General features: G+C 43.2%; 51 protein-coding genes and 4 tRNA genes (1 of these 55 cut by a window edge). 29 read left to right on the top strand and 26 right to left on the bottom strand.

The annotated features are described in order from the left end of the window. Positions 1–148: 148 nt before the first annotated feature. A complete protein-coding gene (locus CXF60_RS04145; protein WP_228707037.1) occupies positions 149–1,399 on the bottom strand; it encodes a flavin reductase family protein in 1,251 nt (416 codons plus the stop codon). A 419-nt stretch (positions 1,400–1,818) separates the two neighbouring features. On the opposite strand from CXF60_RS04145, the gene ettA reads away from it, so the two are divergent. After that, on the top strand, positions 1,819–3,480 hold the full coding sequence (ettA, locus tag CXF60_RS04140; protein ID WP_102090906.1) for an energy-dependent translational throttle protein EttA: 1,662 nt from the start codon (positions 1,819–1,821) through the stop codon (positions 3,478–3,480). A 100-nt stretch (positions 3,481–3,580) separates the two neighbouring features. On the opposite strand, the gene plsB is transcribed toward ettA, so the two are convergent. Next, positions 3,581–6,373 carry a glycerol-3-phosphate 1-O-acyltransferase PlsB gene (plsB, locus tag CXF60_RS04135; RefSeq protein WP_102090905.1) on the bottom strand — a complete coding sequence of 931 codons (2,793 nt, stop codon included), beginning with the start codon at positions 6,371–6,373 and terminating at the stop codon, positions 3,581–3,583. A 247-nt stretch (positions 6,374–6,620) separates the two neighbouring features. On the opposite strand from plsB, the gene ybaK reads away from it, so the two are divergent. Together ybaK and CXF60_RS04125 are read left to right on the top strand one after the other, a co-directional pair. Beyond that, positions 6,621–7,109: a Cys-tRNA(Pro) deacylase gene (ybaK, locus tag CXF60_RS04130; protein WP_102090904.1), complete on the top strand. Its 489-nt coding sequence runs from the start codon at positions 6,621–6,623 to the stop codon at positions 7,107–7,109. A 204-nt stretch (positions 7,110–7,313) separates the two neighbouring features. Beyond that, positions 7,314–7,688 carry a 5-carboxymethyl-2-hydroxymuconate Delta-isomerase gene (locus CXF60_RS04125; RefSeq protein WP_102090903.1) on the top strand — a complete coding sequence of 125 codons (375 nt, stop codon included), beginning with the start codon at positions 7,314–7,316 and terminating at the stop codon, positions 7,686–7,688. A 97-nt stretch (positions 7,689–7,785) separates the two neighbouring features. On the opposite strand, the gene CXF60_RS04120 is transcribed toward CXF60_RS04125, so the two are convergent. After that, complete coding sequence (locus CXF60_RS04120; RefSeq protein ID WP_102078847.1) at positions 7,786–8,256, bottom strand: hypothetical protein; 471 nt, start codon at positions 8,254–8,256, stop codon at positions 7,786–7,788. 112 nt (positions 8,257–8,368) lie between these two features. Next, positions 8,369–10,189 (bottom strand): acyl-CoA dehydrogenase C-terminal domain-containing protein, encoded by a 1,821-nt coding sequence (locus CXF60_RS04115; protein WP_102090902.1) that lies wholly within the window; start codon positions 10,187–10,189, stop codon positions 8,369–8,371. Positions 10,190–10,574: 385 nt separating this feature from the next. Between CXF60_RS04115 and CXF60_RS04110 the strand changes: the two genes are divergently transcribed. Then, positions 10,575–11,696 (top strand): FUSC family protein, encoded by a 1,122-nt coding sequence (locus CXF60_RS04110; protein ID WP_102090901.1) that lies wholly within the window; start codon positions 10,575–10,577, stop codon positions 11,694–11,696. 32 nt (positions 11,697–11,728) lie between these two features. Here the strand turns inward: CXF60_RS04110 and aroE are convergent, their stop codons facing one another. Further along, positions 11,729–12,592, bottom strand: coding sequence for a shikimate dehydrogenase (aroE, locus tag CXF60_RS04105; RefSeq protein WP_102090900.1), 864 nt, complete (start codon positions 12,590–12,592; stop codon positions 11,729–11,731). Positions 12,593–13,082: 490 nt separating this feature from the next. On the opposite strand from aroE, the gene CXF60_RS04100 reads away from it, so the two are divergent. Together CXF60_RS04100 and CXF60_RS04095 are read left to right on the top strand one after the other, a co-directional pair. Further along, a complete protein-coding gene (locus CXF60_RS04100; protein ID WP_102090899.1) occupies positions 13,083–13,745 on the top strand; it encodes a hypothetical protein in 663 nt (220 codons plus the stop codon). Between the two features lie 3 nt (positions 13,746–13,748). Continuing rightward, positions 13,749–14,741 carry an aminotransferase class IV gene (locus tag CXF60_RS04095; RefSeq protein WP_228707036.1) on the top strand — a complete coding sequence of 331 codons (993 nt, stop codon included), beginning with the start codon at positions 13,749–13,751 and terminating at the stop codon, positions 14,739–14,741. Between the two features lie 3 nt (positions 14,742–14,744). On the opposite strand, the gene CXF60_RS04090 is transcribed toward CXF60_RS04095, so the two are convergent. Beyond that, positions 14,745–14,933 (bottom strand): DpnD/PcfM family protein, encoded by a 189-nt coding sequence (locus CXF60_RS04090; protein ID WP_102090898.1) that lies wholly within the window; start codon positions 14,931–14,933, stop codon positions 14,745–14,747. A gap of 152 nt (positions 14,934–15,085) precedes the next feature. Here CXF60_RS04090 and CXF60_RS04085 point away from each other — a divergent pair, with 152 nt between their 5' ends. Continuing rightward, on the top strand, positions 15,086–15,652 hold the full coding sequence (locus CXF60_RS04085) for a hypothetical protein (RefSeq protein WP_102090897.1): 567 nt from the start codon (positions 15,086–15,088) through the stop codon (positions 15,650–15,652). A gap of 510 nt (positions 15,653–16,162) precedes the next feature. Then, positions 16,163–16,474, top strand: a complete 312-nt coding sequence (locus CXF60_RS04080; protein ID WP_102090896.1) for a hypothetical protein — start codon at positions 16,163–16,165, stop codon at positions 16,472–16,474. On the opposite strand, the gene CXF60_RS04075 is transcribed toward CXF60_RS04080, so the two are convergent. Then, a complete protein-coding gene (locus tag CXF60_RS04075; RefSeq protein WP_102090895.1) occupies positions 16,471–17,235 on the bottom strand; it encodes a DpnI domain-containing protein in 765 nt (254 codons plus the stop codon). The genes CXF60_RS04080 and CXF60_RS04075 overlap by 4 nt on opposite strands. Positions 17,236–17,404: 169 nt before the next feature. Between CXF60_RS04075 and mltG the strand changes: the two genes are divergently transcribed. Beyond that, positions 17,405–18,694: an endolytic transglycosylase MltG gene (gene mltG / locus CXF60_RS04070; RefSeq protein WP_102090894.1), complete on the top strand. Its 1,290-nt coding sequence runs from the start codon at positions 17,405–17,407 to the stop codon at positions 18,692–18,694. Between the two features lie 100 nt (positions 18,695–18,794). Further along, positions 18,795–19,514 carry a dTMP kinase gene (gene tmk, locus CXF60_RS04065; protein WP_102090918.1) on the top strand — a complete coding sequence of 240 codons (720 nt, stop codon included), beginning with the start codon at positions 18,795–18,797 and terminating at the stop codon, positions 19,512–19,514. A 176-nt stretch (positions 19,515–19,690) separates the two neighbouring features. Here tmk and CXF60_RS04060 read toward each other — a convergent pair whose 3' ends face one another. Then, a complete protein-coding gene (locus CXF60_RS04060; RefSeq protein WP_102090893.1) occupies positions 19,691–21,955 on the bottom strand; it encodes a cation:proton antiporter in 2,265 nt (754 codons plus the stop codon). A gap of 948 nt (positions 21,956–22,903) precedes the next feature. Between CXF60_RS04060 and CXF60_RS04055 the strand changes: the two genes are divergently transcribed. The 7 genes from CXF60_RS04055 to CXF60_RS04025 all read left to right on the top strand — a co-directional run bounded on the left by CXF60_RS04055 (position 22,904) and on the right by CXF60_RS04025 (position 29,105). Next, the gene (locus tag CXF60_RS04055; protein WP_416376864.1) at positions 22,904–24,268 is read left to right on the top strand and encodes a Do family serine endopeptidase; all 1,365 of its coding nucleotides are present in this window, start codon (positions 22,904–22,906) and stop codon (positions 24,266–24,268) included. Between the two features lie 652 nt (positions 24,269–24,920). Next, positions 24,921–25,826 carry a 4-hydroxy-tetrahydrodipicolinate synthase gene (gene dapA, locus CXF60_RS04050; protein WP_102090892.1) on the top strand — a complete coding sequence of 302 codons (906 nt, stop codon included), beginning with the start codon at positions 24,921–24,923 and terminating at the stop codon, positions 25,824–25,826. Between the two features lie 141 nt (positions 25,827–25,967). Next, the gene (locus tag CXF60_RS04045; protein ID WP_371548286.1) at positions 25,968–26,294 is read left to right on the top strand and encodes a hypothetical protein; all 327 of its coding nucleotides are present in this window, start codon (positions 25,968–25,970) and stop codon (positions 26,292–26,294) included. A gap of 127 nt (positions 26,295–26,421) precedes the next feature. After that, a complete protein-coding gene (gene purC, locus CXF60_RS04040; protein WP_102090890.1) occupies positions 26,422–27,135 on the top strand; it encodes a phosphoribosylaminoimidazolesuccinocarboxamide synthase in 714 nt (237 codons plus the stop codon). Positions 27,136–27,546: 411 nt separating this feature from the next. Beyond that, entirely contained in the window at positions 27,547–27,840 is a 294-nt protein-coding gene (locus CXF60_RS04035; RefSeq protein ID WP_020443287.1) for a hypothetical protein, read from the top strand. Positions 27,841–28,123: 283 nt separating this feature from the next. Then, on the top strand, positions 28,124–28,756 hold the full coding sequence (locus CXF60_RS04030; protein ID WP_102090889.1) for a DNA-3-methyladenine glycosylase: 633 nt from the start codon (positions 28,124–28,126) through the stop codon (positions 28,754–28,756). A gap of 37 nt (positions 28,757–28,793) precedes the next feature. After that, positions 28,794–29,105, top strand: a complete 312-nt coding sequence (locus CXF60_RS04025) for a YqfO family protein (RefSeq protein ID WP_102090888.1) — start codon at positions 28,794–28,796, stop codon at positions 29,103–29,105. Between the two features lie 142 nt (positions 29,106–29,247). Here the strand turns inward: CXF60_RS04025 and CXF60_RS04020 are convergent, their stop codons facing one another. The 4 genes from CXF60_RS04020 to CXF60_RS04005 all read right to left on the bottom strand — a co-directional run bounded on the left by CXF60_RS04020 (position 29,248) and on the right by CXF60_RS04005 (position 32,988). Beyond that, the gene (locus CXF60_RS04020) at positions 29,248–29,622 is read right to left on the bottom strand and encodes a hypothetical protein (protein ID WP_102090887.1); all 375 of its coding nucleotides are present in this window, start codon (positions 29,620–29,622) and stop codon (positions 29,248–29,250) included. A gap of 84 nt (positions 29,623–29,706) precedes the next feature. After that, positions 29,707–30,294 (bottom strand): hypothetical protein, encoded by a 588-nt coding sequence (locus CXF60_RS04015; protein WP_227673355.1) that lies wholly within the window; start codon positions 30,292–30,294, stop codon positions 29,707–29,709. 812 nt (positions 30,295–31,106) lie between these two features. Further along, a complete protein-coding gene (locus CXF60_RS04010) occupies positions 31,107–31,310 on the bottom strand; it encodes a CsbD family protein (RefSeq protein ID WP_057758006.1) in 204 nt (67 codons plus the stop codon). Between the two features lie 436 nt (positions 31,311–31,746). Then, on the bottom strand, positions 31,747–32,988 hold the full coding sequence (locus CXF60_RS04005) for an NADH:flavin oxidoreductase/NADH oxidase family protein (protein WP_102090886.1): 1,242 nt from the start codon (positions 32,986–32,988) through the stop codon (positions 31,747–31,749). A 210-nt stretch (positions 32,989–33,198) separates the two neighbouring features. Here CXF60_RS04005 and CXF60_RS04000 point away from each other — a divergent pair, with 210 nt between their 5' ends. Further along, entirely contained in the window at positions 33,199–33,897 is a 699-nt protein-coding gene (locus CXF60_RS04000) for a TetR/AcrR family transcriptional regulator (RefSeq protein WP_180958084.1), read from the top strand. 63 nt (positions 33,898–33,960) lie between these two features. Next, positions 33,961–36,159: a molybdopterin oxidoreductase family protein gene (locus tag CXF60_RS03995; protein WP_102090884.1), complete on the top strand. Its 2,199-nt coding sequence runs from the start codon at positions 33,961–33,963 to the stop codon at positions 36,157–36,159. Between the two features lie 91 nt (positions 36,160–36,250). Here CXF60_RS03995 and CXF60_RS03990 read toward each other — a convergent pair whose 3' ends face one another. Together CXF60_RS03990 and CXF60_RS03985 are read right to left on the bottom strand one after the other, a co-directional pair. Next, entirely contained in the window at positions 36,251–37,576 is a 1,326-nt protein-coding gene (locus tag CXF60_RS03990; protein WP_102090916.1) for a D-amino acid dehydrogenase, read from the bottom strand. Between the two features lie 91 nt (positions 37,577–37,667). Then, a complete protein-coding gene (locus CXF60_RS03985) occupies positions 37,668–38,420 on the bottom strand; it encodes a CAF17-like 4Fe-4S cluster assembly/insertion protein YgfZ (RefSeq protein ID WP_102090883.1) in 753 nt (250 codons plus the stop codon). A 299-nt stretch (positions 38,421–38,719) separates the two neighbouring features. Between CXF60_RS03985 and CXF60_RS03980 the strand changes: the two genes are divergently transcribed. Together CXF60_RS03980 and hemL are read left to right on the top strand one after the other, a co-directional pair. Beyond that, a complete protein-coding gene (locus CXF60_RS03980; protein WP_057758016.1) occupies positions 38,720–39,073 on the top strand; it encodes a zinc ribbon domain-containing protein YjdM in 354 nt (117 codons plus the stop codon). Positions 39,074–39,176: 103 nt separating this feature from the next. Further along, positions 39,177–40,478: a glutamate-1-semialdehyde 2,1-aminomutase gene (hemL, locus tag CXF60_RS03975; RefSeq protein WP_102090882.1), complete on the top strand. Its 1,302-nt coding sequence runs from the start codon at positions 39,177–39,179 to the stop codon at positions 40,476–40,478. Between the two features lie 161 nt (positions 40,479–40,639). On the opposite strand, the gene CXF60_RS03970 is transcribed toward hemL, so the two are convergent. Beyond that, positions 40,640–40,975, bottom strand: coding sequence for an Mpo1-like protein (locus CXF60_RS03970; RefSeq protein WP_228707039.1), 336 nt, complete (start codon positions 40,973–40,975; stop codon positions 40,640–40,642). 460 nt (positions 40,976–41,435) lie between these two features. On the opposite strand from CXF60_RS03970, the gene ppx reads away from it, so the two are divergent. From ppx to CXF60_RS03945, 5 genes are all read left to right on the top strand, one after another. Further along, a complete protein-coding gene (ppx, locus tag CXF60_RS03965; RefSeq protein WP_102090880.1) occupies positions 41,436–43,001 on the top strand; it encodes an exopolyphosphatase in 1,566 nt (521 codons plus the stop codon). Between the two features lie 177 nt (positions 43,002–43,178). Next, a complete protein-coding gene (locus tag CXF60_RS03960) occupies positions 43,179–43,982 on the top strand; it encodes an acetyl-CoA carboxylase carboxyltransferase subunit alpha (protein ID WP_102078709.1) in 804 nt (267 codons plus the stop codon). A gap of 190 nt (positions 43,983–44,172) precedes the next feature. Then, complete coding sequence (gene tilS / locus CXF60_RS03955) at positions 44,173–45,744, top strand: tRNA lysidine(34) synthetase TilS (protein ID WP_102090879.1); 1,572 nt, start codon at positions 44,173–44,175, stop codon at positions 45,742–45,744. Between the two features lie 177 nt (positions 45,745–45,921). Then, positions 45,922–46,755 (top strand): pyrroline-5-carboxylate reductase, encoded by an 834-nt coding sequence (gene proC / locus CXF60_RS03950; RefSeq protein ID WP_102090878.1) that lies wholly within the window; start codon positions 45,922–45,924, stop codon positions 46,753–46,755. A gap of 119 nt (positions 46,756–46,874) precedes the next feature. Further along, positions 46,875–47,444, top strand: a complete 570-nt coding sequence (locus CXF60_RS03945) for a YggT family protein (RefSeq protein WP_102090877.1) — start codon at positions 46,875–46,877, stop codon at positions 47,442–47,444. Positions 47,445–47,547: 103 nt separating this feature from the next. Here CXF60_RS03945 and CXF60_RS03940 read toward each other — a convergent pair whose 3' ends face one another. Further along, complete coding sequence (locus CXF60_RS03940; RefSeq protein WP_102090876.1) at positions 47,548–48,342, bottom strand: hydroxymethylpyrimidine/phosphomethylpyrimidine kinase; 795 nt, start codon at positions 48,340–48,342, stop codon at positions 47,548–47,550. Between the two features lie 351 nt (positions 48,343–48,693). Between CXF60_RS03940 and CXF60_RS03935 the strand changes: the two genes are divergently transcribed. The 3 genes from CXF60_RS03935 to CXF60_RS03925 all read left to right on the top strand — a co-directional run bounded on the left by CXF60_RS03935 (position 48,694) and on the right by CXF60_RS03925 (position 50,027). Beyond that, positions 48,694–48,783 (top strand) — tRNA-Ser (locus CXF60_RS03935). A 181-nt stretch (positions 48,784–48,964) separates the two neighbouring features. Continuing rightward, positions 48,965–49,041: transfer RNA gene (locus tag CXF60_RS03930), tRNA-Arg, on the top strand. A 323-nt stretch (positions 49,042–49,364) separates the two neighbouring features. Then, positions 49,365–50,027: an RDD family protein gene (locus tag CXF60_RS03925; RefSeq protein WP_102090875.1), complete on the top strand. Its 663-nt coding sequence runs from the start codon at positions 49,365–49,367 to the stop codon at positions 50,025–50,027. A 97-nt stretch (positions 50,028–50,124) separates the two neighbouring features. Here the strand turns inward: CXF60_RS03925 and CXF60_RS03920 are convergent, their stop codons facing one another. From CXF60_RS03920 to CXF60_RS03875, 10 genes are all read right to left on the bottom strand, one after another. Next, the gene (locus CXF60_RS03920; RefSeq protein ID WP_102090874.1) at positions 50,125–51,150 is read right to left on the bottom strand and encodes a calcium/sodium antiporter; all 1,026 of its coding nucleotides are present in this window, start codon (positions 51,148–51,150) and stop codon (positions 50,125–50,127) included. A 188-nt stretch (positions 51,151–51,338) separates the two neighbouring features. Beyond that, entirely contained in the window at positions 51,339–51,719 is a 381-nt protein-coding gene (gene panD / locus CXF60_RS03915) for an aspartate 1-decarboxylase (protein WP_010196068.1), read from the bottom strand. Between the two features lie 100 nt (positions 51,720–51,819). Further along, positions 51,820–52,401 carry an aminoacyl-tRNA hydrolase gene (gene pth / locus CXF60_RS03910; RefSeq protein ID WP_102090873.1) on the bottom strand — a complete coding sequence of 194 codons (582 nt, stop codon included), beginning with the start codon at positions 52,399–52,401 and terminating at the stop codon, positions 51,820–51,822. A gap of 175 nt (positions 52,402–52,576) precedes the next feature. Next, positions 52,577–53,257, bottom strand: coding sequence for a 50S ribosomal protein L25/general stress protein Ctc (locus CXF60_RS03905; protein WP_057758040.1), 681 nt, complete (start codon positions 53,255–53,257; stop codon positions 52,577–52,579). Positions 53,258–53,678: 421 nt separating this feature from the next. Then, positions 53,679–54,626, bottom strand: coding sequence for a ribose-phosphate pyrophosphokinase (locus CXF60_RS03900; protein WP_057758042.1), 948 nt, complete (start codon positions 54,624–54,626; stop codon positions 53,679–53,681). A gap of 109 nt (positions 54,627–54,735) precedes the next feature. After that, a tRNA-Gln gene (locus CXF60_RS03895) sits at positions 54,736–54,811 on the bottom strand. A gap of 240 nt (positions 54,812–55,051) precedes the next feature. Continuing rightward, positions 55,052–55,127: transfer RNA gene (locus CXF60_RS03890), tRNA-Gln, on the bottom strand. Between the two features lie 167 nt (positions 55,128–55,294). Then, a complete protein-coding gene (ispE, locus tag CXF60_RS03885) occupies positions 55,295–56,260 on the bottom strand; it encodes a 4-(cytidine 5'-diphospho)-2-C-methyl-D-erythritol kinase (protein ID WP_102090872.1) in 966 nt (321 codons plus the stop codon). A 90-nt stretch (positions 56,261–56,350) separates the two neighbouring features. Continuing rightward, positions 56,351–56,983 (bottom strand): lipoprotein insertase outer membrane protein LolB, encoded by a 633-nt coding sequence (lolB, locus tag CXF60_RS03880; protein WP_102090871.1) that lies wholly within the window; start codon positions 56,981–56,983, stop codon positions 56,351–56,353. 190 nt (positions 56,984–57,173) lie between these two features. Then, positions 57,174–57,671, bottom strand: the end of a protein-coding gene (locus CXF60_RS03875) for a tetratricopeptide repeat protein (RefSeq protein WP_102090870.1). 1,473 nt of this gene lie beyond the right edge of the window; the window shows 498 of its 1,971 coding nt (coding positions 1,474–1,971); its start codon lies beyond the right edge, outside the window; it ends in the stop codon at positions 57,174–57,176.

Genomic DNA, 57,671 nt, shown 5'->3' with positions numbered 1-57,671 from the left:
TTAACCGAAACGGCATGAATAAGCAGCACTGCATCCGGTTTGATAAGTTATCTGAGTTTTAGCTTATAAAGTAACGTTTGTCTTTTATTTCTCATAGGTTGTTTGGCATATACTTTCTATTGAGCCAGTTGTTCTATTAAGCCAGTCATCAAATATCGAGTACCACATCAGTCATGGCAATATTGATGCAAGTTTGAATAGACTCGTAACCATCCCCGCTTACTTTCCCTGTCTGGACGTTTTTGACCACGCCGCTGACTTTATTACAGCGGCACAATTGGCAAATGCCTTGCCGACAACCATGTGCTAGTCGTATATCTGCATTTTCAGCAGCAGTCAGTATGGTCGTGTCACTGACAAATTGCCGCTGCCGTGACCGCAAATAGACAGTGTGTTCTTCTACAGGTATCGTCTTATCGAATGTTTGATTGCTGCCGTTATCAACATTAGCTAGGGAATTACCAAAGTTCTCTACTATGATGTTATCGCGCAGCTGTTTGTCTATAGGTAAAGTTATCTCTGCGGCGGCTTTATATAAGCCAGCTAATAACGCTTGTGAACCGCAGGCAAATATTTGCGTATCTGATAGAGGTAAGTTTAGCGACAGCAGACCCTCTACACTTAAATATCGTGTGCCAGCCAAATAGGTAGTCGGCTCTTCAGTATGGATTAGATGATAAGTGAAGTCTGGATGAGTATCGTTCAGCTGTTGCCACTGATGTTGCAGTTTGGATGAAACAGTCCGACTATAATGCAACAGCGTCACATGGTGACCATTACTCAAGGCTTGAGTGATAAGTCCGAGCATGGGCGTGATACCGCTACCGCCAGCGACAAATAATAAAGGGTTTAGTTTTTGGTTATCTGGTTCTCTATGGTCTAAATTTGCCTTTGCCTGTGCTAAAGTAAAATGACCCAGTGGCAAGCTTGTATCAACGACGCTAGCCAGTGGCATCTGTTTGGTTAAATAGTTAGATACCAACCCTTGCGGTTTAATCGCGATAGTTACCGTATGACGTTGGTCTGCCGTATGTCTCTCGGTAGCATCGTCGAGCCACCAGAGGGGTTGATGCGCCAAGCCCACTATCGAGTAGCTACGTTGATGATATACCCCCTCAATACAAACGCGCAAATCAAGATATTGACCGCCTTGCCAACCACCCATCACCTCAGAAACCTGCTGTTTAAAGGCTCTATTGGTCTCAAATCGAAGTGCTATCAAATCATCACTTAATGTATAGCGTGCGATCAGGCGTAACTTAGGAGTCGTCAATGACCAAAACGGATGTAAGCGCGATCCGATAAAATCGACAAACGCACGTTGAATAATTTCAGGGCGATAGCCGTTGGCCATATTATCAGTACCTTTATGATTGTGATTGAAATGAATGTTGCACATTCGATGTCAGCTTGTCAGTCATGCGGTAGCTTACTAGTCATGTTGTAGACAATAACGCCAAACTATTTCTCCAACGCTATTAAGCTATCCTAACATGCTAACGACGATTGATTAAATTTGCGAAAGTTTTGATGCTACTTTTTGTGGTTTTTATAAAACACTAATGAATCAGAATGTTAGGTTTGCGTATTGAGTCGAACTTTTAAGTGACTCTTTTAGAAAACTTATATCATCAAAGTAGATGGCTTAATACCAAAAGTAGCAAAACAAAGGGGAAAACAACCTGTTAGCTTGCAGGGTATGCGCCACAATGCGATAATAACCTATAATTTGTAACCCTGATTTTGAGGTACAGCACGCTTGGCATCATTGCTGAGTGGTATTTGCTGTTCTCTTCTATGCAGTCTATCGGAGTGTTAATGGCTCAATATATCTACACGATGAACAACGTGTCAAAACTTGTTCCCCCTAAGCGTGAAATTTTAAAGAACATCAACCTATCGTTTTTCCCTGGTGCCAAAATTGGTGTCTTAGGTATCAATGGTTCAGGTAAATCAACGTTGCTACGTATCATGGCTGGTGTCGACACTGAATTTAGCGGTGAAGCGCGCGCGCAAGCAGGTACCAAAGTTGGCTATTTGCCACAGGAACCACAGCTTGATGACAGCAAAGATGTACGCGGCAATGTCGAAGACGGTATGCGCGAAGCACTAGACGCGCTCGCTCGTCTAGATGCCATTTATGCTGAATACGCTGAGCCTGATGCTGATTTTGACAAACTTGCTGAAGAGCAAGGCAAAATGGAAGACATCATCCAGTCGTGGGATGCGCACAACCTAAACAATCAGCTAGAAAAAGCCGCTGATGCACTGCGTCTGCCACCATGGGATGCGGATGTTAGCAAATTGTCAGGTGGTGAGAAACGCCGTGTGGCACTATGCCGCCTACTATTGTCACGCCCTGATATGCTATTACTCGACGAACCAACCAACCATTTGGACGCCGAGTCTGTCGCATGGCTAGAGCAGTTCTTGCAGAATTATAGCGGTACTATCGTTGCCATTACCCATGATCGCTATTTCCTTGACAATGTGGCTCAGTGGATCTTAGAGCTTGACCGTGGCCATGGCTATCCGTACGAAGGCAACTATACTGAGTGGCTAGAGCAAAAGAACACGCGTCTAGAGCAGCAGAATAAGCAAGAGGAGTCATTTGCCAAAGCGCTGAAAAAAGAGCTTGAGTGGATTCGTAAAAACCAAAAAGGCCAACAAGCCAAATCTAAATCTCGTGTACAGCGTTTTGAAGAGTTGAACTCAACGGAGTTCCAAAAACGTAATGAGACCTCTGAGATTTATATTCCACCAGGTCCACGTTTGGGTAACAAGGTTATTGAGATCAATGACATCTCTAAATCATTTGGCGATCGTCTACTGTATGAAAACCTAAGCTTCAACGTACCAGCGGGTGCGATTGTTGGTATCGTCGGTCCAAATGGTGCGGGTAAGACCACACTATTTAACATGATTACTGAACGTGATACCCCAGATACTGGCTCGGTTGATTTGGGTGAAAGTGTTAAGGTCGCTTATGTCGGTCAGGTGCGTGATCACTTAGATGATAACAAAACGGTTTGGGAAGAAGTGTCTGACGGTCTTGATATTATTACGGTTGGCGACTACACCACGCCAAGCCGTGCCTATATCGGTCGCTTTAACTTTAAAGGTTCAGATCAGCAAAAGCACGTTGGTCAACTATCAGGTGGTGAGCGAAACCGTCTGCAATTAGCGAAGACGCTAAAGCAAGGCGCAAACGTATTGCTACTCGATGAACCATCAAACGATTTGGATATCGAAACCTTACGTGCGCTAGAGGATGCGATTCAAGTATTCCCAGGTACTGTCATGGTGGTCTCGCATGATCGCTGGTTCCTTGACCGTATCGCGACTCATATCTTGGCATTCGAAGAAGAAGGTCCAGTGTGGTTCGATGGTAACTACACTGAGTTTGAAGCCTATCGTAAAAAGACAATGGGCGATGATGCGACTCCTAAGCGCGCTAAGTATAAGAAGATTACCAACTAATACCGCTATTTGGTATAGTTAAGTTCAATAAAAAAAGACCGCTAATCATTAGCGGTCTTTTTTTATAGCTATTTAGTCAGTATGAGTTATTAAACCAATACTAACGTTTACGCCCGAATTTACGCTGCTTTTTATTACCAATCTCAATAATCGCATGGGTAATCTCTTCTTCGTCTAGACTCGCCACTTGCTGTAAGATTTGCATCATATCAGGCGTTAGAACGTACTTAGCGTGACTGGCGATGTCATTGATACGATGATCAAAGGTCAGTATGCCTGTCTCGTCATCCTTTTGTAGATAGTCTAAGCGAGTCAATGCACTGATAAAGCTGGTGAATAAGGCGCGATCAAAGAAGTCTGGAATATCATCGGCGTATAGTACAGATAGGCGCTGTCCAAGCAGATGACATAGGTCAACGACTTCGTTCTCAGTCAAATTACCAGAACCCTGCTGAGCGAGTAGGGCAAGCGTCATGAAATAACGCTCAAGGCTTTGTCCAACAGGTGTCGCCAGTACTTGCAGCTGCTGATAATGCTTGCTATTAGACTCAGGAACGCTAAGCGTGTCATCACCCAGCTCAACAATCAGCCCATGAGAGAGTAAGCTGTCGACTTTTTTGTTGAGGGTCTCAGCCAAGCCATGTGCGGGGTAGTATAAAAATAGCTCACCCTGCAAGAATGGGTATAGCTGCTCAGCAATACTGTCTAGGCGACTGCGTTTGATACGACCGTTGCGAGCGACTAGCGCGGACAAGAACGACAATAGAATAAACACATGCAAAATATTGTTGCGGAAGTAACTGAGCAGGGCAGCTTGCTTGCCTGCAACCTGAATAATATCACCTAAGATATGCGGCGTACGCTCAATGAGCTTTAACTTAATACCATAATCAATGATTTGCTGCGGCGTCATATCAGTGATAACTGTATCCTCTGAGTAGACCAGCTGCTGAGCCAGACCTTGGTACAAAGCGATTTGCTCACGGCAAATGTTTTCATCCAATGCAGCTTTTGGTGCTGATAGCAGAACCAATGATAGCAGCGAGACAGGGGTTACGACCGCAGCTTTATTGATATGCTGCATGACTTTCACACCGATGTTATCAACCATGGCGCTGGTTTTTTCATCGAGCGGCGAGTCAGTACGATCGGATGGCAAACTATTGGCTGGCACATCGAATTTTGTCATAAAATCGCTAAGGTGTAATGGCGTACCGAAGCTTAAGTGCACATTACCAAAGATACGCTCGATTTTACGGCCAACTTTGAGTAGTCCAATCAAAGACTCTGACTCTTTTGGCTTACCTTTTAGCTCACCGACATAAGTGCCGCCTTCCATAATGCGCTCATAACCAATATAAGTTGGAATAAATACCACAGGCTTATTGGTTTGGCGTAATTGGCTATGGACGGTCATCGCTAGCATACCCATTTTTGGCGGTAGCAAGCGACCTGAACGTGAGCGACCACCTTCGATAAAGTATTCAATCGGAGTGTTGCGCGTGATAAGAGTATGCATATATTCGCGCAGTACAGCGGTATACAGCGCGTTACCACGGAAGCTACGACGAATATAAAAAGCAACGGCACCGCGTAATAGTGGGCCTAATACAGGAACATCTAAGTTGTCACCTGCTGCCACATAAGGGATACTCAGACCGCGCTTGTAGATGACATAAGACAGTAATAGATAGTCGACATGGCTGCGATGACAAGGCACATAAATCAGCTCATAATCGGTTGCAAGGTCACGTACTCGCTCGAAGTGATGGACTTCTACGCCGTCATATAACTGCGTCCATAACCATGTCAAAAATTTATAAAAGCCTCTAATAATGGAATGAGAGTAGTCATTGACCATCTCATTAGCATAGCCTCTAGCCTGACTACGAGCTTCTCGAACGCTGGTCCCTTTTTCGGCTGCTTCCATCTCGATCGCATGTTTGATCGCTGGCGAGTACACCAGTTTGTCTACCAAGTTACGTCTATCTGATAAATCAGGGCCAAGCATGCTGGCGCGCTGCTTATCTAAATAAATCGACAACTGCTGCTGCAACATACGAACCAGTTCACGATTACTATCGGCTGATGCGACTAGCGCATAGCTTGGTGCTTGCTCAGCGTCAGCTGCGGCATCAGTAGTAGTAGCGGCAGTTGAATCTGTATCGACTGAATCCGTCGCTGTTAAATCTGCTTTAAGGGCATCTGTAGCAACTGAGTCAAAGGTAGCAGGTCCTTCCACATCGCCTTTAAGATTATCATTGATAATAGTACGTAAGTCTTGCGGTGGGTGAAACTGTACAAAAGTATCACGGCCCATCACCCCGATATTGAATAGTTGCTTGGTAATACTAGGATCTTGCCAGTTGTCGGCAGTTAGCAGCTTAAATAGCGAATCTTCTTTTTCAGGTGCACGCCCCCACAGAATCGATACGGGTACTAGACGTACCTTTAACTCGGGATATTGCAATACAGCAGACACCAAGCGAGAAAGTCGAGGTGACAATTGGCTGTCTTTGGCACTTGGGTGATTCAAAAATATGATGGCCGCATTTTCTTTAATATTATGGGCGGCATCATTTACGCCAACCAGTGCAGGCGGTAAGTTGTGCTCTTGCGTCTGCAAGTCAATCAGAATACTGTTGGAACGAGAGTAGTCCTGCAGTACATAAAACCGTAGCGTCTGATCATCATTGTCGAACTCAGGTAGCTCGCCTAATAACTTAGGTTTTACGGCGATATCGAGCATCTGACCTGACAGCTTACGATACAGCTGATTGATCGGTGCATTAGAATAAGGCTTCGTAGCGATTGCATTGCCATCAGTTTCAGACGCACGCTCAGTCGCGACCGGTGCTTTAAAAATCCGTTTTTTTAGGAACTTCGGTATCATAATCAGTATCAAAAATAGTCAAATATGTTGCGCTTATGATGCCATAAAAGCCACCAAAGCGATATATAGTGTCTGTATATACTACCAATATTAATACGGTTTGGTTACGCTGTAGTGAGTGACCAATTATACAAAATACTCAAACATTTGAAAGTTCATATATTTAGGGTAATAATATATTTTTATCACCGATGATTGATAATCATAGCGTCTACTTTTCAATTTCATTTTATTAAGCCTAAAACTTATGACTCCAGCTATCGATCTTGCCAAAAAACGTAACCTTGATTACCAAGTACACGAATATACTCACGACAGCAATGCCGTATCGTTTGGTTTAGAAGCCGCAGAAAAACTTGGCGTAGCGGTGACACAGGTGTTTAAAACTCTAGTGGTGACCACTGATACGGGTGTACTTGCTGTGGCGATATTGCCAGTTGACAAGACACTTAACTTTAAAAAAATGGCTAAGGCGCTATCTTCTAACAAATTGCTATCTTGCAAAAAAGTACAGATGGCTGACCCCAAACAAGTAGAGCGTAGCACAGGCTATGTGTTGGGTGGCGTCAGTCCACTGGGTCAAAAAAAGCGACTAAAAACCGTGATAGATAGTACAGCTCAAGATCAGGCCACTGTCTATGTAAGTGGTGGCCGCCGCGGTCTGGAGATTGAATTGCCGCCTGCACAGTTGGCCGCGACGCTTGATGCTTGCTTTAGTGGTATTACTGATGAGTAAAATGTTATACGGTGGCTATCATCTGCCTATTACAAAATGGCCATGTCGACAATTTCGCTAAGCATATTTATGAGTAATCTATACTGGGTTCGCTTGTATTGAAAATACTTTGGCGCAAGATTGTTGTAGATTGACCATAGCGATGAGGCGTAGACTTATACGCCGGTTTATCTATTATTTTTATCTACATTTAAGGACATGCTCATGCCACATTTAACCATTCAAGTAACACCCAACGTCAGTATCGCTCACGAAGAATCACTACTCAAATCGCTAAACAAAGCATTGTGGGATAGTGGTCAGTTTAAGCTGCCTACTGATATAAAAGCACGCATTGTACCTATTAACTCATTTCTAGTAGGTGTTGAAGACGATGAACAGGCCAATGGATTTATTTACGCCCACCTAAAGCTGATGAGTGGACGCGATATGGCCACTCGTGATCAGTTGGCTGAGCTGTTGGTTGCTACTATCGAGGAAAAAATAGGCGCAGAGCAGTCAGGGCGTGCGGCATTGCAGATATGTGTAGAAGTTGAAGAGATAAGTGCGGTGTATCATAAGAAAATGCTTGGTAGCTAACAGTACCTGCCTTTTCAAAAACTGTTTGGTTGAAAAAGCGACTGCTTAAAAAGGTGACTGCTCGTAGGCTAAAGTTACCAACGTTAAATGATTACAATCATTTGCATAAAGGCTGACTGGCATACGTTGGTAGTACCATTACTTCCACTTTATAACCCGCGATTTTGCCTTCGGTAGCCATAAGATTGCGGGCGATACGCAACCGATATGTGCCCGTCGCAGGTAAACAGCTTTGATAGACTATACCGCCTTTGCTCCCATCTTGCGTACCATTTGGCATATGTAATACGCCGACATTGGCAGTCTCAGATGTTCCCGCAAATGGGGTAATATTTATCACGGCATACTGTCCATTTGTAGCGTCAAAACGATACCAGCGTTCATTGTCATTGGGATTTAATTTACCAGTGATGACGCTACTAATAGCACCTTTTGAAAAACGAATAGGGGTATCGCTATTTTTAGCAATCGCACTATTTGCAGACATACTTGCTAGTACCATGCTAATTACCAATGTTTGCATACAGCGTGTGGCTAACGCGGTAGCTTTGTAATAGGGTATTGGCATAGCTTGCTCCTAAAACTGTTCATTGCTGTGTATTCTGTATAAGTAGATTTTCAGTTAAGCATAAAAAAGCGCCTAAATGATAGGCGCTTTTTTATTGATCATCGATGCAGTATTAGTCTAAGAAAGCAAAGTGATCGATTTCCATTGATGTCATGCTTTCGCTTGGGGCAACCATCGCTTCTGCGTGACCAGACGTGCGTGGTAGCAACTTATCAAAGTAGAATTCAGCAGTCTGAATTTTTGCTTTGTAGAATTCTGGTGCTTCTGTGCCGCCATTTTCTAGCTTTTCATAAGCGACCGCTGCCATACGAGCCCAATGATAACCCATCATCACATAGCCCGAGTACATTAAGAAGTCATCTGACGCTGCTGAGATAATTTCACGATCTTTACGTGCCATCAGCATCAAGCGTACCGTCAAGGTGTTCCACTCAGCACACAGTTTAGTTAGTGCCCAAACGAATTTACGCATTTCTTTATCGAGTGCGTACTCGCCACACCATTTCATGATGCTTGACGTGTAGTCACGGATAATCTTACCTTTAGACTGTAAGATAACCTTACGACCTAGTAGATCAAGTGCTTGTACGCCAGTAGTCCCTTCGTACATCGTTGCAATACGAGCATCACGAGCGATTTGCTCCATGCCCCATTCTTTGATGTAGCCGTGACCACCATAGACTTGCTGACCATGCTTAGCAGCTTCGATACCTAGCTCAGTTAAGAAGCCTTTTAGAATTGGCGTATAGAAGCCCAATTTGTCATCCCATTTTTCGAACTCTTCGTCATCGCCATTAACGATACCTTGTGCCATTTTGTCGGCATAACGTGCTGAATGATAAATCATTGAGCGACCGCCTTCAGCAAAGGCTTTTTGCGTCAGTAGCATACGGCGTACGTCGGCATGATGGATAATAGCATCAGCTACTTTTTCAGGATCTTTAGTACCAGATAGCGTACGCATAGAACGGCGTTCTTTGGCATATGGCAGTGCATTTTGGAAAGACAACTCAGTATGCGCCAGACCTTGGATACCAGTACCGATACGAGCCGTGTTCATGAATGTGAACATGGCTTTTAGGCCTTTGTGCGGTTCGCCGATTAGATAGCCGACTGCGCCATCAAAGTTCAATACACATGTCGAAGATGCGCTGATGCCCATTTTGTGCTCGATTGAACCACAAACGACGGCATTGCGCTCGCCAGCTTCACCTTCAGCATTCGGGGTGAATTTTGGTACGATGAATAGTGAAATACCGCGCGTGCCTTCTGGTGCATTTGGTAGGCGTGCTAGGACGATATGGACGATGTTATCTGTTAAGTCATGCTCACCGCTTGAGATAAAGATTTTGGTACCGCTGATTTTGTAGGTACCGTCATCTTGTGGAATGGCTTTTGATTTAACTTGACCCAAATCCGTACCACACTGTGGCTCAGTCAGACACATGGTACCTGCCCATGAGCCTTCGACCAACTTAGGTAAATACAGGGCTTTTTGCTCGTCAGTACCGTACTGAAGCAATGTGTTGATACAACCTGTTGATAGACCAGGATACATCGACCATGACCAGTTAGCAGTACCGATCATCTCAGATTTAATAAGGTTGATTGACGTTGGCAGATTCATACCACCGAATTCTTCAGGGTATGAAATACCTTGCCAGCCGCCTTCTACAAACTGGTCATAAGCCTCTTTGAAGCCTTTTGGCGTGGTCACGACGCCATCTTTAAAATGACAGCCTTCTTCACCACCTGATTGATAGAGCGGGGCAATGACGTTTTCAGCAAAATCAGCCATGCCTTGTAGAATCATGTCTACAGTTTCAGGATCAGCGTTTTCGCCGTTGTCTAAGCTTTTATAATGCGTCTGATAGTCAAATACATCATTAATCAAAAATTTGATATCACGTAAGGGGGCTTTGTAAGTTAACATAATCGCTCTCTTTGGTTGGTTCGCTATCATAGGCTTATGGCGCAGTATTTGAGCCAGTGTTTATGTAAGCGATCTTTACTTTTTTTAAATCGAGGTAGACACTATTGTCGGTCGTCAGGTGGACTCATGAAGAACAGCTCATTCGTTATGAGGGTCGTCACGTCATCCTTGATAAAATTTGGCTGTTATGGCGTTTGTATGAGTATAAATCTTATATGCGCACAAATATATAACTAATAACTAATATTCATAATTTATATGTTAATTAATTACTTTTAGTTTGTATAGGTAAATTGTATCTTCGCTTGAAATTACTCTATAAAGGGCTATGTAGACTCATCTAAATTCAAAGAAAAATGGACTTATCAAATAGGAAAAGCCATTTATGAGCACCTCAAAAAAGCAACAGCGAGCCTCTTGGTTGAGCGTACTATTAACTCGTATTAAGGGGTTAATCGATGGTGAGCTAAGTCATTTACTGACAGTCAATCGCAGCCATCGACCATGGCATATGCCAATCATCGCGGCGATTGCGATTAGCTTTCCGGTGTTTGTAGGGGCTTATTTTGGTGACTTATCTTCAGGTATCAAAGCATCGCTAGGCTCGATGATTATTCTAAACCTACCATTTACAGGCGGGCTACCACATCGGCTAGTGACGGTCATGGCTTGGGGGTTTGCGATGATACTCAGCTTTGCACTGGGGCTGATCGCGCAGCTGATGCCAGTGTTGCGGCTGCCTGTGTTTATGCTGATTGGGATTAGCGTGGTGATGTTAGGTCGTTATTATCGGCAACCACCACCAGCGGGATTGTTTGTATTGATGGCGGGTGCGATTGCGCTATTTATCCCCGTGCCGATTGATCAAGTGCTCTCAGCGATAGGGCTTGTGATATTGGGTAGTGGCTCCTCGATGTTGCTAGCGCTACTCTATAGTTTGTTCTTATTGGCGACGCGTCCAGTTGCTTCTGTACCTGTCTATGACTATCAGCCTGATATGATTAGCGATAGTCTGATCGTGGTAAGTTTCGTTAGTTTGGCGTTGGTCGTTGCTGTTCTGTTAGAGCTGCCTTATCCCTACTGGGCAGCGATGAGCTGCTTTATTATCACCCAAGGTATGCAGCTACGAACCATGTGGATCAAACAGTTGCATCGATTATTGGGTACATTGGCTGGCATGGGCGTAGCGGGCTGGATGCTGTCTTGGGGACTATCAGGATGGAGCATCGCTATAGCAATACTATGTATGATGTTTTTGATTGAATCGTTTGTCGATCGGCATTATGGACTGGCGGTAATATTTATCACGCCGCTGACGATATTTATCGCCGAGTATGGTAGTACGATGTCAGTGCCACCAGTCGCTGGAGACGTTATCCAAGCGCGTATGATTGATACGGCGCTCGGCTGCGTGATTGGATTGAGCGGTGGTCTGGCGATACACTCTACGCGATTGCGTGTACCGCTGCGCCGTTTTGAAAATTGGCTATTACTACGTTTTAGTTAATAGGGTAGAGCTTTGCAAAGACTTTTCTTTGATTAACTGTTTTTATTTAGCGCTGTTGTCGCTTGTGCTACATCGATAGTATGCCCAGTCCAACGCTCAAAACTTAAAGCAGCTTGACCGATAAGCATACCGTAGCCTTCAGAGGTCTGTGCGCCGCGAGCGGCAAAATGTTGTAAAAACGGTAGCGGACGACCATACATCATGTCGTAAGCGTACTGACAGTTTAGAGTATCATCTAGCGGCAACGTATCACCTGATAAACCAATAGAGGTGGCATTAATGATGATATCAAAAGAGCCACTGAGTTCATTGGTCGCGCAAACCTCGATATTTTGGTCATCAATCACTGAGCTAGCCGCACTTAGCTCATTTACCAAATCGGCTGCCTTAGACACGGTGCGATTGGCAATCGTGAGAGAGCCAATACCTGCTTCAAGTAATGGCAATATTACGCCACGAGCGGCACCGCCTGCACCTATTAGCGCCACACGAGCATCGGTCAGCGGCCAGTCCATACTCATAATGTGATTGATAAGACCTTGTCCATCCGTGTTATCACCATAGAGTGCTTCAGTGATTGGCACGCCGCTTTTTAATAGTGTTTTGTTCAACAGTAACGTATTGACCGCGCCTGCCGTTTTGGCATGTTCTGATAAACCACCACGCTTCGCACAGCAATCATAAGCCACTTGCTTAAAAGGAACCGTTACATTGGCACCCACACCGCCACCGCAAAAAAACGCCTCAACGACAGCCGTAAAACTGGCGGCATCATCAGGGCAGTACTGACGCTGATAGCTAATATCAATCCCTGCTTGTATAGCAAACTGCTTATGAATCTCAGGAGATTTACTATGGGCGATTGGATTGCCAATAACGATAAAGTGTTGGGTCATAAATAGTCCGCTGGCTAGAAAATAAAAATACTATAAAAGAAGCAATAAGTGGCGCTCAATCATCATAAGGGATAACGCTATGATTGACAAACCAAGACACTATCACCAATCAATGATTAGAAAGTGACAGCGTTAATCAGAGGCTGCCTTATCGCTTTTGAAAATAAATTGTGACATTGAGGCAAACATACTCAAAACACGCGCAAGCAATTTTCTACTTTCTACTAAAGAGAAGGTCGTTTTAGTACGTTATATATTTAACAAATCTGTACTCTCGGGGAGTGCTCCGCGTAACGTAAAAGGTAGTCAAGTGCTGAGCAGTTGGGTAAACTATAAAATATGGAAACCTATATCAATATGCTGTAATGACTGCTAGATTATAATGTTTGTGAAATATGCCCTTTATTGAAAACTATTCGTTATCAGCGGCGTTCCTGCCAGCTCGTTAATACTATTTCGAGATCAATCTAAAAGTGTGAGTAAATTATCCATGTGGAATCCTAACCTACAGACCCTTCTAGTCGGTACGATAATGGCCGTTGGTGTGACGCTCAGTGGCTGTGACAGCACCAAAGAAGATGCTCCAAATCCAGATGCTGAGACCACTGAGCAGGCAACGACGAATGAGCCAGTACAGGACAGCGCAAACAATCCTGACCTAGATGGTGCCACTGCTCAGCAAGGCACGCCAGTGAGATATGATGTCGCAGCATGGGGTACGGATAAGGTTGAGTCGCTCGCTGTGGATGAGTTAGATAGTATAAAATCGGTGTTTGGCGAAGTGATGAGCACTGACGAAAACAGCCTAGACTATGCCAGTAATCCAGCGGCAAAATATCGCTTTATGAAAACGGACGCGCCTTATCTAGATATCATCGACTCTGAAAAATATCTAGAGCTTGGCTGGTACTATGCCAATCCTACTGATACAGACAAAGAAAAAGAGCTGAGCCAAAACCACGCCAAAAGAGCCTATCAGCTATCACGTCAATTGATGGGCGATGATGGCGGAAAAATGGTTGCTGATATGCTCAATAGCCAAATCATCAAAAATAGAATCGTCGGTGGACAAAAAATAGAGCTGGCAAAATGTGAGTTTTATAGTTGCATGCTGGTGATAAATAAAGCCGCTACTCAAACAGACAATAGCTAAATCATGACCGATACGATGTCAGTGCCAAACGGCTGGGTGTGTCTGTACCCACAAGTCAGCAGTTTGATCGAAGATAATAGGTCGACTAGCCAAACGGTAACGATGTCTTTAGATAATCGCGGGCTGGCATATGCTGATGGGTTTTTTACCACCATGGGTGTCATCGATGGGTTGATACTATGGTCAGATTATCATTATCAGCGGCTTGTCTCTCATGCTGAAGCCTTGCAGCTAAACATAAATAGCGAAGAGCTATTAGCAGTACTGCAGCTGTATGCCCAGCAGTTAGAGCAGGGCATGCTAAAGCTAATAGTTACTCGCGCTGCGCAGAATGTACGCGGTTATGGTTATACACCTAATGCAAATGGTAGCGACTGTGAGATATGGCTAAAGGCTACCGCAATGCGAGTTTCTACTGCGCTGCAATTGTCTTTGCCTAATGGAAACTTGGTACCTATCCAACCTAATGCTTCGGCAATATGTTTGGCTTCTCAGATTGCTTGCTTACCGCCACCGCTAGCAGGTCTCAAGAGCCTTAATCGTTTAGATAATGTCCTCGCTAGTGGTGAGCTACAACGTATAAAAGCTGAGCCATTGGCATCAAATCTTGCTTCAACACTTGGTGAAGGTTTGCTGCGCGATATGAGTGGGCAGTGGGTTGAGGGTACGATGAGTAATGTATTCTATCAATTGGCAGAAGCACCACTATCAGAATCCAAAACTGCCTCTAGCGTTCATAAAGACAATGAAAACTACCTAACCACCGGTCAGTGGTACACCCCTTCTATGGCTCAATCGGGTGTCGCTGGCGTCATGCGTCAGGTAATTATAGATGCACTATCCACGACGCAATATCCAGTCATAATCAGGTCGCTACGAGATGAAGATTTGCCTAAATTAACGCAGCTTTTCTTTTGCAATGCACTGCGCGGTATCATGCCAATGAGCAGTCTGACGTTATTGTCAGGTGATGTTGTGGATTTTGAATCTGCCTAGCTGTTATTGAAAGATATTGAATTGGGTATCAATAAAATCATCTGGATATAAAACCACTTGCTCATTTCTATACATTTCTTGCGCTTTCAAAAGCGCATTTTGCTCATCTTCAGCATTTACTTCCACGATATTACTCAGCGTTTCCAAAATCTCTATTTGAAATTTTTGTGTTGCCTTCTTATTTTTTTTCATTGTATTCACTTTCATTTCTCACAAATAACTTCAGTCATCAATACCAAGTAGATTAGCAAAAGCCCTCAAAAGAAGTGATCGTCTTTTGTTGCGTGGTCTTGTGTCTTAAAGCAAATCGATCAATGCTGCTTATCTAATAAGGAGATAAGCCAATGTACGAAGTTTATGAAGATGAAAGTATCCCGCTACAAATCCGTCGTTTGATGGTTTTTGATGAAATCTGTAAATTAGCGAAGAAAGAACCTGATGAAATTATTCATTTATCAAAATTTACTCAGTTATCACTAGGAGTTATGTATCTAAAGGATTTCAAGAAATTTATAGCCTTTGGTGGTGTGTTTGAGTATGCACAAACACCCGAAGAAGTTATTGAGCAACGTATTCGCGTTTTTCCTAATGACGAGCCAGTAAAGTGTGCGCTGACTGTTAATCTAAAGCAGTTTACTCGCCCAGCTAGTACACCTATACAATTAGTGTGGTATTGGAATAAATATGTAAAGAATAGAATGCATGCTTATGTTGACTATCGTGAAGAAGTTTTTTTTCGGATAAATGATGAAATTGATTCGGATTACCCACCGCATAAGTTTCATGACCGTCTAGTTGCGACAGCTCGTCTGCCACTATGGGATGATAGAGATGAGTTAATTGCAGATGTATACCGTGACAATCAAGGCGAACCTAGACCTGAACGTTATAATGAAAGGCGTCTGTTATAATTCGAAATAATTACTATGTTATACGAAACTCATAATTAAGTTACTACTTATAGTTATAGCTGCTAATAAATTTTAGCGGCTGTAATATTATGATCTTGATACTGTGTTTATATGACGTATCAGCCTTCTTACATAAATCATCACTAGCCTTTGTGGCTCCGTTAATTGAAGTTAATGCACTGGTACTTTCGCAAGAAGTCTATTGAGTGATGTATATCTCCAATAACATTCTTCATAATTGATCGTCTTTTGTTAATGAGTATTGCCTACTGATGTTAATCGATCAATGATTGCATTCTATCCAATATTATCTAACAGGGGATAATAAATGCGTACTACCTATGAAGATCAACGAATTCCACTACAAGTTCGTAGATTGATGATATTTAATAAAGTTTGCTGTGCAGCGAAAAGAAACCCTGATGAAATAATTCACTTCCCTTGTTATTCACAGATAGCATTTAGTATTGTTTATTCTAAGAAAGATAAAAATACACAGCATTTGGGAGTGTGTTTAAGTATGCGCATACCCGTCAAGAAGTCATTGAACAAGGTTTAGATAAACAGTTTCATGAAGATACTGTGATGTGTGCAATCACAACCGAAAGACAAGCTTTTACTAAAGCTTCTCGCACTCCGTTAGGGCTGCTAATGAGCTGGAATAAACAGGTGAAAAATCGAGCTTATACCTGTCTCGATGGCAATGTGAAACACTTTTTCAAAGTAAATGATGAGCTAGAGCTAGATTACCCTCCTCATAAATTTTACGGTCGTTTGGTTGCTGCCAAAGGTTTACCATTATGGGATGATAAGTGTTTTTAGTATAATTTTCGATAATGACCACGGCTTACAAATTCAATGATGCCTTTATCTCGTAATACTTGTAACTGTTGGCGAATTTTATCTTTTACGTGGTTGTTTTCAGGATGTTTGAGCTGCAGTTCACTAGCAAAAGCATAAACTTGATTGAGAGAAAAACTGACATCGAGACGGTCGATACATTGCCAGACATCGAGTGTCCAACCGCGTGAAGCCATAGATTGCTTGCGTAAAAATAAAGTCTTTTGGAACTGTTGGGTAACGCTTTCACGCGGTATAACTTGTTGGTCTTTGACCAAAAACACTTTGCCTGATTCGGGTACGTGGCGTAAGTCAATATTGCAACCAACCCAACCTGCTCGTTTTGCCGTCACTGATAAGGGTTTACGCTTAACAATAATATCGGGCGTAAAGAAATGCTTGGGAATAATCAAAAAATTATTCACGGTAAGCTCTTTTGAGTATGTCAGGAAGAAAAAATTAGGATTGTCTGCACTATTTATACGTTCAATCATGGTCTTATAAGCACCATCATTAATGATGTTACTTAATTTGGATTTCTTACTTTTTAGCTCATATTGCTCACTACACTGTGCGCAATAAAAATCAGCCACAGGCTTGCCGTTTGTAAATTCTGATAATGGTTGGGTGTTACAGTTAGGGCAGTAGCTATTGGTTGCGACCCAGTCTTCACTCAATACTCGAATTATCTGGCTAGGTGATTTATAGTTTTTGGCAAGACTTTGATTGAAATGTAGACTCATAAGATGTTTTCATTATTGATAGATAGGCTAAGAATATCGAAAAAGTGTCTGAGTATTAAGCCATATAAATAAGATTCAGCGCTAAGATAATTCATAAGCTAAGCAAATACCATTGAAAATCGCACGGTTCAGTGCTAAATTCTAGCAAACATCTGCCTCGCGAGTTGCCATGAGCACACCTACACCCAATACGCCACCTGAACGTCCCAATGAGTCGCCATCAAACACCCAAGATGGCACAGTTGAGGAGCGTGTCGACACCACATTGCCAGACACGCAGCCAGTGGTAAATGAGGTGGAAGAAACATCAGCAACGCCAGCAACCAACGTCTCACTCATCAGTGGTGAAAACAAGCCTCGTCGTTATAGAGTGAACAACCCTTCGTTTTTTATGCAGCGCGGCTATCAAGTGTTACTCGTGTTGGGGCTCATTGCTGCGTTTTTATTAGCGATGGTCTATCAGACATTGTTTGGGCGTATTGAACAACCCAAGCAAATGGTCACTATCGAAAAAGGGCAGACCTACTATGGACTACTGCCGCAGTGGCAGCAGCAAATCCCGCTGTTTTCAGCAACCGTGGCCAAGCTGTATATCAAAGCGCAAATGGCGGGGTCTTTGCATGCAGGGACGTATCAATTACCAGAAAATCCTACCATCACAGAAGCGCTACAGATACTAGGGCAAGGTGCCAAAGCTGCCGTCATAAAGGTACAGATTATCGAAGGTAAAACCTCTAAAGATTTGTATCAAGTGCTGCGCGATAATGACAAAATTAAAAAAGAAGTACTGACCGCAGATAGTGACAATGCGAGTATTGCTAGCGCATTGGAATTGGCTGGTATATTGCCAGATAGCGTGACGAACAGTGGCGACTCTATTGTTCATTATAACCTCGAGGGCTGGTTTGCTCCTGATACTTACTACTATAGTGAAGGTACGACGGACAAAAAAGTGCTCACTGACTTGTACAAGCGCCAGCAGCAAGCACTGACCGATGCATGGGAAAATCGTGCGCCGAATCTGCCTTATAAGAGTCCTTATGAAGCGTTAGTGATGGCGTCTATTATTGAAAAAGAGACCAGCGTTGCGGATGAACGTCCTTTAGTTTCTGCTGTATTTAGAAATCGTTTGAATAAAAACATGCGTATGCAGACAGACCCGACTATTATCTACGGTATGGGCAGTCGTTATGATGGTAATATTCGCCGTAAAGACATCAATGAGAAAACGTCGTACAATACCTACCAAATTGATGGTTTACCGCCAACGCCAATTGCGCTACCATCAGCGGCCTCTATCGAAGCGACCTTACATCCTGCCGATAGTGAAGCGTTGTATTTTGTGGCAACAGGCAATGGCGGGCACAAATTTACCAATAGCTTGGCTGAGCATAATCAAGCGGTAAAAGATTATCTCAGTGTCATGCGCGAGAAAAAGTCTCAAACGCCGCCGCAGTAATATTCCTTCTTAATCTTCTTAAAAAACTTATCGTTTATTGAGCGCTACAAAGTAGAGGTAGCGCTCATCAATGACATAAGGTCATATCATGTCAGTATCTATGCACACCAGCGCAACACCGTCACATACCAATACATCATCATCGAATCTACCTGAATCAAGTGCTTCAAATACGGAGACGGCACCTACTTTAGGCCGCTTTATTAGTTTTGAAGGGACCGAAGGCGTGGGCAAAACCACCGCGATTGAACAGCTGTGTTTGCGGTTAGAAGCTAATGGCATTTCGTATCTGCGTACTCGTGAACCGGGTGGTAGCCCATTTGCCGAGCAATTGCGTGATATATTATTAGATCCAGCGACTGATATCGAAGACGATACCGAGCTGCTGCTATTGTTTGCGGCGCGCTGTGATCACATGCAGCAAGTCATTCTACCAGCGCTCCAAAATGGTACTTGGGTAATATGTGATAGGTTTACCGATTCTACTATCGCGTATCAGGGCTTTGGGCGTGCGTATGGCGACGAGTTGGTACGCGGCAAAATCGATTTGCTTATCAAACAATTTGTGACGCAGCTTCCTGAGCTGACATTGTGGTTGGATTTGCCAGTAGCAGAGGGCATGAAACGTGCCAATAAGCGCAGTGCAGCAGATCGTTTTGAGCAGCAAGCTACCGAGTTTTTTACTTGGGTGCATACTGGTTTTAGTCAGCTTGCAAGTGATTATCCTGAGCGCATACAGCGTATTGATGCATCGGGCAGTACGGATAATGTGAGTGCGCGTATATGGCAGACTGTTATGGACAGATTCGATATCAAATAATTAGGTTTTGCTAAGTAGGTTTGTAGATTTATAAGGCAGCTAGAGGTATCGATAGCCAGTTAGCCAGTCAGTTAGCCAGTCAGTTAGCACTAATAAAAAGCCCCAGCATATTGCTGGGGCTTTTTGTTAAGGTAAATATTTTATCTTTAAGTCAATAAGGCAGATAACAATGCACGTTATTTGTTATCTATTTTTACACCATCAGTAGTAGCGATAGAAGCGTCGCTATCCTGAGCAGAGTCAGGTAGACGATTTGGGTCAAGCGCCCCTTTTTTGTTTTTAGGCGCACTACCATTGCCATTACTATTCGTAGAGGTTTTGGTCTTCGAAGTCGCTGTCGAATTTGCAGACATGACGCCTTTATTATCCATATTAGTAGCAGACGTTTTTGGCTCTTCTACTGGCTCACTTTTCTCTACAGTAGTGCTAGAAGGTGACTTAGTCTCGGTGCTACTGCTTTGGGTAGCTGATGACTGATTAGCAGTGTTTTGCTCATCATTTTTGTCACTATCTACCAAAGACTCTGGCGCTGCTGTTTGACTGTCATCAGGGCTAGGCTCCTGCTCTTTGCGCTTTTCAGGGGCTTTTGAGTTAGACTCAAAGTTAGCATCAGCTGCCATGCGAGCCTGCTCTTGCTTAGGCGTTACATCGACTGGCTTCGGCTGTACTTCATCGTCTACCACTAGCGATATAAGCTTACGGTCACGAGGAACAGTACCATCAAAATTATCGGTGATGACGTGCAGTTTGCCTTCTTTATCTACCGTATATAGCGGTACGAATTGCTTATTATCGGCTTTATATTGCTCAAAGCTGTAGCTATCTGTGATGTTGGTAATCTTAATTCGAGCTTTTTTGGACAGCATACTGGCAAGCTTGGTATAGGTCACATCTTTGCCAAACAACCACTGTGAATGGAAGTTCGATTGCTTATCATCACGCTCGCTTTTGACTTTTTCGTCACTGAATTTGAGACGGTATAGCTTACGCTCACCAAATTCATGACGATAATGAATCTCAGACAACGTGTTCATTTCTTTGTCCATACTCATCGCAAACAAGCGACCAATACCGATTAGATCCAGATGATGATCTGCGTGATCAGAGATGGGATTACCAAAGTAAGTACGCAGACCGCTCATGCGTGCACGTGCAATATTGGTGTAGTTATTGTGTGCAACGATGACGTCGAAGCCTTGGTCTTTGAGAGAGGTAGCAATCAATAACGTAATTGGGTTTGAGCCAACGATAAGAATACCATTGGTCTCAGGCTCACGTACGCCAAGTAAGTTACCGACTACTTTTGCACCTAGACCCTGAATCATGACCGTACCAATGATGACCATAAATACGAGCGGTACAAGTAGCTCTACGCCCTGAATATCATACTCTTGCAAACGAATCGCAAACAGGGATGAGATAGCAGCGGCAACGATACCACGTGGGCCAATCCAGCTAATCATCAGCTTTTCATTGGTCTTAAGGTTCGAGCCGATAGCCGATGCCCAGACCGATAGTGGACGTGCCACAAACATCACGATAGCGAGCAGCACTAGCCCTGCAAAACCAACGCTGAGCAAGCTTGCCAACTCTACACGCGCCGCCAGAATAATGAACAGCACTGAAATCAGCAGAATGGTCAACGACTCATTGAACTCTAAAATCGTCTCACGGGGGAATTTTGGCCAGTTCGCCAATGCCACGCCCAGTACTGTGACGGTCAATAGACCTGACTCATGCTCTAGGTGATTCGATATTGAAAATAAGACCAGTACAAATGCTAGAGTAAACACATTACGCAAAAACTCAGGAATCATATGACGACGCATAAGGAACGCAAGTAACCAAGCGCCCGCCATACCCATTGCAGTCGCCAATACGACAATCTTAGCAAACAGTAGAATACTACTGGCTTCGCCGCCTGAGATAATGTACTCATAGACCAATACCACAGCGATAGCGCCGATTGGGTCAATGATAATACCTTCCCACTTCAAGATGTTGGAAATGGTTTTGTTAGGGCGTACACTACGCAGCAGTGGCATAATGACCGTTGGACCAGTCACACAGACTAGCGCACCGAAGAGTAGAGCAATCAATGGATCGACATCAAATAGTAAATAAGTCGATAGTGCCACGATAGCAATGGTAATCAGTACACCGACCGATACCAGCATCTGTACCACGGTACCATGTTGCTTAATCTCATCGAACTCTAGCGTTAGCGATCCTTCAAATAGGATAATTGCTACGCCCAAAGAGATGAAAGGAAACATCAGCTCGCCCAACACCAAATCTGGGTCAAATACACCCAGCACTGGGCCGACGATAATACCAATCAGTAATAAAAATAAAATGGATGGTTGCTTTAAATACCAAGCCAACCATTGGGCGGCAATGCCAATCCCAACCACGCCGGATAGCAAAAGGGCGGTATCCATAAATTAATCCTTTTATAATCTTGTCATATTTTATATCTATCGATAGCTGTTATAAGATAGTCGCTACCGTTTATTTAACAATAAGTTGTTATCCGTTTTTGTTGTAGCTAGGCCATCGCACTGATAGCCATCATGAATCACAACATAAGCTAGATATGATATAACTACTATAAAGTAGCAAAGACAAAAGCGCTTCTAGATAAATCACAATACGCTAGAAATGCAAAAGATGGAAAACAAGAGTGATGATAGCCAGTTTATAAACCTGCAATAAACAGTCTTATATACAAGCTAACTTTTGTTTGTTTAGTAAAATATTTGGTTTGACATCATACCATGATTTTATTTCAAGCTGATGTAAGCCGTACCTGCTAAAAAGCTATGTCACGGCCATAAAAGTATACGAAGCCCATATGAAATAACGCTGCCTTGGGTTATCCTGCACTATGCAAAAAGCTTCAGCATAATACTTCAAGTTTTTATTTATCATACAGTAGCTGCGTTGGGCATGCACGTCGCGCACAGGATAATAGTGTTAGCGCCATGAAATGTCATATACTGATTGCTGACATGGTTTATTTTTATAAGACACTATTAACCATCTTCTAAAGACAGGCACTCTATAAATATTCAAGTAATGAGTAGTGATAAAAATAAGCGTAAAGTAACGGCTAAAGAGCTATGACAATAGGTTCAAATAAAAGTGCTGCGCCGCATAAATAGACAAGATAAATAGATAAAAGAATATAATTTCACCAAATAGTAACGAATAGGGACATGCCGCTTGGTGTAGTCGCTATCGCTGACAATCATAACGTGGCTGTTAATAACAGCGCTTACTCATATGGAGGACACAAAATGCCTATCAATATGTTCAAAGGACGGACCACTGCCAATATGCAGCAATGGTTACAACGTAGTGCGCTGGCACTCGCTGTTAGTACCGTTATGTTCGCTAGTATCAATGTCACGACGATAAACAGTGCTCAGGCTGCAGTCACTACGGCTGATTTCTCTGGTTTGGTGCAACAAGTCACGCCAGCAGTGGCACGCGTCAATGTCACCAAAACGATTAGTGAAGCCGAGCTCGCTAAGGCTCAGACTGCTGAAGTATTGCGTCAGTTCTTTGGTGATCGTCTACGTATTCCTGATCGAGTCGCGACGCCAGCGATTGAACATGCTTATGGTACGGCCTTTTTTATTACCTCCAATGGATATATGCTGACCAACCATCATGTCATCGCAGGTGCGGACAAAATCACTGTGACGCTTAATGATAGAACCGAGCTTGATGCAACTTTGGTTGGTAGTGACGAGCGCTCAGATGTGGCCGTGCTAAAAGTTGAAGGCAGTCAGTTTCCAGCTCTGCCTATTGGGGACTCCAGTGGTCTAAAAGTAGGAGAGCCTGTATTAGCAATCGGTTCGCCATTTGGTTTTGACTACTCAGCTTCTGCCGGTATTGTCAGTGCTAAATCACGTAGCTTTTCGCGCGAGACCAGTGTGCCATTTATCCAAACCGATGTGGCATTAAACCCGGGTAACTCTGGCGGGCCACTATTTAACCAGCGCGGCGAAGTGATTGGAATCAATTCGCGTATTTTTAGTGGTACTGGCGGTTATATGGGACTGTCATTCTCTATTCCTATTGACGCTGCCATGGACATTTATGAGCAGCTAAAAAATGATGGTGAAGTGGCGCGTGCATATCTAGGAATTTATCCACAAGATATCGATCGCAATCTGGCCGAGGCTTATAATTTAGAGCGCCCTCAAGGTGCCTTACTGACTCGTGTATCACCAGATTCACCAGCACAAAAATCAGGCCTAAAACCTGGTGACATCATTTTGCAATACAATGACGTACAAATCATGGAAGCATCAGATTTGCTGAACTTGCTCAATCGAGCGCGTCCAAGCGACTCCTTCCGTGCACGGATTCAGCGTAACGGTAAGCAGATGGTAATTAACGGCAAGCTCGCTTACGCGCCTAATGATGTAAGAGCACAGAGCGGTGATGAGCAAAATGATGATGTACAATTGGGCTTGCGTTTACGCGATTTGACGGCAGATGAACAAGCAGAAATCGCTATCGATAATAAAACAGGCATATTGGTTACCACAGTGGATCCTACTGGATTGGCCGCGCGCTCAGGTATTCTGGCAGGCGATGTTATTACCAACTTTCATCAAAAGCCGATCGAATCAGTGGCAGACTTTTCAGGTGCTATTGCTTCTCTTCCTAAAAAAGGCGTGGTCACTATAGAAGTTATACGCCAAGGCATTCCTGCTATTATTGGTCTACGTATTGAGTAGGTGTCATGATTAACGCGTGACTGTTAATGTGGCTAATAATGTAACTCAGATTATGGTTCAGGGTATAAAGGCAGCGCGCACGTCAATAATTGTGCTTTCTATTTAGCTTATTAATAGAATATTGTATATTCATGAGCATCGGTACAAGAGGATTGCCTTTTCGATTCTATCGACCTACTATCGATGTGTTGACGATTCGTTAATATTACATAAGAGACTTATCAGCGCACGTTGATTACGCTAAACTGCTCCTTTAATGATGTAAGTATTCATCTACAAGGTTTTAGGCCAGGTTCTATAAATTTAAGCGAAAAATAATACCCATTTTTTGGTACTAAAATTATGTGCTGACTGCCAATTGATTGATAGCGGTCAAATCAAAATATGCTACACTAACGAGCACTCTTATTATTATATTTCTGTCGGCTAGTAAGCAGGCCTTTACTCTTGGTAAATTGCCATCACGATACTGATATCTTAGATATAATCATCTATGATACAAACGCTATTATAGTAAGTAGAGACGCAGCATTAACATCAAGTAAGTTACGCCATCAGCGTTTATCAACGCACACAAAGCAATGGCCACTTGCAAACGACCTATCATGTGACAGCTTTAATAAAAGCTAGGATAATACAGTAAGGCACGGTTATGAGCACAGCATACGACGAGATCAAGACCCGACTACAAGGCTCAATGGTAGCTTTGGTAACGCCCATGCACCCTGACGGTAAGGTCGATTATAAACGTCTCTCAGATCTCATAGATTGGCAGATCGAGCAGGGCACACACTGCCTTGTGGCTGTTGGTACTACTGGCGAATCAGCGACCCTATCTATGCAAGAGCATAGCGATGTCATTCGCTATTTTGTCCAGCATGTCAAAGGTCGTGTACCGGTCATCGCTGGCACAGGTGCCAACAACACGATGGAAGCCATCAAGCTGACTCAGGATGCTGCCGATGCAGGCGCAGACTGTGCGTTGCTCGTTGCTCCTTACTACAATAAGCCGCCACAAGAAGGCTTATTCCAGCATTATCAAGCCATTGCCAAAGCCGTAAATATACCGCAAATGCTGTATAACGTGCCTGGACGTACAGTGGTTGATATCGCTCAAGACACGGTCGAGCGTTTGTGTGACATCGATAATATCGTTGCTATCAAAGATGCGACAGGATCTGTCGGTCGCGGTGAGCAATTGATCAAAGCCGTTGGTGACAGAATGGTTGTGTTATCTGGTGATGACGGCACTGCGCTTGATCTAATGAAAGTAGGTGGCAAAGGTAATATCTCAGTCACTGCTAACGTGGCACCAAAAGCCATGAGTGAGACTTTTTCTGCGGGTTTACGTGGTGACTTTGAAGCGGCTGGTAAAATCCATGACGTGGTCAAACATTTGCACCGTGACCTATTTATCGAATCAAGCCCTATCCCAGCGAAGTACGCCTTGCATAAAATGGGCATTATCGATAAAGGTATCCGTCTGCCATTGGTTTGGCTCGCCGAGCAGCATCATGCGACTATCGATGAAGCATTGGTTCGAGCAAACATACGATAAATTGATATTTAGCCAATTGATATTCGGCGATTTTAGATTTGTTGCTAGTTCGATAATTGATATTCGAGCTAGTAGCAAGTCAACTTATCATGATAAGTCCATCGCCTACATGAGCAATAACTGCTAACTCAGAGAGACAACATGATGACAGTAACATCAAAAACAGCATCATCAACGACAAAATTATTTCCAGCAATGCTGACCTTGGTTTTGGGTAGCACTTTGGTATTAAGCGGCTGTCAAGCGACCAAAAACCTGCTTGGTAAACGTGATAACGGCAGCTTAGATTATCAACAAAGCAAAAAGCTTGCACCGATAGAGCTACCTGCCGCCCAAGAAACGGCACCTTTTGTCCCTTTATATTCAACACCTAATGCTGGGGCAAACACGCTCAAACTACAAAATGAGTCAGGCAATCAGTATCAGCTGCCAAAACCTCAGCGTGCTGTTAGTAACACTTCGAACTAAACTTATTCCCTTATCTATATCGCTGACTGTTGCGTCTTTATCATAGCTGCAAACCATGTATCTTACATCAGTCAGCGGTAGCTGCGCGTTTTTACCACATAAGCTTGAACGAACAGGAACCCCCATAATGCAAAAGCAACAACTGCTGTATAAAGGTAAAGCCAAATCTGTCTATGAAACAGAAGACAATGATCTTCTGATTTTGCACTTCCGTGATGATACCTCAGCGCTTGATGGTAAGCGTATCGAACAATTAGCACGTAAAGGTGTGGTTAATAACCGCTTTAATGCTTTTATCATGCAAAAATTGTCTGATGCTGGTATCGAAACACATTTCGAAAAGCAATTGTCTGACGACGAAGTGTTGGTTAAACGCTTGGACATGATTCCTGTAGAGTGCGTGGTTCGTAACTTTGCAGCTGGTAGTTTGGTACGTCGTTTAGGTTTAGAAGAAGGTCAGGCATTGACGCCTCCAACTTATGAGCTTTTTTATAAAGATGATGCGCTAGGTGATCCGATGGTTAACGAATCACTTTCTGTATCTCTTGGCTGGGCGACCAAAGAGCAATTGGCTAAGATGGAAGAGCTAACCTATCAAGTCAACGATGTATTAAAGGCATTGTTTGATGATGGTGACTTGATTCTAGTTGATTTTAAACTAGAGTTTGGCGTATTCCATGACCGTATCGTGTTAGGTGACGAGTTCTCACCAGATGGCTGCCGTATCTGGGACAAGAACACTAAGAAGAAACTTGATAAAGACCGTTTCCGTCAGTCACTAGGTGATGTGATTGAAGCTTATGAAGAAGTGGCTGACCGTATTGGTGTGCCATTAAAATAAGTATCTGATACTTAGCATAAAATAAAAAACTGAGCCATGTGCTCAGTTTTTTTATGGCATTATATTTATGATGGTCCCCTAGTGAGGACTTGAATATCAAGCTGTAGGCTAATAGTATCAACGTTTTAACTTGCTGAGATAGCCACAGTGTACTTCATGGTGTACTTATCATACATATTCTAATCATGATCGGTGCGCTATACAGGCATCGAACAGTAGGTTTCAGATATAATCTTAATACCTATGAGGTCATTGATTGAAAACTATTAAGTTAGCTTTTGCAATCTCTCCATCGTAGCTTATGTTGAGGGTGCTTTAAGCTATATTCTAGATATGTTTGGATATTTATTTTCTGGAACTTAAGTAGAGGTATAAGTGAATATCTGTAGCATTAGTACTCAAATTAGGAAAATGTCTGAAGCAAAAGTAGATGCAGATATGGGGGCATGGAGAGATGTTTTCAGTAAATTTGATAAAGCAGTAGAAGAATGCTTCGATGTCGATATGTTAGTTAATTGCTTATTAGAAGATGACTCATGGTATATACCTTTTGATTCTAGAATGAAGCTTATGGAAAAAGCAAAATCTTTAGGCGGATGCTCATTGGAGTTTTTGGCAGATTACTATTCATTTAAAACAGCATTTCTAGATCCAGGCAAAGAATATGATGATGCTGTCGCAAAACTAGATGAGCTATTTCAATAGGTTCGATTGGGTTATACCCCAAGGAAACCAGCTATTTCACTCTTCAAACGTATTAATAGACCACTTAAAACAGACTGCCATAATGGAACCACTTATAACAGACTGCAATTCCTATCCATTTATCAACCAGTATCACTCTTTAGGTACAGGCTTGTAGTCTAGCTCGTATAAAAAATCAAACATAGCGCCAACACTGTCCCCGATACCTTATCTTACTTTTATGCTAATTTGTTGGTACTTATTCATATCAATTAGACCATAAAAATAAGAAAAGGTTTCGCTAATGTCTACTGCCTCATCAACCGTTTTGGAGCCTGACTGGTTCACTCGTCCGACCTGTGTGGTCGCTGCTGACCTGATTGGTAAAGTCTTATGTCGACAGCTAACCGATAGTGATGGACAGCAAAAAACGCTACGTATGCGTATCTCTGAGACCGAAGCCTATATTGGTCAAGATGACCCCGCTTGCCATTCACATGCAGGCACTCGAACGGCGCGCACAGAGATTATGTATGAGCAAGGCGGAGTGTTCTATGTCTATTTGACCTATGGTGTGCATCATATGCTAAATTTGATTAGCGGCTCTATAGAGTCGCCTGAATCGGTATTGATTCGCGCTGGGTTTTTGACTGATGATAGTGATCGTCTGATCGAAGAGCAACAACTCAGTCCAGATAAGCAGTTTACACATCCTAAGCAGTTCGCAGGCCCTGGTAAATTGACCAAACGCTTGCAAATTGATCGCGATTTATATGGCAAACCTGTTTCGCCGACATCAGAAGTTTGGATAGAAGATGATGGCTGCCAGCCACCTGTATCACTACGCCCACGTATTGGTATTGATTATGCAGGTGACGCAAAAGAATGGCTGCTACGTTATATATGGACTGATCATCCTTCCTTATCTAAGAACTAGCAAATTGAGACTCAAAACCATTCTATGAGGTAAGCCTATGTATAAGTTGACCGTTTTTATTCCTGATGCAGCGTTAGACCAAGTGAAATCTGCTCTGTTTACTGTTGGCGCTGGGAAGATTGGAAACTATGAGCAATGCTGTTGGCAGGTACAAGGAGTCGGTCAGTTTATGCCATTATCAGGTAGTACGCCGCACATTGGTACACAGGATAGTTTAGAAATGGTCGATGAATGGCGAGTGGAAATGGTGGTAGATGAAGCATTTATCGATGCTACCATTGCCGCGTTAAAAGAGGCGCACCCGTATGAAACACCAGCCTATGATGTGATAAAAGTCTTGGGTTTTTAGTCTTATATAGAAAAATATCAGCTTATGGAGTGTAAGACTTCTCATAAAAAAAACAAATAAGCCACTTAATGACTTATTTGGTTATAAAGTTTTTGATGTTCCAACTGAGTATTAATAGTGAATATTAGTATTTAAAAACTGATTAATCTTTCTTAAGCTTAATCACGTTGTAGCTTGGGTAGCCTAGCTCGATTTTATAATCGTCGCGTCCGCGCTCAGCCTTTATCTTAATCTTACGATCACCATTTTTATATTTGACGTCTTTGACGCGATATCCCATGCTACGGACTTTACTAGCAGCTCGTTGCTCGACAACGGAGACATAGCTGTCTTTGTCGTTCTTTTTGTCTTTATGTTTTTTATGGCCTTTATTGTCCTTATGAGTATGCTCGTAAAGGTCGTCATAGCCATTGTAGCCATTCGGCGCAGTCACACAGCCTGTGGTCACTGCCAATAAAGCTGCGACTATGCTGCCAGTCGCTACCGTTTTTAATGTTGAAAATGATAGAGTTTTCATAATGATTTCCTAGTAATATATCGTTGCTCAATATGGGTAAAAGCTAAACGTACCGAGGTAATTAGCTAAAAATGCTAAAAGTAATCAATCTTTTCTGACTTTGATCACATCTAAATTTGGATAACTCAATAGTATCTCGTACTTCTGTGAACCGCGTTTGGCCTCAATCTCAAAGACGCCGCGCCTGTTTTTTTCTTCAAGCTCGATATCTTCGACACGGTAGCCCATCGCTCTTACTTTGTTGATAGCACGGCGTTTGATAGCTGGGTAACGTGATTCTCTTTTAATAGTGTCTTCGACATCGCCTTTTTTATAGCGCTGACCATTTTGATAATTATCTTTATGCTTGTTTTCTTTATAGCGGTCATTATTCTTTTGCGACTTATTATTGTCCCAGTTATCTGGCCATGCTTTTTTGCTTGAGCTGATGAGTCTTAGGGTAGGGTAAGTATATTTTAGCTCGTAGGCTTGGTTGTTCTTTTTAGCATAAGCCGTAAGAGCTCGATCACCACGGTAACTATCAGCTCTGATATCTATAACTTGATAGCCTTTGCGGCGCAAGTCTTGTCGAAGCTGCTGACTTACGCGATTAAAATTATTGTTTTGGCTATTATTATCACCACGATAGACAGGCTGATTGTCATATCCTGGACCTACAACCGCACAACCCACTGTCGTACCCAATAATGCAACGACAGACCAGTAGATACAGTGGCCTTAATAGAGAAGGGTTTTATCGTTTTCATGAGGCAATATCCTATGATGGTATTAAGTAGGCGATATATGTTGGAAATATCTATATCTTCTATAACTATAAGATTTTAAAGGTATTCTGGCAAATTAAATTAGATCGTAATCAATAAGTATCTCTAGTGATTTATTTTTCGAAATATTTCCTTACATTATCTATAATAGAGTACAAAACTTTGCGCTAGGTGTCATTTGCGTTAATAAGTTGTAATAATTGTGGTAAGTAAAATATATTGTTGTAAGCATATGCTTACACGCAATGACGTTTACGCGACTTAACATACGAGTGAGAGTTAGGCATTATAGTCACACGGCATTAGGGAATGTGACTCAAGGATTGAGTTGACCGCATTAAGGATAATGATTCGATAACTAGCGTCAGGATGACAATAGCGATTGAAGTAAGGACACAGTCCCTTTGCTGATAGCAGCAAGTAATACTGAAGCTGTAGTGTAGTAAAAAGGGCAGGATGCCCAGTATCACAATATACTGAATATTTGTGCAAGGATGCATGAAAAGCAGTCGTGATAGGTAACATGGATAGTTAACAATAAAACCGCATAACAATTGATTGCTATGCGGTTTTATCGTGTCTGGAGAATGGTAATTTGTTTCTCCAATAGCTTATCTGTACAGTATAAATCTGCCATAAAAAAACCGCATATATTTCTATGCGGTTTTTCAGTTTATTCAGTACAGTAGTTATGCAGCGGATAAGTATGCAACGAATATATTAATACTTGTTTTCTACACGCCAATCGTCTACTTCACGCTCTGCATCTTCTTTGGCATGGCCATAACGCTCTTGTACGCGGCCTACTAGCTTGTCACGGCTACCTTCGATATGGGTAAGGTCATCATCTGTTAGCTCGGCCCATTTTTGTTTAACTGAACCTTTCATTTGGTTCCATTCGCCTTTTAGAGTATGTTCGTTCATTGTATTATTCCTTTTATTGAACTTGTTGTGTTTGATTTATTTCTTAATCACTATTTTGATTCTTATTTCATAATATCGATTACTGATAATACTATTTAATTTTTATTCTAATTGTATTGCACAAGGATAAATGAGTGGTTCCAAATATCCTGTGAGATTAAATATAGGACTTTTCAATTCAGCTGTCTGTATATGCTATGTTTATAGTGTTACTTAATTATAGTGGGCGTTTACTAAGTGTTATCTACAGGGCTACTGCAGTAGTGACACGTAAATTGCGTCTACTATGCGTGATAATACTTCCTTCTATAAACTTATTTTTTATATGAATATTAAAAAAATATATTATTTATCCAAAAATACTTATGTAAATAAGAAAGCAGAGACTCAAAAATAGAGTAGCTGCTTTTTTATTATCCTTGAAATTGATTGAAAGTTATTTCGTCGAATATTTATTCAAATACTGATGATAGCGTTTGGTGAGTTTCTTTATTCGTATACGATCAGAAATCAATGAGAAAATTGGCGACGCATTTGGTTTGGGTGATTTTCCTTGCCCCATGCGCTGTAATTGTCGCTTGATGACCGCCATTGTAGCAACTGCACTTAAGGTTTTATCTTTCCAGCGTACCACAGGATTGTGAGCACTAAGCGTACTATCATTTTCCCAGTCATTCGGTAGAGCAGGGTTCATGGCTAATGCGGTTCCCATACCAACCACGTCAATCCCTTGCGCCAGTACATCTTCTGCGACAGCCAATCGCCTAACGCCACCTGTCGTCATGATAGGCATTGTAGCAACTTGAGCAATCTCTTTTGCGAAATCTAAAAAGTAAGCTTCTCGTTGCAACGTGCGACCATCTGCTGTGCTGCCTTGCATGGCTGGGCTTTCGTAGCTGCCACCTGATAGTTCAACCAAATCTACGGCCAATTCATTCATCGCTGAAATAACCACTTTGGCATCATCTGCATCAAATCCTCCGCGCTGGAAATCGGCTGAGTTTATCTTCACAGCGACTGCAAAGGTAGGCGCAACTTGAGCACGAACGGCTTTGATTACTTCGATCAATAGTCGCATACGATTCTTAATCGAACCGCCGTATTTATCTTTACGTTTATTGGTAAGCGGTGATAAAAATTGAGAAATTAGATAGCCGTGGGCGGCATGAATTTGCACACCATCGAAGCCAGCTTGTTCTGCTTTTAGTGCACTATCGGCGAACCGCTGTATCAGTTGCTCGATATCTTGCTGCGTCATCGCACGCGGTTTGCTAAATAGATGGGAATGCTTGCCCAAGTCAATTGCCACGTCAGAAGGTGATAGCACATCACCGCCCATGGCAGCATATACTTGACGGCCAGGATGGTTGAGCTGCATCCACACTTGCGTATTGTTGTGCTTGACAGTATTTGCCCACGCTCTAAAAGGTGCTATCTCACTGTGTTTGTCTAATACGACACCGCCAGGACCAGTCATAGCGCGGCCATCGACCATCACGTTTCCCGTGATTAACAGACCTGTCCCGCCTTCGGCCCAGTTTTTATATAGACGGAGCAGAGTAGGGCCAGGGACTTGACCGATATCAGCCATGTTTTCTTCCATGGCAGCTTTCGCTAAGCGGTTGGGTAACGTAGCGCCACAAGGCAGCACTAAAGAGAAGAATACAGGTGATGTCATGATAGTGGCCTAGAAATGGTTGTTTTGTGAAGCATGAGTTCTACTATGGGTTTGGCTATAGACATATGGTTTAAATGACTATAACCTTATAGCTGAGATATTCGCTGTCGGTAATTGACCATTATCATCACATTTTTTTGGCACAATAGCACCTAAGGTAAATTACTGGTGTGTCGATATAATTATCTATTGAATAGGAAGACCTCTGCATTGAATGTACTAACGCAGGATCTGACAGTCCCAGTAGAATCTAAACGTGAGCTGGCGAAAGCCAAGACTCGGCGTGCGTTATTAAAAAGTGCCTTGCGGTTGTATAGTTTGGAAGGTGCTCAGGGCATGAGCATGAATAAAATTGCCAAAGGTGCAGGTATTGCACAGCCCAGTTTTTACAATCATTTTGAGAGCCTAGAGGCGCTGCAAAACGAGCTTAGTACCCAACTAAAAGACAATTATCTATCACCGATGCGACTGGCATGGGTCAATATGCTCAAAGATTACGATGTGTTGAGTAAAGATCAATTTAATCAGCAATGTCGACAATGCCTGATTATGATTTTCGATTCTGCATTTGAGAATATCGCACTGTTTCAGCACTTGCTCGAAGATCGTCCGCGATTTAGCGCCACTATAGAAAACCAGTCTTCACTAAGTAATGGTCTAGGAAATCTAGTCAGCGAAATACAAGAAGAGTGGACAGAGATATTTATTCAGGGATTGCAGTTATCTAATCGTACTTGCGAGCGCAGTGCTGTCAATCTATGCGTCGATATGGCGGCGGCACAAGTACACGAGTTGATATTAGGCTGTCATCAGCAGCGTTACTCAAGGCAACAAGCGATTGCCACGTTGAGTATCAGCTTTGATGCACTGTTCGCCAATTTTTTGCACGGAAGCAATACTAGTCAGTAGTGATAATAAGCAAAAATTATTGTCATGAAATCTAGAACAAAAAACACAACAGGGAGAGTGACTATGGCCACAACCACGGCTGCACCAACGTTAGGCGAAGCGCAAACGCATTTCAGAACTTGTACATTGTGCGAGGCAATGTGCGGCGTCGAAATCAAACATGATGGCGAAAAAGTCTTGTCGATTAAAGGGGACAAAAACGATCCCTTTTCGCAAGGCTATATTTGTCCGAAAGCCACTGCTTTACAAGATTTGCATGAAGATCCTGACCGTTTGCGTCAGCCGGTAGAGAGAACGGTAGACGGTTGGAAATCTATTAGTTGGCCAGAAGCGTTGGATAAAGTTGCTGCAGGTATTCAATCCATACAGCAAAAGTATGGTCAAAATGCGTTGGGTGTTTATTTGGGTAATCCTAACGTACATAACATGGGCGGTATGTTGACCATCAAACAACTGCTTACCAGCTTAAAGACGCGCAGTCGTTTTTCTGCCACTTCTATCGACCAGCTGCCACATCATATTATTAGCATGCATCTGTTTGGTCACATGCTGCGTATTCCAGTTCCTGATGTCAATAACACACAATACATGCTGATCATCGGTGGCAATCCGTTGGCTTCTAACGGCAGTATCATGACTGCGCCCAATATGCGTCAAAAACTAAAAGATATCAAAGCGCGTGATGGTAAGGTGGTAGTGGTTGATCCAAGACGTACCGAAACCGCAGACATCGCCAGCGAACACCACTTTATTCGTCCAGCGACGGACGTATTGCTGCTATTGGCCATGCTCAATGAAATCTATACGCAAGGCTATGCCAAGCTCGATACTAGAGTGGCGGCCTTGGCACCCGAGATCGATCGACTTGCTTTGTTTGCTGAACAATATACGCCTGAGTCAGTGGCAGATATCACGGGTATTACCGCAGCTGAAATCAAACGTATCGTTAAAGAGTTTTGTGAAGCAGAAAGCTCAGTTTGTTATGGTCGCATGGGCATCTCGGTGCAAGAGTTTGGTTTGCTCAGCCAATATTTATCTATGGTCATCAATATTGTCACGGGTCGTTTAGATGAGGTGGGTGGACTCATGTTCCCAAATCCTGCCGTCGATGTTGTGAACAGCTCAGGCCCAGGCTATCTGGGTAAACGTCATAGCCGCGTCAGCAACTTGCCAGATTTTAATGGTGAGTATCCAGTGGTTGCGATGGCAGATGAGATGTTGGTAGAAGGGGAAGGCCAGTTAAAGGGATTCGTTACGGTCGCTGGTAATCCTGTTTTGAGTACCCCAAATGGTGAAAAGTTGGATGAAGCACTATCTCAGTTAGAGTTTATGGTCTCGCTTGATTATTTTGTGACTGAGACCAGTCGCCATGCCAGTATTATTCTGCCGCCTGTATCGCCATTAGAGCGCGACCATTATGACATCACCTTTAATGGCTTTGCCGTGCACAATGTCGCCAAATATTCGCCTGCCTTGTTTGATAAAACCGACGATACCAAGCATGACTGGGAGATTTATTTAGGATTGGCAGAGCGCTTAGACAAAGATGCGCCAGAAGCAACGCAAAAAGAACGTGCCGCGACAAAAGCCTTTGGTCCTAAGTTCTTGTTAGAGCAAGGTCTAAAGTATGGACCTCATAAAGACGTGACATTTGAAGCACTGGTCGAAAACCCACATGGTATTGATTTAGGTCCGTTGCATCGGATGTTGCCAGAGGCTATTAAACACGCTGATAAACAAATTCATCTTCATGTCGATTTTTATCAGTCAGATTTAGCCCGTGTTAAAGAGATGGTGCAACAGTACAACAGTAATGAGATTGTGCTAATCGGTCGTCGTCATGTACGTAGTAACAATTCATGGTTGCACAATAGCCATCGATTGGTAAAAGGTAAATCTCGCTGTACATTGATGTTGCATCCGCAAACGGCAGCGCAACATGGCATTGCAGACGGCCAAGATGTCAGAGTAACTTCTCGAGTGAGTAGTGTGGTCATTGCAGCAGAAGTGACGGATGAGCTGATGCCAGGAGTGGTCAGCATCCCGCATGGCTTTGGTCACGGCCGCAAAGGGGTTAAGCAAAAGATCGCGCAAGCGCACGCAGGTGTCAGTGTTAATGATTTGACTGACGAAACCTTAATCGATCAGTTGAGTGGTAATGCCGCAGTCAATGGTGTGCCTGTACAATTAGAAGCATTGGATATGGATGCAGATAGTTTATCTACTGCTACAGAGACTGTAGCAGAAGGCGCATTAGCATAAAGTTAGTCGCAAGTTCATAGACAAACAAAAAAGGCGTTCACGTAAAGTGAGCGCCTTTTTTGTTTGTAAATTGAATATATCGCTTATCTTATTAAGCATTTATACCAATAAAGTCAAAATCAACGCTAGGGGTTTCGCCTTGGATTAGCAAACTAAGGGCTTTTGCAGAGCCGCAAGAGTGCGTCCATCCCAAAGTACCATGCCCTGTATTGAGCCATAAATTATCAAAAGTGGCTGAAGCGTTATGACTGCCATGTTTGACTTGACCGCAGTGCGCGCGACCAATAAGGGGCACGTTCGATGGGGTCATCGGACGCAGTCCTGTCCAATATTGCACAGAGTTTGCGATGATGCCTTTTGGAAATAATTGCTGCACACGCCGAGTGATGGCTTTACAGCGCGTGGCATTTAAGTCTAGGTTGTAGCCATTAAATTCAGCCGTACCAGCAACACGTAATTTGTCACCCAGTCGTGAGGTAACCAGTTTGAATTCATCATCAATCAAACTGACAAAAGGCGCTAAGTGGGGCGCACGTGGATTCACCGTATAAGTAGCCGAATAACCTTTTGCTGGAAATATTGGCGCGTGTATTCCCAAAGGATTTAGCAGAGGTACGCTATAGCTGCCAAGCGCGACCACATGACTATCAGCTGTGAAGGTCTGCGCGTTTTCGCCTTTTGGATGGATAGTAATACTGTGTACATGCGGACGGGCAGAGTCGGTATCGGTATTGAGTGCCAAAATCTCGGTATCATATAAAAACTGTACGCCAGCGTCGATGCAGCGCTGTGCTAGGCGCTGGGTAAATAGGTGCGCATTGCCGGACTCATCACGACTGGTATAGGTCGCCCCAGTGAGCTTATGCGCAATTGGGTAGAGCGCTGGCTCTAAATTGACAGCATTATTAATATCAATCACATGGCGCTCACAACCAAGCGCTTGCATGCGTTCAGTTGGTTCGATAGCCGCATCAAACTCTGCCTGATTGGTATAAAAATGCATGATACCGCGTGTTTGCTGTTCATAGTCGATGCCAATATCCGCGCGCAGCTGTTGTAAGGTATCTCTTGAATATAGACCTAAGCGCACCATTTGCACCAGATTGGCATCGGCTCTATCGGCGCGGCACTCTTGCAGAAACTGCATGGCCCATTTGAGCTGCGCTTTATCCGCACGCAAGCGATACAGTAGCGGAGCATCCTCTTTAAATAACCACTTGAGCGCTTTCATCGGGGTCGCAGGGTTGGCCCAAGGCGTGGCATGTGAGACCGATATTTGACCGCCGTTGGCAAATGACGTCTGCATACCTGCCGCTGACTCGCGCTCAATCACGGTCACATCATAGCCTGCCTGACGTAGATACCATGCGGTGGTCACGCCCACCACGCCTGCTCCGAGTACCGCAATATGTGTCATAGGATTCTCTATGCTCATGTTAGTCATGACGGTAACTCTTTATTGAACGACCGTCACCTTTGCTGTGTCGCTTGCCTGATTCGATGTGCTTTTATTTTGGGCGTGCGACATCTACTTGTAGTGCAGCTGGCAAGTCCAATATGCTCAAATCGCTTTCTGCCAATTGTTCAGGGCGTGCCACGACCAAAGCGGTAAAGCCATCGTCATTTTTCATCGCATTTACCACTTGGATTTTATCGAGCTTGTCACCTGCGTTTGGTGTCTCACCAGTGCCTTGTACATAATGCAAAAATGCTTTGGGTGCAGATTTAAAGTAGATACGAGCGATGACTTCTTGGCCTAAGTAGCAGCCTTTATCATAGTCCATGCCGCCGCGCTGATGTAGACGCAGCTCTTGCGGTTGAAACTCACCTTGAGTCGCGGCCACAATCCAATAATTACCAGTAGCTAAGCTGCATGCCATCCAAGCCTGCGTATCCTCAGCAGTATTATGGTCGTCTTTATGGCTAAAAGTAGGCTCATTTGATAGCACGCAAGGATAAACCGCTGCTGGTGCACTGGTCTCAAATTTAGAAAATGCCCCGTACTTATTAAGATGCGCCTGCAAAGACTCAGCACAATCGCTACTGATGACCACATCATAATGTTTCTCTGCTTGTTTTTTGATCCAGATACCAAACTCAATACGACCTTTTAGGTTACCGATGGCGGCTGCCTGATAGCTAAGCCCGAGCTTGGTAACGTCACAAGTTAATTGCCCTTGCAAGAACTTTTCGGCGTCCTCGCCTTGGATAGTTAATTGCGAAAACTGCGGTACAGCTGCTAGATTTGAAGACTGAGTCATTGTTATTATCCTTCTGATGAGAGCTTACTTAGTAATAATATAGTGGGTAAATCGAAGTGATAAAAAATTATATGGGCGCTTTTATCATTGACAGTATCTGTGCACATAAATTTAAATGAGGCTAAGAAGAGTACCACAAAAAACCCTGTCATAAAAAACGTCATCAATAAGCGATGAGTTAAGTGTTAAATTGGGCATAGCGTTTGATTTTCAAGCGTACAAATTGGTTAAAGATGGTGAGTTACGGTACAATATCAGCTCTATAATTAACCTAATGTACGATGGCTGCCGAGGAAATAATGAGCTTACCAAATTGCCCTAAATGTGATGCTGAATATACGTACGAAGATGGTGCGTTACTGGTATGTCCTATGTGTGCTCATGAATGGACGGCGGCTGAAACTGATGCAGCGCAAGCTGAAGACCAAGACGCAGTTATTCGTGATGCTGTCGGCAATGAGCTACAGGACGGTGATGCGGTGACGGTCATTAAAGATCTAAAAGTCAAAGGCTCTTCAATTGTGATTAAAGTAGGGACGAAAGCGAAAAGTATTCGCCTGTTGCCAGATGCTACTGACGGTCATGATATCGACTGCAAACTTGATGGCTACGGACCAATGAAGCTGAAGTCTTCTGTGGTCAAAAAAGCTTAAATTGTAAAAACTTCTTGAAAGATTCAATAATAAACAAATATAAAATAGACGCTCAATCACAAAACATTGTCGTTATAAATGTCGCTATAAGTAGAGAATAATTATGAGTACTAAAAACGAACAGCTCTTTGCACAAGCACGTAAACATATTCCAGGTGGTGTTAACTCGCCAGTTCGCGCCTTTGCAGGGGTTGGTGGTACGCCAATCTTTATGCACCGTGCCAATGGTAGCAAAATTTACGATACCGAAGACAACGCCTATATCGATTATGTTGGCTCGTGGGGACCAATGATTTTGGGTCATGCGCACCCAAAAGTCATCGATGCGGTGAAAAAAGCGGCCGATGACGGTTTGAGCTTTGGTACACCAACGCCGTTTGAAACCACCGTTGCTGACAAGATTTGTGACATCGTACCTAGTGTTGAAATGATTCGTATGACCAGCTCTGGTACCGAAGCGACTATGAGTGCGATCCGTCTAGCACGTGGTTATACTCAGCGTGACAAAATCGTTAAGTTTGAAGGTTGCTACCATGGGCATTCAGACAGCCTGCTAGTAAAAGCAGGCTCTGGCATGCTTGATATTGGTGAGCCAACGTCAAAAGGCGTGCCTGCAGACTTTGCCAAGCATACGATCACGATTCCTTATAATGATCCGCAAGCGATTAAAGATTGTTTTGAGAAATGGGGTGAAGAAATTGCCTGCGTTATCTTAGAGCCTATCGCTGGCAACATGAATATGGTTATTCCAACACAAGAGTTTCATGATACGTTGCGCGCAGAATGTACGGCTAATGGCGCGGTATTAATTTTTGATGAAGTGATGACTGGCTTCCGCGTTGGTCTTGGCGGTGCGCAAACCCATTTCGGTATTGACCCAGACTTGACCTGTTTCGGTAAAATCATCGGTGCTGGCTTACCCGTTGGTGCTTTCGGTGGTAAAAAAGAAGTCATGTCTTGCATCGCGCCACTTGGCGGCGTCTATCAAGCTGGCACGTTATCAGGTAACCCACTAGCGATGCGCGCTGGTATCGCTATGTTTGAGGACTTAACCGCAGAAGGTTTTTACGACGAGTTAGCAGCGAAAGTTGATCGCCTAGTAGACGGTTTCCAAGCAGCAGCTGACAAACATGGTATTCATTTACGTACCAATAAGCTGGGCGGCATGTTTGGTATGTTCTTTGTTAAAGACAGTGCAACCGAAACACCAGAGAACTTCGATGACGTGACAGAGTGCGATATGGACGTATTCAATACTTTCTTCCACGGTATGCTAGATCGCGGTATTTACTTGGCACCGTCTGCTTATGAAGCAGGCTTTATGTCAATCAAGCATAGCGATGAAGATATTGATGTGTCAATCAAAGCGGCTGATGAGATATTTGCAGAAATGGCAAAAGCATAGTTTAGCCATGTAAGTTATTAGCTAACTAAAAAGTTAAAGCTTAAAAAACCAGCAAGGTCATCCCGTGATCTCTGCTGGTTTTTTTGTTTATCGATATCTTATTTATAATCATGTTAGGAAGAATATAAAGTTTGTCATTTAATTTATACGACGACTAAACGTTATCGTACTTTATCAAACTTGCGATCTCTCAAGCTCAGATTGCCTCGTAGCACATCGCTATACATACGAAAATCGCTGACAAAGCTTTTCAATGGAAATTTAAAAGAAGCGGGTTTGTTCTTTTCAAAGAAAAAGTGTCCAACCCATGCACAGGCATATCCAGCAGCGATGCCCTTTACCAAAGGTTTGGCTGAGCCAGTTTTGACAGACTTTGCCAGTCCTAATAAGCCAAAGCTACTGCCTGCGAAATGTAGACGGCGACAGGCCATGTTTTGATGCTCATCTAAGTAAAAATCATAAAATGCCTGTTTGGGCGAATTTTCAGTTTTTACCATGTCTTTTTTAGTGCTACTGATAGGGGTCTCAGTATTTTGGGTAGCGTCTTTTGTAGTGGTCTGATTCATGTGACTAGCTTCCTTGCTGGTGAGGTTGATAACTATTAATTGCAGATGATTTCTAACCGATTAGTTGGTGGCTTGTGAAGTAAATTATACGGATAAAAATTCTGTAAATAACGGTTTTTTATCATGATATTGATGGCTTTCAATGTAGCAAACCGATATGAGTAACACAAGCGCTAGATGCTGAGCCGATACCTGTCAACTTATAGGATGGTCGTCGATGTTCCCGCTACAGTTTTGCATCGCTTGCGAGTGTTTGGCATAAATGCTTTAATGACAAAATTGCCCTGATTTTTGTGGTTATGATTTTTTTCTATACATGTGATTTTATAACTATATAGCACGTGATTTTGGTAAACTATCCACTCTCTCTAACACGGTGACGACTTGTCCTATGCCTATTGACTACCTTACGAATCCGCCAATTGGCGATGATGAAATGATGGCAGCCATCGATATTGGTTCCAACAGTTTCCATTTAGCTATTGCTCGTCTTGACCATGGGGAAGTGCGAAAAGTAGTCTCGATGTCTGAAAAGGTACAGCTCGCCGCCGGTTTGGACGAAAATAATATTCTAAGCGCAGCCGCTGAGCAGCGCGGTCTTGATTGTTTAAGCCGCTTTGTGGCGCGCTTGGATTCAGTACCGCCAGAGCGGATTCGTGTGGTCGCGACCAATGCGCTGCGTCAAGCCAAAAACGCCAACGACTTTATTTCCCGTGCCAATAAAATTCTGCCGAAACCTATTGAGATTATCGCGGGCCGTGAAGAAGCGCGATTAATTTATTTGGGCGTCTCGCATACCAACGAGAGTAGTGATAAGCGCTTGGTTATGGATATTGGCGGCGGTTCGACAGAGTTCATTATTGGTCAAAATTTCGATCCATTATTGACTGAAAGTTTACAAATGGGCTGTGTTTCTTTTACCCAAAAATTCTTCGCGGACGGTCTGACCACAAAAGAAGCTTTTAATAGTGCGATTTCAGGTGCACGTAAAGAAGTCTTAGCGATTAATGGTCGCTACCAAAAGACAGGCTGGAGCAGTGTGGTTGGCTCAAGCGGTACAATCAAAGCGGTACGCAATGTTCTAGTGTCCAAAGGTTGGGCCGATGAGCAAGAGCGCATCACTTATAAAGGTGTTAAAAAATTAGAGAAATTGCTGATCAAGATTGGCAATATCGATGATATTGAGTTAGAAGGTGTCAAAGAACATCGTAAAGCCGTATTTCCTGCTGGCGTGGCAGTACTGCGTGCAGTAATGAAAGTGCTGGGTGTTGAGACCATTACCTACTCAGATGGTGCGTTACGTGAAGGTGTTATGTACGATATGCTCGGACGCTTTGCTAGCGAAGATGTGCGTGACCGCAGTGTATTGGCATTAATCAAGCGTTATTCAGGGGACAAAAAGCAAGCCAAGCAAGTGGTAAAAACCAGCCGTCATTTATTTGAACAAGTAAAAGATAAGCTTGCGCTGTCCAATGATGATTGCGACTTGCTCAGACGTGCTGCTTTCTTACATGAGATAGGACTGGCAATCAGTCACAGTAGCTATCACAAGCACAGCGCGTATTTGCTTGAATACTCTGATATTCCAGGGTTTTCGCAAGTCGATCAAAAACGCATGGCGCAGCTGATGCTTAACCATCGCCGCAAGCTCAAAGCCGATATGCTAGAGCAGACTTGTCAGATTGGTGGGGATCAGTTGGTTTACCTTTGCTTACTGTTGCGCCTCGCCGTACTGGCACATCATAGCCGCAGTGATTACGCGCTACCAGAGTTAGAACTAAAGGTAGTCGCTGAAAACAGTTGGCAAATCACCTTAGCGGATAGCAGTGAGCATTATGCTTTCTTGCTCGCAGATTTGCGTACTGAGATTGACCAGTTTGCCAAATGGGGCGTACAGCTTAGTGTGATTGAAGCTCAAGAGGCCGAGACTCCAGAGGTTGAGCAGTTACCATTGTAAGTATTGAGTTAAAGATTAACGTAACAAAAGCGGCGTTGTCGATAATGTCATGCTATTTAAGATGTGCTACTATAGCTCCTATTGAGTTTACAACTGTACTTTCATTATCTGAATACGGATAACGATATTATTCTTAAACATAAATACATTAAGTATAATTATTAAAGGGAAGCGTCTATGAGCACTGTCTGGGATAGTGTGCAGCTTGCACGACACGCCAAGCGTCCATTATTTATGGACTATGTTAATCAGCTTTTTACCGAATTTGACGAGTTGCATGGCGACCGTGCTTTTGCCGATGACAAAGCCATTTTGGGTGGTCTTGCACGTTTTGATGGTCAGCCTGTGATGGTGATTGGTCAGCATCGTGGTCGTAGCACCCGTGAGCGTATTGCTCATAACTTTGGTATGGCCAATCCTGAAGGCTATCGCAAAGTGATTCGTTTGGTCAAAATGGCCGAGCGCTTTAACATTCCTGTGATGACCTTTGTCGATACCCAAGGCGCATATCCTGGTATCGGTGCAGAAGAGCGCGGACAAGCACAAGCGATTGCAGAAAGCATCGCTGTGTTCTCTAGTCTGAAAGTGCCTGTGATTGTGACTATCATTGGTGAAGGTGGCTCAGGCGGAGCATTAGCGATTGGCGTTGGTGACAAAGTAAACATGCTACAAAACAGTATTTACTCAGTGATTTCGCCAGAAGGCTGTGCTTCTATCCTTTGGAAAACCGCTGAAAAAGCACAAGATGCTAGTGAAGCATTAAAATTAAACGCCATTAACCTCTATCAAATGGGTTTGATTGACGCTGTTATCGAAGAGGGCGAGGGCGCACATGTACAGCCACAACCTGTGATGAATGCCTTAAAAGCATTAATCACTGAACAGCTCGATGAAATTAAAGACTTAGATCCTCAAGAGCGTTGTGAGCTACGTTATGAAAAGCTAAAGTCTTTCAATTCAGAAGTGATGTTGCCTGCCTAGTTGGCTAATACTGTACCAACCTAATATTAAACGTCACAAATGCGTGGCTTTTAATATTAGAGTCTGAGTCTTAGTGCTAAAATAAAAACGTGTCATTTAATGGCGCGTTTTTTTTTGGCTGTTACTATTACTGTTGCTATGTACAGCACCTAACATAAAGCACCTAACGTAACTAAAAATAAGGCTGAATATGACCAGCAGCGCAATCATCTCGCATCCCGTTAAACCAATTGCTGATTTGCCAGTTGATAAGACACTAGAAACCGCCTTATTGAACAGTATGTCTGAGTATAGTGATCAGTTGCATGGTCGTCGTCTTTGGCTGGCATGTAGTGGTGGGCGTGATTCATTGGCACTTGCGGCGCTGTGTGTGCAGCTCTATCGACAAGGTAGATTGCCATGTCTGCCGCAGCTGTTACATGTCGATCATGGATTACAAGCAGACAGTAGCGCTTGGGCAGCCCATGTCGCTGATTGGGCAGAGGCTCAAAAAATACCGTGTTATATATTACGTGCGCAAGTAAACGGTCATGATGAACAGGCAGCACGGCAAGCTCGCTATGAGGTAATGCGCGCACATATCAATCAAGGTGATGTTTTGCTATTGGGCCATCATGCTGACGACCAAGCTGAAACCGTATTGATGCGGCTTATTCAAGGCGCTGGAGTCAATGGTCTCTCTGGTATGCAGCCATGGCGAGTGCAAACACAGGGCGTACAGTACAATATCCTGTGGCGACCTTGGCTCACGATACGACGAGCCACTATTAGCGCCTACGCCAAGCGCTTAGAGCTGCCTTATATAGATGATCCTACCAATGACAGCGGCGACAACGTACGTAGTGGGCTACGCTGCGATATCATGCCAATACTGGCTACATACAATCCTAATGTTATTGATAATATTGCTCGCAGCGCTCAGCTGTTAAGTGATGCACAGGAAACAGTCAATGCTCAAGCTATGCAGGATATGCAGCAGACAGAAAATATAGACCTGCAACTTTTACCCGCACAGCGCGTGCTAAATATCAATGCGTTGCAACAGCTACCCATGTATCGTCAGCGGCAACTATTGCACTATTGGTTGGGTCAAGATGAGCCGTTACCACCTGCTAAGCAACTCGTCGATGATGTGCTAACTCTCAGCCAACGTGACGACCAAGATCATCAGACAGAACTGTTTTGGCAAGGTCGTAAGGCATCTTATACCATTCGCCGCTATCGTCAGCAGCTCTATCGTATGAGTAGCGGGTGGCTATCTTGGCTAAATGTACCGCTGACCGAGCAAATGCTGACTTTATCTAATAATTTATTTAGTCATTCAGCTAATAATTTAACATCACTCACCATACGTAGCAGTGATCGTTATATTTGGCAGTTGCAAGTGAAAACAGATTCGCTGGTACGATTGTTAAATAATAGTGTGGACGGTGTAGCACAACAGATAGTGTTAAAAATAGTGCCATTAAACCGTGAGCAACGGTTAAAGACCGAGATGGCTGCGCGCCCACAAGCAGGCAAAAAGCTGTATCAAACCCTTGGGATTCCATTATGGCTACGAGGAAGCTTAATAGTAGTCAGCAATACCCTTACAAAAAAATCTGAAGATGGAAGCGACATACAAACTGATATTCCTCTGTTACTAGCATCACCATTTGAGAGTTGGCTCTTGAGTTCTGAGCAGAGGGGTAACGATACCGATAGCGATGCTAAAAGCAATCAATTGGCTGAGTACATTGCAAGTGAGCTTAGTCTAAAATAGAAAGCGTTAAAAGTTTAATATCCGTTGGCTGACTCATTGATTTTTATCAGGTTGATGTCAGGCGTGACATTTTGAATTTATCAAACGGTAATAGTGGCAGTATGATAAACTGAGTGTCGTTTTACATATCAGTATGTTAAGTTGAATACCTTTGAATTTTGTGACTAGGAGACAAGTATGTCGGTATTAGATAATAAAAAAATCAGTTTTATTGGTGGCGGAAACATGGCACAAGCGCTCATTAGCGGGCTTGTGGGTTGCGGCATCAAACCAAATCTAATCACGGTCGCCGATCCTAGCAGCGATGCACGTGAGCAATTAGCCGCCAAAGGTCTAAATACTGTTGATCCAATGGCTGATCCAAAGTCTGCTGTGATCGGTGCGGATATCGTGGTGCTAGCAGTCAAACCACAAATGATGAAAGTAGTGGTAAGTGCTTTTGCTGATGTGCTAGACAATCAATTGGTCATTTCAGTGGCGGCAGGCTTGTCGACTGATCTTTTATCAAACATGTTGGGCGGCTATAGCAATATCGTCCGTGCAATGCCAAACACGCCTTCTATGATTCAGATGGGCGCGACTGGCCTCTACGGTACAGACAATATCTCAGCGGAACAGAAGCAGCTAGCAACAGCCGTTATGGAAGCATCAGGTTTGGTCATGTGGGTCGATGACGAAGAGCATATGCATGCCGTTACAGCCGTATCAGGTTCAGCGCCAGCGTATATGTTTTACTTCATTGAATCGATGGTCGATGGGGCAGTTGCATTAGGACTAGATAAAGAACAAGCCTCAGCGCTTGCTATGCAGACCATGTTAGGTGCTGCAAAAATGGCGATGAATAGTGATGATGCACCAGCTGAGTTACGCCGTAAAGTCACTTCACCGAACGGTACTACTCAAGCAGCGGTTGAGTCAATGCAAGCCAATGAGATTGGTCGTCAAATCGGCGAGGCCATGCAAGCTTGCTATGGTCGTAGCCAAGCGTTAAGTGAAGAAATGAGCAAGTAAACACTGACAAGGTGTGTTGTGAGTCACCACTGACGACACACCTTATGTAATCATCAGCATCTGATAATGACATTTGTCATCCTAGAATCTGTTAATAATGTCACATTGAGTAGCACTTCATGAACAACATGTTATTTCAAATTTTTGATTTGGTCACCACATTCGCTATGATGCTGGTGTTTATTCGTTTTATGTTGCAGTTTGCAGGAATGGATGCGAGCAATCCGATGATTGCACCTGCTTATAAAGCAACGCATATCGTCGATGTATTTGGGCGCATTTTCCCGACTGTCGCACAGGGTCGTATTAGCATTGCCGCTATCGTGTTGATGTTTTTGATTCGTCTAATCGATATCTCTGGAAAGGCCGCATTAACGCATAAAGGTATTGCCCCTGTACCGCTATTCTTTACGGGTACGACTAGCTTATTATTAGACTTTTTACGCATGTGCCGCTACTTGGTGATTGGTTCTATCATCGTTAGCTGGATTGTGGTGTTTACCAGATCTGAGCATCCGATTATTAGCATTATCATTAATTTGGCTGAGCCTATTTTGGCCCCGTTTCGTCGTATCACGCCGAATTTAGGTATGCTCGATTTATCGCCAATGGTTGCTTTCTTAGCATTTTATTTGCTGGAGATATTCATCGGTGGTTTGGCCGCGAGTGTGTTGCCAACCTTGGGTTAAACCTAATTAAATGTAAAAACTGTCATAAAAAAGGCGTTCTATAAAAATATAGAGCGCCTTTTTTGCGTCTGCTACTTGGGTAAGCTATGGCTTGTTAGATATGCTAAAAACGAACAAAGCGATTTGGTATGAGCTGAGCTTGAGTATCATCAGGATGCGGTGCATCAGCTGCCCGCAATGTTTGGGTAATCCAACTGTCAGCCGCTTTTACCGCATCGATAAGAGCATCGCCCATTGCCAAGCGTCCAGCGATAAAGCTGGCAAGTGAACATCCTGAGCCATGGAACTCACCGTCTAAGCGCGGCAAGGTGCTTTTATGGACCATTTCGCCCTGTATATATAAGTACTGCTCTATATCACCACTATCAAAATCATGTGAGGTCTTTACTAATACCGCATGAGCGCCTTGAGCACATAGCTTTTTCGCACCAATATGCAAGTCTTGCTCACCGCTAAGCGCTCGTAGTTCATGAGTATTTGGAGTGATTAAATTGGCGTAGGGCAGCAGTTGTCTAAAGGCGCTAACCAGTGTTTTCTCATCGCCCAAGCTGCCACCGCTATTTGCAACTAGTACAGGGTCTAAGACAAATGGCGTGTTGTTATCGATAACTTGATCAGCAAATAGTTTGGTCAACATTGCGATATTATCAGTGGTACCGAGCATACCTGATTTGATAGCACTAACAGGCAAGTCATCAAGCACCGCAGTAGCTTGAGCTTTTACCAATGATGCCGCACAAGCCTCAAAGCCAAATACCTGCTGTGAGCTCTGGATAGTGACCGCTGTACACGCGATGGCTGCATGTGCCCCTGACTGTCCAATGGCCTCGATATCCGCTTGTAATCCAGCACCGCCTGAAGGGTCTAATCCTGAAAAACACAGTACGACAGGTCGCATAACAGCTCCTTTTGAGATATTTTGAAGTAAGTGATAAATACTATAGCCACCTACTACTAAAAAATCTATCATAGTCTTATGCTTATGGATGGGACATAAGACGGTAGAATGAGTAGACCTAATATTAATAAGCAGTTTAGTTGTTATATTTAGCGATGATATGCCGCAATTTTCCGTATAAAAATGCAATATAAGTACTTATATCTATAATTTTGATAAAAGCCGCATTAAATCTGTAGACAACGCTTGCAATTCGTTTTGGCTTTGTTATAATACTCGCCCACGACATGAGACGTATTGTTAGCATCAATACTATGTTTATAGAAATTTTATAAATGTCTTGAATCGTTAGGTGAAGTGGGTGAGTGGCTGAAACCAGTTCCCTGCTAAGGAACCATACGTGTAAGCGTATCGAGGGTTCGAATCCCTCCTTCACCGCCATTTATTCAGTTGTTATTAGAGTAATAACGCAATATACTGCGTTAAACATTTTAATAATTAATTCAAAAAATAATTTGTTTTAATTAAAAAAGATGTTGACACAAGCGATATTATCTATATAATGACCAACCTAATTTACTGCAAAAGATATTATCTGCGCAGTGGATAAAGTGCAAAATACGCGCCTGTAGCTCAGTTGGATAGAGCACTTGGCTACGAACTAAGGGGTCGGGAGTTCGAATCTCTCCAGGCGCACCATTTGCATAATAGCTTAATTTAAGCTGATAAAACATTAAAATAATCGCCTGTCTTATGACAATTGGCGGTTTTTTTATGTCTGTAACTTTCACCCTTCTACTTATTTATTCTTCGACCATCTCTTGTATGTAGCATGATTGGATAGCCAACTAATAATATTAGAAAGCAATCTACGATATTGGAGAGCAATCTATGATATTGGACAGCCATCTACGATTTTAGGCCATCTACGATGTTAGATAGTCATCTAGGATAATGTACGATAGCCCCACCATTTACGGTACAATAGCGTTACTATTCACTGCTTGCTATGAGCTTGTACCATGTCAAAAAATCCATCTAAACGTCCGTCAAAAACGACTCGCAAATCAAAGCCTCAACTGAGTGCGCCTGTACAGCAAGATCCTAACGAAGAGCCAACCATCGCTAAGCCCATGATTCGTGTCGTGGCGATTCTCTATGATGGTATGCTGATTTTGGCCTTACTGTTTTTGGTCGGTACTATATTGACTGTGGTGGGTACACTGTTGACTATGGAGACGGGTACTGAATCCTCACAAGCTCAGTCACTGCCGCTCTGGTATCAGAATGCTATTATGACGCCATCATTTGTACTGACGCTCGTGGCATTCTATGGGATATTTTGGCGCCGTGGTGGTCAGACATTGGGTATGCAGACGTGGCGATTAAAAACGATTAATGATGCAGGTCAATGGCTAACGTGGGGACAATCGTTTAAGCGTATCTTGGCCGCTTGTTTGATGCCGCTGATTTTCGGCATTATTGGCAGTCTTATTGATGGATCACGCGCCGCCTTATTGGCCAGCGCGTTTCTTGGTTTGGTATTCAACTATGTGTTTTGCCTGTTCAACCCTCGCGGTTTGGCAGTACAAGACATGCTGTCCAACACCATTACCCTAAAAATGCCAAAAGTGGCACATGAAGGGCTATGGCGCGGTTTTAAAAATCGTAAGAAAAAACCGTAGTCTGATTTTATTGACGTAACAATTTTTATTGAACTAGTAACTCTTATCGACGTAATAATTTAGTTGTAGCACTGCTCAGCTGGTTTAGCCTAAACAGTTACATACTAACGCTTTGAATCAGCCATGCGGTGTAGCCCATAAAGAACAGCACCAACGTAGCACCTGACGTACGACCGAATTGGCGCTTTGTTTTAAAGGCAAACACGCATAGTGTCACTAGCAATATCGTCAAGACTCCCATTGCCATCACATCACGCGACAGAATCACTGGGTCGGCGGCTATAGGAGCAATGACCGTTGCTAAGCCGACAACTGCCAAAGTATTGAAGATATTAGAGCCGATGATATTGCCGAGCGCCATATCATGTTCGCCTTTACGGGCAGCTGACAAGCTCGATACCAGTTCAGGTAATGAGGTCCCAACGGCGACAATCGTTAGACCAATGATAAGCTCACTGAGCCCCCATAGTGTTGCCAACTCGACAGCACCCCAAACGATAGCACGTGAGCTAGCTACGAGCATCAGCATACCGATAATTAAACTCACAAGACCACGCGTTACGCTTGGTTCTAGCTTTTCTAAGCTCTCTGAGTTATCTAAGTGCTCTAAGTTGTTTGAGTGCTCTGAGTCAGCATTAGCCACGACCATATCGTCTTCGTGCTCATGATAGCCTTCGCGTATACTCATTATGATCTGTAGTCCTAAAACGGCGACCAACAAAATCAACAATACGATACCATCAGCTTGGCTCAATGTCCCATCACGTAGCTGCCAAGCGGCGATGACAGTAATTAGCAGCAGTAAGGGCAAGTCGCGCTTTACGATGCCTCTACGGATGATAATAGGGCTAATCAATACGGTTGCACCGAGTACCAATGCGATGTTGATGATATTCGAGCCATAAGCGTTACCTAGAGCCAGCTCAGGGCTGCCTTCTATCGCTGCTAGTACTGATACCACCATCTCAGGCGCTGACGTGCCTATACCCAATATTAAGACACCAATTAAGAAGCTAGGCACACTAAACTTCTTTGCTAGTGCTGTCGCCCCATCAATAAAGACATCGGCACTCCAAACTAAAATTGCTAACCCAATCAGTATTGCAAGCGCGGCCAACCACATCAGTATGTTTCCTTGTATATGATAAAAAATGTGAATTTGATAGATAAAAGTGGCATAAAAAAAGCTGAATCAAAATGAAGATTCAGCTTTCCCTTTAGCATCGAGATTTTTAGTAATAATAGCAGCTAATTCAAAGATGTAACTTTGTGTTTATCTTAAATTTACCAAAACCTCACCATCCTGTCATATTAAGCAACTTGTACAGGAATAATGTTTGCAGTGTCTTTTACAGTGTTGTCTTCGTTGCAATAGACCAGTTTTGGCTGATACGTTGACGCTTCAACTTCATCAAAGTGTGCATACGCACAAATGATAACGATATCGCCTAAATCTGCCATATGTGCAGCAGCACCATTTAATGAGATAATACCAGAGCCCGCCTCAGCACGGATAGCATAGGTGCGAAAGCGCTTACCGTTGGTCACGTTGTAGATATCAATAGATTCGTTTTCGCGTAGACCAGCAAGATCTAATAGATCGCCGTCGATACCGCAAGAGCCTTCATAGTGAAGCTCAGCATGGGTAACACGGGCACGGTGTAATTTGCATTTAAGCATATTAAGTAGCATAGGTTAGTTCCTTGGCGTAACTGATATTAATTAACTAAATCAAAAGGTTAATGGGGATACAACTGCCAAAATAAAAGGTCATTATCATTGAACGATTATATTATTCTGGCAATTTAAAGCCATTAATTTGTGAACGTGCTTTTTCGACATCACCATCTAACAATAATGGGAGCGCCTCAAAAGCAGCTGTCAGCGCGCTATCAATCGCAATCTGCTCATCAGGAGATGCTTTAGAGAGAACGTGTCCACTAACTTTAGACTTGTGACCAGGATGGCCGATACCCACACGCAGGCGATGAAAATCATGGCCAATATGCGGTGTGATATCACGTAGGCCGTTGTGACCACCATGTCCACCGTCTGTTTTGAGTTTGATACTACCAGCTGGAATATCGAGCTCATCATGAGCAATCAACAATTCATCATTTTTGATGCCATAGAAATTTACCATAGGCACCACTGACTGACCAGATTTATTCATAAACGTCAGCGGCATAAGTAGACGCACATCAGACCCATGAATCTGCCCACGCCCTGTTACTCCATGAAATTTCTTATCAGGGGAGAGCGTGATATTAAACTGCTGAGCCAAATGATGGACAAACCAAAATCCTGCATTATGACGCGTAAACATATACTGCTGACCAGGATTACCAAGACCGACAATAAGCTTTATGGCCATAAAAACACCCTGCTTGAATTTGATAAATAGGGGTAAGGTTTGAGGTACTGATAGACAGTTTATTTTCAAACCTTACTTACAAAAACAGCAGGAGATTTTAATCACCTGCTGTCTTATTGACTAAACGAATGTATCACTAACCAGCACAAAATAATGCACTAGTTAGAAACAGTTATTACTCGCTGTCTTTGTTTTCTTCAGTACCGTCGTTTTGCTCAGTTGCTGGTACTTCATCAGCATCAACGTCAGCATCAGCATCAACTTCTTCTACTGTTGGTGGCTGCATGTTAACGATAGTACGGTCATGACCGTCTTCTAGCTCAAGCTCATGGATAACAACGCCTTCAGGAAGTTTGATGTCTGATAGACGGAACAAATCACCGATTTCCATGCCAGACACATCTACTTCTAGGTATTCAGGAAGTTGTGATGGTAAGCAGATAACTTCGATATCAGATACTAGAGTAGATAGTACACCAGCAGCAGCAGTACCAGGCGCATCTTCACGACCAGTGAAATGAACAGGAACGTTCATGTGAATTTTCTGACCTTTTACAATGCGCTGGAAATCAGCATGCATTGGGAAGCCTTTAGCTGGATGGCGCTGCAAGTCTTTGATAACTGCTTGATGCTCTTCACCGTCAACGTTGATAGTCAAGATGTGTGAGAAAAACGCTTCGAATTCTAGTGATTTTACTAGTTCGTTAAGCTTGATAGAGATAGCTGTTGGCTCTTCGTTACCACCATAAATGATAGCAGGAACTAGGTTCTGCTTACGTAGGCGGCGGCTCGCACCTTTACCTTGTAGTTCAGCAGCACGATCAACGGCGTTTAGTTCAAAATGATTAATGCTCATGGATATAATCCTATAAAAAAAATGATGAAGTGTCTGGTCATAAAAAAGTGGATTTGCGACCAATCCACTAATACGTGATGATAGCTAATATTATGGTTACGAATAAACCTCGTAATGTCTAAGCTTAGCCATTTGCTTATAGCAGCGCTCGCTACGATAATTACCATAACGATGGTTGCTGTTAAGCATGATCAGCACTTTTGATAGTGCCAGCCTAATAAAAACAACGAAAAGGTCAGCACAGGCGCGCATTATACGTGATTCTGTAGCAATAATAAAGACCTACGTAAAACGCCTACACAAAACAAAGCGCCAAGTAAGGATACTTGACGCTCTGTTTTTTAACTATTTAAGATGTCTTATGACAGTCATTGCTATTCAAAATTAACGCAATGGCTGTTTTAAAAATAACTGTATCAAATTAAGCGTCAAACATCGCGCTAATAGATTCTTCGTTATTGATACGGCGTAAGCTTTCAGCAAGCATCGGTGCAATACTTACCTGACGGATTTTGCTACAAGCTTTGGCTTCAGCAGATAATGGAATCGTATCGGTCACAACCACTTCATCCAATGCAGATTCGCTGATGTTTTTCAGTGCGTTACCTGATAGGACAGGGTGCGTGATGTAAGCCAAGACGCGACGTGCACCATTTTCTTTCAATGCTTCGGCAGCTTTACACAATGTACCTGCAGTATCGACCATATCGTCAACGATAACGCAATCACGGTCACGAACATCACCAATGATATGCATGACTTGCGACTCATTGGCACGAGCACGGCGCTTATCAATAATTGCCATGTCGGTATCGCCTAACTGCTTAGCCATCGCACGTGCACGAACCACGCCGCCTACGTCAGGTGAAACAACCATGATATTGTCATAGTCTTGCTTTTGTAGGTCGTTTAGCAATACAGGTGTGCCGTAGATATTATCTACAGGAATATCAAAGAAACCCTGAATCTGATCTGAGTGCAAATCAACAGTCATTACGCGATCGATACTAACGATGTTTAGCATGTCAGCGACCACTTTAGCCGAGATAGGTACACGAGCTGAGCGTGGACGACGATCCTGACGAGCATAACCAAAATAAGGCATGACAGCTGTGATACGGCCAGCACTAGAGCGACGCAAAGCGTCAGCCATCATCATGATTTCCATCAAGTTGTCGTTGGTCGGTGCACAAGTAGGCTGCATGATAAACACATCTTTACCACGTACGTGTTCTTTGATTTCCACGGCAATTTCGCCATCAGAAAAACGCGTGATGTCAGCTTTACCAAGAGGTATGTGAAGATGATCGGCTACGGTTTTTGCTAATTCTGGGTGGGCATTACCCGTAAAAATCGCCAAATAAGGCATGACAGAAGTCCTATTGATTGACTCAAGCAGCGACCGCTAAGCAGTGTCAAACTGCTCAAATTAAGAAAAGAGTGGTGAAGGTATTGAAGTATACTATTACAGTAAAAAATGGCAGGGGTAGCTGGACTCGAACCAACGGATGTCAGGATCAAAACCTGATGCCTTACCAACTTGGCTATACCCCTGTAATGTCTAGGCTATGAACAACTGATATATAATAGCGACTAAGTAGTCGTTCTCAATATAGTGTCATGACCTGTCAGTTATCTAAAAAACGGATAAACCGTTTAAAACATAACTTTTCCCTAGCGGTGTCCATTGCGAACTATACCGAAACTGGGATAACGTTGTCAATGACAATAAGATAAGTGGCTGTCTATAAACCGCTTATACTCGATGTCTCTCTAACGCTTCGTACTAAAAAATGGCAGGGGTAGCTGGACTCGAACCAACGGATGTCAGGATCAAAACCTGATGCCTTACCAACTTGGCTATACCCCTATTGTGGCGACCTATTATAAGTAAATTTTCAGATTTTGCAAGTCATTTGCGGCTTTTTCTGGTATTTATTCATCATAGGTTACTGCTGGCGCTATTTTAGCAAATTAAAATAGGCAATCCTACCGTTGTCATTATTTAGATGATAAGAAATCTAAAGGTTATATGTGCTATTTTAAGTTTCCAACGATATATGCCGCACAAGGCGCATCTGCAATCCACTTCGCCACAAGTTTTTTGTTAGTAGCCACACTCGCATCTAGAGGTAAAAACACGGCACTACCAGAGCCAGTCATTCGTGCTGTGCTCAATGCTTGCGCTTCTAACCCCTGTAGATAACTTAAGGCATCTGCAACAGCAGAAGCGAGGCTTGTGACGACTGGGGTAAAGACATTATGATAGGGCGTAGTGAGCGTTTGTACATAGTCAGCGTATTGGTTTTGGATAGTTGCAACCGATAGGGGCGCGATATCTCGCTGTAGTTTGGGATGCGCAAATAAGGTAGCGGTATTGACATGAGCGTTAGGCGTTAAGATTAAATACTGCTGGTCAGGTAGGTCAATGGCAGTTAACTCTTCACCAATACCCATCGCAATAGCGTCTTGGCCAAATATAAATATCGGTACATCTGCACCTACAGTCGCGCCAATCTTTATAAGCTCATCACAAGTAAAATTAAGCTGCCAAATCTCATTGAGCACTAGCATAGTCGTTGCTGCATTAGATGAGCCACCACCTAGACCCGCGCCCATTGGCAAATGCTTATCTAAAGTGATATGCACTTTTGCTAACTGCTCAGGTAAAGTGTTTGACTGTATGGCAGATGCTAGCAATGCGCGTGCCGCTTTGAAAATTAAATTGTCTTCTATACTAATAGTGATAGCCTCTGCACCATCTAATATCAGTAGCTGATGACAGAGTTGATTAGCGCTTAATTCACTAGCTATAGTAGAAATTACGACATCGTTGCTAACCGAAAAATGCAAGTAATCGCCCCAGTCAAGTAGGCGAAATACCGTTTGCAAATTATGATAGCCATCGGCTCGTTTACCAGTGATGTGCAAAAATAGATTGAGTTTTGCAGATGATAAACGAGTAATCATAGAAACAGATGGTTCGGCTATATTTTCAGTCATATTTTTTTATCATACGGTGCAGTTATAAACAGCTATCTTAATTAGCAATGATGGTTTTTAGCAGGCTTTCTGTTGTTAATGAAGGATAGATTAATGGTTAATCGTCATTACAACTTTGTTGCCTTGTGGTTGTACGGCACTAATTTTACTAGGTAGCTTATCTGTACCTTTATAAGTAAAGCTGGCTGTCCACTCACCATTGACTGAGCTAACTAAACGGTTTTGATCATCCATTTGTGGCGCACTATCTGAAGGTGCTGGGCGACCAGAAATCCAGTAAGGCATTTGTGAAATTGGTGCTTGCCAACCAGTGGCTTTCTTTAGCAAGGTTTCAGGATCGTCAGCGGTCAATGTACCTGTCTTTTCGCTGACTAGAGTAGCGGTTTGACCATTATATTCAATGTTGGTTTTACCAATACCGAGTGCGCCAATTAATTCAATGGCAAATCGGTCATTTTGCTGACCCCATGCATAAAATGCACTACCACCTTGGGTACCGGTCGAATCACTCGCAGGCGTCGTTACCCCAATTTTACCGGTGATATTGAAGCTCTCTAGCTTTTTTGGTTGTTCAGCATTTTGACCTTGTACAGTGGTCGTTGGTTGGTTGGTCGCGTTGGCCGTTTTTAATGACTGACAACCAGAGGTTATGACCATGGCTGCAGTTATAGCAGTAAACAAAGCTAATTTATTTGGTTTATAAGAAGTGATTAATGCTGACATAATAGTTTCTCAAAATGGAAAGATGAACAAAGATATTAGCTTAAGCGTTATTTGTTGCTCGGTTATGCATGGCTGTTAGCTTCTTATAACGACCTTGTAATTTATAAATGCTTCGGTTTTACAAGAACCTTATCAATTATCATATCTCTATGTTTGCAAAGCCCAAAGAGTATATCCAAAATTAGCGCTATTAATACAGCTGTATGCGGTCATTGATATTATGCTGTCCAAATGAGAAGCGCTGCTGCAAATCGGCGAGTAATGCCTCAACTTTGTCATTATTACCTAAGCCTTGATAGGCGCGCAATAACAGCGTGCCTGAGCGCAGAGTTGGCAGCACATCATAAGGTGTCTGTAGATAGTCGATAACCTGCTGATAGTTCTCTTTGGCCAATGCATTGCCTGCCAAGACATTCAAGGCTTGCAGATGTAGGTCGTTATCATAACGTGGGTCATCATAGCGAATCTGAATAATTGCGGTAGCTAGCGCCAGACCTTGCTCTGAGCTGCGCTCATTTGCCAGTAACAACTGTGCATAGCTCAACTGATAGGATAAATTGCTAGGATCTAAAGCCTGCAAATGGTTGAGCAGGGTGCGCTTAACGACATAGTCTTTTTTATCATCTAACAGCTGAGCCCGCGCGAAAAGTAGCATCTCATTATCAGGATATTTACGAGCGGCACGAGT

The organism is Psychrobacter sp. 4Bb (assembly GCF_002836735.1).
Classification (GTDB): Bacteria; Pseudomonadota; Gammaproteobacteria; order Pseudomonadales; family Moraxellaceae; genus Psychrobacter.
Note: the sequence above shows the minus strand (reverse complement) of the source record. Positions and strands in the feature narration are given on the sequence as shown.

Excerpts from the sequence above, each read along its gene's own strand:
- CXF60_RS04145 (WP_228707037.1), bottom strand. The coding sequence starts at position 1,399 with ATGTGCAACATTCATTTCAATCACAATCATAAAGGTACTGATAATATG.
- ettA (WP_102090906.1), top strand. The coding sequence starts at position 1,819 with ATGGCTCAATATATCTACACGATGAACAACGTGTCAAAACTTGTTCCC.
- plsB (WP_102090905.1), bottom strand. The coding sequence starts at position 6,373 with ATGATACCGAAGTTCCTAAAAAAACGGATTTTTAAAGCACCGGTCGCG.
- ybaK (WP_102090904.1), top strand. The coding sequence starts at position 6,621 with ATGACTCCAGCTATCGATCTTGCCAAAAAACGTAACCTTGATTACCAA.
- CXF60_RS04125 (WP_102090903.1), top strand. The coding sequence starts at position 7,314 with ATGCCACATTTAACCATTCAAGTAACACCCAACGTCAGTATCGCTCAC.
- CXF60_RS04120 (WP_102078847.1), bottom strand. The coding sequence starts at position 8,256 with ATGCCAATACCCTATTACAAAGCTACCGCGTTAGCCACACGCTGTATG.
- CXF60_RS04115 (WP_102090902.1), bottom strand. The coding sequence starts at position 10,189 with ATGTTAACTTACAAAGCCCCCTTACGTGATATCAAATTTTTGATTAAT.
- CXF60_RS04110 (WP_102090901.1), top strand. The coding sequence starts at position 10,575 with ATGAGCACCTCAAAAAAGCAACAGCGAGCCTCTTGGTTGAGCGTACTA.
- aroE (WP_102090900.1), bottom strand. The coding sequence starts at position 12,592 with ATGACCCAACACTTTATCGTTATTGGCAATCCAATCGCCCATAGTAAA.
- CXF60_RS04100 (WP_102090899.1), top strand. The coding sequence starts at position 13,083 with ATGTGGAATCCTAACCTACAGACCCTTCTAGTCGGTACGATAATGGCC.
- CXF60_RS04095 (WP_228707036.1), top strand. The coding sequence starts at position 13,749 with ATGACCGATACGATGTCAGTGCCAAACGGCTGGGTGTGTCTGTACCCA.
- CXF60_RS04090 (WP_102090898.1), bottom strand. The coding sequence starts at position 14,933 with ATGAAAAAAAATAAGAAGGCAACACAAAAATTTCAAATAGAGATTTTG.
- CXF60_RS04085 (WP_102090897.1), top strand. The coding sequence starts at position 15,086 with ATGTACGAAGTTTATGAAGATGAAAGTATCCCGCTACAAATCCGTCGT.
- CXF60_RS04075 (WP_102090895.1), bottom strand. The coding sequence starts at position 17,235 with ATGAGTCTACATTTCAATCAAAGTCTTGCCAAAAACTATAAATCACCT.
- mltG (WP_102090894.1), top strand. The coding sequence starts at position 17,405 with ATGAGCACACCTACACCCAATACGCCACCTGAACGTCCCAATGAGTCG.
- tmk (WP_102090918.1), top strand. The coding sequence starts at position 18,795 with ATGCACACCAGCGCAACACCGTCACATACCAATACATCATCATCGAAT.
- CXF60_RS04060 (WP_102090893.1), bottom strand. The coding sequence starts at position 21,955 with ATGGATACCGCCCTTTTGCTATCCGGCGTGGTTGGGATTGGCATTGCC.
- CXF60_RS04055 (WP_416376864.1), top strand. The coding sequence starts at position 22,904 with ATGTTCGCTAGTATCAATGTCACGACGATAAACAGTGCTCAGGCTGCA.
- dapA (WP_102090892.1), top strand. The coding sequence starts at position 24,921 with ATGAGCACAGCATACGACGAGATCAAGACCCGACTACAAGGCTCAATG.
- CXF60_RS04045 (WP_371548286.1), top strand. The coding sequence starts at position 25,968 with ATGATGACAGTAACATCAAAAACAGCATCATCAACGACAAAATTATTT.
- purC (WP_102090890.1), top strand. The coding sequence starts at position 26,422 with ATGCAAAAGCAACAACTGCTGTATAAAGGTAAAGCCAAATCTGTCTAT.
- CXF60_RS04035 (WP_020443287.1), top strand. The coding sequence starts at position 27,547 with ATGTCTGAAGCAAAAGTAGATGCAGATATGGGGGCATGGAGAGATGTT.
- CXF60_RS04030 (WP_102090889.1), top strand. The coding sequence starts at position 28,124 with ATGTCTACTGCCTCATCAACCGTTTTGGAGCCTGACTGGTTCACTCGT.
- CXF60_RS04025 (WP_102090888.1), top strand. The coding sequence starts at position 28,794 with ATGTATAAGTTGACCGTTTTTATTCCTGATGCAGCGTTAGACCAAGTG.
- CXF60_RS04020 (WP_102090887.1), bottom strand. The coding sequence starts at position 29,622 with ATGAAAACTCTATCATTTTCAACATTAAAAACGGTAGCGACTGGCAGC.
- CXF60_RS04010 (WP_057758006.1), bottom strand. The coding sequence starts at position 31,310 with ATGAACGAACATACTCTAAAAGGCGAATGGAACCAAATGAAAGGTTCA.
- CXF60_RS04005 (WP_102090886.1), bottom strand. The coding sequence starts at position 32,988 with ATGACATCACCTGTATTCTTCTCTTTAGTGCTGCCTTGTGGCGCTACG.
- CXF60_RS03995 (WP_102090884.1), top strand. The coding sequence starts at position 33,961 with ATGGCCACAACCACGGCTGCACCAACGTTAGGCGAAGCGCAAACGCAT.
- CXF60_RS03990 (WP_102090916.1), bottom strand. The coding sequence starts at position 37,576 with ATGACACATATTGCGGTACTCGGAGCAGGCGTGGTGGGCGTGACCACC.
- CXF60_RS03985 (WP_102090883.1), bottom strand. The coding sequence starts at position 38,420 with ATGACTCAGTCTTCAAATCTAGCAGCTGTACCGCAGTTTTCGCAATTA.
- CXF60_RS03980 (WP_057758016.1), top strand. The coding sequence starts at position 38,720 with ATGAGCTTACCAAATTGCCCTAAATGTGATGCTGAATATACGTACGAA.
- hemL (WP_102090882.1), top strand. The coding sequence starts at position 39,177 with ATGAGTACTAAAAACGAACAGCTCTTTGCACAAGCACGTAAACATATT.
- CXF60_RS03970 (WP_228707039.1), bottom strand. The coding sequence starts at position 40,975 with ATGGTAAAAACTGAAAATTCGCCCAAACAGGCATTTTATGATTTTTAC.
- ppx (WP_102090880.1), top strand. The coding sequence starts at position 41,436 with ATGCCTATTGACTACCTTACGAATCCGCCAATTGGCGATGATGAAATG.
- CXF60_RS03960 (WP_102078709.1), top strand. The coding sequence starts at position 43,179 with ATGAGCACTGTCTGGGATAGTGTGCAGCTTGCACGACACGCCAAGCGT.
- tilS (WP_102090879.1), top strand. The coding sequence starts at position 44,173 with ATGACCAGCAGCGCAATCATCTCGCATCCCGTTAAACCAATTGCTGAT.
- proC (WP_102090878.1), top strand. The coding sequence starts at position 45,922 with ATGTCGGTATTAGATAATAAAAAAATCAGTTTTATTGGTGGCGGAAAC.
- CXF60_RS03945 (WP_102090877.1), top strand. The coding sequence starts at position 46,875 with ATGAACAACATGTTATTTCAAATTTTTGATTTGGTCACCACATTCGCT.
- CXF60_RS03940 (WP_102090876.1), bottom strand. The coding sequence starts at position 48,342 with ATGCGACCTGTCGTACTGTGTTTTTCAGGATTAGACCCTTCAGGCGGT.
- CXF60_RS03925 (WP_102090875.1), top strand. The coding sequence starts at position 49,365 with ATGTCAAAAAATCCATCTAAACGTCCGTCAAAAACGACTCGCAAATCA.
- CXF60_RS03920 (WP_102090874.1), bottom strand. The coding sequence starts at position 51,150 with ATGTGGTTGGCCGCGCTTGCAATACTGATTGGGTTAGCAATTTTAGTT.
- panD (WP_010196068.1), bottom strand. The coding sequence starts at position 51,719 with ATGCTACTTAATATGCTTAAATGCAAATTACACCGTGCCCGTGTTACC.
- pth (WP_102090873.1), bottom strand. The coding sequence starts at position 52,401 with ATGGCCATAAAGCTTATTGTCGGTCTTGGTAATCCTGGTCAGCAGTAT.
- CXF60_RS03905 (WP_057758040.1), bottom strand. The coding sequence starts at position 53,257 with ATGAGCATTAATCATTTTGAACTAAACGCCGTTGATCGTGCTGCTGAA.
- CXF60_RS03900 (WP_057758042.1), bottom strand. The coding sequence starts at position 54,626 with ATGCCTTATTTGGCGATTTTTACGGGTAATGCCCACCCAGAATTAGCA.
- ispE (WP_102090872.1), bottom strand. The coding sequence starts at position 56,260 with ATGACTGAAAATATAGCCGAACCATCTGTTTCTATGATTACTCGTTTA.
- lolB (WP_102090871.1), bottom strand. The coding sequence starts at position 56,983 with ATGTCAGCATTAATCACTTCTTATAAACCAAATAAATTAGCTTTGTTT.